This is a genomic window from Pseudomonas sp. Leaf59 (assembly GCF_920984685.1).
GTDB lineage: Bacteria > Pseudomonadota > Gammaproteobacteria > Pseudomonadales > Pseudomonadaceae > Aquipseudomonas.
The window spans coordinates 1-55,844 of the sequence record NZ_CAKLBR010000015.1 but is presented as its reverse complement, the minus strand read 5'-3'; the positions used below and the strand labels follow the sequence as shown (position 1 = coordinate 55,844).

At 59.8% G+C, this 55,844-nt stretch carries 57 protein-coding genes, 5 tRNA genes and 1 pseudogene (1 of these 63 running past the window's edge); 46 read left to right on the top strand and 17 right to left on the bottom strand.

Annotation, left to right across the window (positions count from 1 at the left end; translation table 11 throughout):
• From leuC to LUB09_RS16425, 19 genes are all read left to right on the top strand, one after another.
• On the top strand, positions 1–1,112 hold the 3' portion of the coding sequence (leuC, locus tag LUB09_RS16515) for a 3-isopropylmalate dehydratase large subunit (RefSeq protein ID WP_209983183.1). The gene continues 307 nt to the left of window position 1, outside the view; only the last 1,112 of its 1,419 coding nucleotides appear in the window; the start codon falls outside the window, past its left edge; the stop codon is at positions 1,110–1,112.
• A 10-nt stretch (positions 1,113–1,122) separates the two neighbouring features.
• Positions 1,123–1,767, top strand: coding sequence for a 3-isopropylmalate dehydratase small subunit (gene leuD, locus LUB09_RS16510; RefSeq protein ID WP_209983181.1), 645 nt, complete (start codon positions 1,123–1,125; stop codon positions 1,765–1,767).
• A gap of 128 nt (positions 1,768–1,895) precedes the next feature.
• Positions 1,896–2,660 (top strand): class I SAM-dependent methyltransferase, encoded by a 765-nt coding sequence (locus LUB09_RS16505; RefSeq protein WP_209983180.1) that lies wholly within the window; start codon positions 1,896–1,898, stop codon positions 2,658–2,660.
• Positions 2,661–2,712: 52 nt separating this feature from the next.
• Positions 2,713–3,795, top strand: coding sequence for a 3-isopropylmalate dehydrogenase (leuB, locus tag LUB09_RS16500; RefSeq protein WP_209983178.1), 1,083 nt, complete (start codon positions 2,713–2,715; stop codon positions 3,793–3,795).
• A 64-nt stretch (positions 3,796–3,859) separates the two neighbouring features.
• Complete coding sequence (asd, locus tag LUB09_RS16495) at positions 3,860–4,972, top strand: aspartate-semialdehyde dehydrogenase (RefSeq protein ID WP_003234328.1); 1,113 nt, start codon at positions 3,860–3,862, stop codon at positions 4,970–4,972.
• A 239-nt stretch (positions 4,973–5,211) separates the two neighbouring features.
• Positions 5,212–6,222 (top strand): aspartate-semialdehyde dehydrogenase, encoded by a 1,011-nt coding sequence (locus tag LUB09_RS16490; protein ID WP_209983176.1) that lies wholly within the window; start codon positions 5,212–5,214, stop codon positions 6,220–6,222.
• 161 nt (positions 6,223–6,383) lie between these two features.
• The gene (locus tag LUB09_RS16485) at positions 6,384–8,933 is read left to right on the top strand and encodes a FimV/HubP family polar landmark protein (protein WP_231423063.1); all 2,550 of its coding nucleotides are present in this window, start codon (positions 6,384–6,386) and stop codon (positions 8,931–8,933) included.
• Positions 8,934–9,101: 168 nt separating this feature from the next.
• On the top strand, positions 9,102–9,926 hold the full coding sequence (gene truA, locus LUB09_RS16480; protein ID WP_209990423.1) for a tRNA pseudouridine(38-40) synthase TruA: 825 nt from the start codon (positions 9,102–9,104) through the stop codon (positions 9,924–9,926).
• Positions 9,927–9,990: 64 nt separating this feature from the next.
• Positions 9,991–10,611 carry a phosphoribosylanthranilate isomerase gene (locus LUB09_RS16475; RefSeq protein ID WP_231423062.1) on the top strand — a complete coding sequence of 207 codons (621 nt, stop codon included), beginning with the start codon at positions 9,991–9,993 and terminating at the stop codon, positions 10,609–10,611.
• Between the two features lie 245 nt (positions 10,612–10,856).
• The gene (accD, locus tag LUB09_RS16470) at positions 10,857–11,777 is read left to right on the top strand and encodes an acetyl-CoA carboxylase, carboxyltransferase subunit beta (protein ID WP_003234319.1); all 921 of its coding nucleotides are present in this window, start codon (positions 10,857–10,859) and stop codon (positions 11,775–11,777) included.
• Positions 11,774–13,081, top strand: coding sequence for a bifunctional tetrahydrofolate synthase/dihydrofolate synthase (gene folC / locus LUB09_RS16465; RefSeq protein ID WP_231423061.1), 1,308 nt, complete (start codon positions 11,774–11,776; stop codon positions 13,079–13,081). The genes accD and folC overlap by 4 nt, the downstream gene beginning before the upstream one ends.
• Positions 13,065–13,718: an SPOR domain-containing protein gene (locus LUB09_RS16460; RefSeq protein ID WP_231423060.1), complete on the top strand. Its 654-nt coding sequence runs from the start codon at positions 13,065–13,067 to the stop codon at positions 13,716–13,718. The genes folC and LUB09_RS16460 overlap by 17 nt, the downstream gene beginning before the upstream one ends.
• A gap of 248 nt (positions 13,719–13,966) precedes the next feature.
• A complete protein-coding gene (locus LUB09_RS16455) occupies positions 13,967–14,524 on the top strand; it encodes a CvpA family protein (protein WP_003234314.1) in 558 nt (185 codons plus the stop codon).
• A gap of 41 nt (positions 14,525–14,565) precedes the next feature.
• Entirely contained in the window at positions 14,566–16,071 is a 1,506-nt protein-coding gene (purF, locus tag LUB09_RS16450) for an amidophosphoribosyltransferase (protein ID WP_003234313.1), read from the top strand.
• Positions 16,072–16,140: 69 nt separating this feature from the next.
• A complete protein-coding gene (locus tag LUB09_RS16445) occupies positions 16,141–17,352 on the top strand; it encodes an O-succinylhomoserine sulfhydrylase (protein WP_231423059.1) in 1,212 nt (403 codons plus the stop codon).
• Between the two features lie 23 nt (positions 17,353–17,375).
• Positions 17,376–18,128 carry an SDR family oxidoreductase gene (locus LUB09_RS16440; RefSeq protein WP_373460628.1) on the top strand — a complete coding sequence of 251 codons (753 nt, stop codon included), beginning with the start codon at positions 17,376–17,378 and terminating at the stop codon, positions 18,126–18,128.
• A gap of 106 nt (positions 18,129–18,234) precedes the next feature.
• Positions 18,235–18,310, top strand: a tRNA-Val gene (locus LUB09_RS16435).
• 55 nt (positions 18,311–18,365) lie between these two features.
• Positions 18,366–18,442, top strand: a tRNA-Asp gene (locus LUB09_RS16430).
• Between the two features lie 106 nt (positions 18,443–18,548).
• Positions 18,549–18,625, top strand: a tRNA-Asp gene (locus LUB09_RS16425).
• 232 nt (positions 18,626–18,857) lie between these two features.
• Here LUB09_RS16425 and LUB09_RS16420 read toward each other — a convergent pair.
• Positions 18,858–20,141, bottom strand: a complete 1,284-nt coding sequence (locus LUB09_RS16420) for an NAD(P)/FAD-dependent oxidoreductase (RefSeq protein WP_209983159.1) — start codon at positions 20,139–20,141, stop codon at positions 18,858–18,860.
• A 184-nt stretch (positions 20,142–20,325) separates the two neighbouring features.
• On the opposite strand from LUB09_RS16420, the gene LUB09_RS16415 reads away from it, so the two are divergent.
• Positions 20,326–20,402, top strand: a tRNA-Val gene (locus tag LUB09_RS16415).
• A gap of 118 nt (positions 20,403–20,520) precedes the next feature.
• Here LUB09_RS16415 and LUB09_RS16410 read toward each other — a convergent pair.
• Positions 20,521–20,943: a hypothetical protein gene (locus LUB09_RS16410; protein WP_209983136.1), complete on the bottom strand. Its 423-nt coding sequence runs from the start codon at positions 20,941–20,943 to the stop codon at positions 20,521–20,523.
• 492 nt (positions 20,944–21,435) lie between these two features.
• Here LUB09_RS16410 and LUB09_RS16405 point away from each other — a divergent pair, with 492 nt between their 5' ends.
• The gene (locus LUB09_RS16405) at positions 21,436–21,861 is read left to right on the top strand and encodes a GNAT family N-acetyltransferase (protein ID WP_231423058.1); all 426 of its coding nucleotides are present in this window, start codon (positions 21,436–21,438) and stop codon (positions 21,859–21,861) included.
• A gap of 62 nt (positions 21,862–21,923) precedes the next feature.
• Here the strand turns inward: LUB09_RS16405 and LUB09_RS16400 are convergent, their stop codons facing one another.
• The 4 genes from LUB09_RS16400 to LUB09_RS16385 form a co-directional block, all read right to left on the bottom strand.
• Positions 21,924–22,169 (bottom strand): hypothetical protein, encoded by a 246-nt coding sequence (locus tag LUB09_RS16400; RefSeq protein ID WP_231423057.1) that lies wholly within the window; start codon positions 22,167–22,169, stop codon positions 21,924–21,926.
• A 214-nt stretch (positions 22,170–22,383) separates the two neighbouring features.
• Positions 22,384–23,781, bottom strand: coding sequence for a heavy metal sensor histidine kinase (locus LUB09_RS16395; RefSeq protein WP_209983130.1), 1,398 nt, complete (start codon positions 23,779–23,781; stop codon positions 22,384–22,386).
• The gene (locus tag LUB09_RS16390; RefSeq protein ID WP_209983129.1) at positions 23,778–24,449 is read right to left on the bottom strand and encodes a heavy metal response regulator transcription factor; all 672 of its coding nucleotides are present in this window, start codon (positions 24,447–24,449) and stop codon (positions 23,778–23,780) included. The genes LUB09_RS16395 and LUB09_RS16390 overlap by 4 nt, the downstream gene beginning before the upstream one ends.
• 42 nt (positions 24,450–24,491) lie before the next feature.
• On the bottom strand, positions 24,492–24,752 hold the full coding sequence (locus LUB09_RS16385; protein WP_209983127.1) for a DUF2790 domain-containing protein: 261 nt from the start codon (positions 24,750–24,752) through the stop codon (positions 24,492–24,494).
• Positions 24,753–24,950: 198 nt separating this feature from the next.
• Here LUB09_RS16385 and LUB09_RS16380 point away from each other — a divergent pair, with 198 nt between their 5' ends.
• Positions 24,951–25,628: an HAD family hydrolase gene (locus LUB09_RS16380; RefSeq protein ID WP_231423056.1), complete on the top strand. Its 678-nt coding sequence runs from the start codon at positions 24,951–24,953 to the stop codon at positions 25,626–25,628.
• A gap of 19 nt (positions 25,629–25,647) precedes the next feature.
• Here the strand turns inward: LUB09_RS16380 and LUB09_RS16375 are convergent, their stop codons facing one another.
• From LUB09_RS16375 to csrA, 3 genes are all read right to left on the bottom strand, one after another.
• Positions 25,648–25,944, bottom strand: a complete 297-nt coding sequence (locus LUB09_RS16375) for a hypothetical protein (RefSeq protein ID WP_231423055.1) — start codon at positions 25,942–25,944, stop codon at positions 25,648–25,650.
• An 83-nt stretch (positions 25,945–26,027) separates the two neighbouring features.
• A complete protein-coding gene (locus LUB09_RS16370; RefSeq protein ID WP_231423054.1) occupies positions 26,028–26,282 on the bottom strand; it encodes a hypothetical protein in 255 nt (84 codons plus the stop codon).
• A gap of 198 nt (positions 26,283–26,480) precedes the next feature.
• Positions 26,481–26,675 (bottom strand): carbon storage regulator CsrA, encoded by a 195-nt coding sequence (gene csrA / locus LUB09_RS16365; RefSeq protein ID WP_209983119.1) that lies wholly within the window; start codon positions 26,673–26,675, stop codon positions 26,481–26,483.
• A 246-nt stretch (positions 26,676–26,921) separates the two neighbouring features.
• Here csrA and LUB09_RS16360 point away from each other — a divergent pair, with 246 nt between their 5' ends.
• Positions 26,922–27,302 carry an SPOR domain-containing protein gene (locus LUB09_RS16360; protein ID WP_209983117.1) on the top strand — a complete coding sequence of 127 codons (381 nt, stop codon included), beginning with the start codon at positions 26,922–26,924 and terminating at the stop codon, positions 27,300–27,302.
• A 28-nt stretch (positions 27,303–27,330) separates the two neighbouring features.
• On the opposite strand, the gene LUB09_RS16355 is transcribed toward LUB09_RS16360, so the two are convergent.
• From LUB09_RS16355 to LUB09_RS16345, 3 genes are all read right to left on the bottom strand, one after another.
• Complete coding sequence (locus LUB09_RS16355) at positions 27,331–28,020, bottom strand: endonuclease (protein ID WP_209983115.1); 690 nt, start codon at positions 28,018–28,020, stop codon at positions 27,331–27,333.
• A 4-nt stretch (positions 28,021–28,024) separates the two neighbouring features.
• The gene (locus LUB09_RS16350; RefSeq protein WP_209983113.1) at positions 28,025–28,276 is read right to left on the bottom strand and encodes a DUF1654 domain-containing protein; all 252 of its coding nucleotides are present in this window, start codon (positions 28,274–28,276) and stop codon (positions 28,025–28,027) included.
• 150 nt (positions 28,277–28,426) lie between these two features.
• Entirely contained in the window at positions 28,427–29,515 is a 1,089-nt protein-coding gene (locus LUB09_RS16345) for an asparaginase (protein WP_057008010.1), read from the bottom strand.
• A 492-nt stretch (positions 29,516–30,007) separates the two neighbouring features.
• On the opposite strand from LUB09_RS16345, the gene LUB09_RS16340 reads away from it, so the two are divergent.
• From LUB09_RS16340 to LUB09_RS16310, 7 genes are read left to right on the top strand one after another with little or no spacing between them, the layout of a single operon-like run.
• The gene (locus LUB09_RS16340; RefSeq protein WP_209983111.1) at positions 30,008–30,967 is read left to right on the top strand and encodes a sugar ABC transporter substrate-binding protein; all 960 of its coding nucleotides are present in this window, start codon (positions 30,008–30,010) and stop codon (positions 30,965–30,967) included.
• 57 nt (positions 30,968–31,024) lie between these two features.
• Positions 31,025–32,578, top strand: coding sequence for a sugar ABC transporter ATP-binding protein (locus LUB09_RS16335; RefSeq protein WP_231423053.1), 1,554 nt, complete (start codon positions 31,025–31,027; stop codon positions 32,576–32,578).
• Entirely contained in the window at positions 32,575–33,552 is a 978-nt protein-coding gene (locus tag LUB09_RS16330; protein WP_003234269.1) for an ABC transporter permease, read from the top strand. Before LUB09_RS16335 ends, LUB09_RS16330 begins: the two co-directional genes overlap by 4 nt.
• Before the next feature lie 3 nt (positions 33,553–33,555).
• A complete protein-coding gene (locus tag LUB09_RS16325) occupies positions 33,556–34,578 on the top strand; it encodes a LacI family DNA-binding transcriptional regulator (protein ID WP_209983106.1) in 1,023 nt (340 codons plus the stop codon).
• Positions 34,579–34,601: 23 nt separating this feature from the next.
• Positions 34,602–35,519: a ribokinase gene (rbsK, locus tag LUB09_RS16320; protein ID WP_231423052.1), complete on the top strand. Its 918-nt coding sequence runs from the start codon at positions 34,602–34,604 to the stop codon at positions 35,517–35,519.
• Positions 35,516–35,920, top strand: coding sequence for a D-ribose pyranase (rbsD, locus tag LUB09_RS16315; protein WP_209983102.1), 405 nt, complete (start codon positions 35,516–35,518; stop codon positions 35,918–35,920). The genes rbsK and rbsD overlap by 4 nt, the downstream gene beginning before the upstream one ends.
• Before the next feature lie 26 nt (positions 35,921–35,946).
• Positions 35,947–36,975, top strand: coding sequence for a nucleoside hydrolase (locus tag LUB09_RS16310; protein ID WP_209983100.1), 1,029 nt, complete (start codon positions 35,947–35,949; stop codon positions 36,973–36,975).
• 31 nt (positions 36,976–37,006) lie between these two features.
• Here LUB09_RS16310 and LUB09_RS16305 read toward each other — a convergent pair whose 3' ends face one another.
• Positions 37,007–37,219: a hypothetical protein gene (locus LUB09_RS16305; RefSeq protein ID WP_209983098.1), complete on the bottom strand. Its 213-nt coding sequence runs from the start codon at positions 37,217–37,219 to the stop codon at positions 37,007–37,009.
• Positions 37,220–37,390: 171 nt separating this feature from the next.
• Between LUB09_RS16305 and LUB09_RS16300 the strand changes: the two genes are divergently transcribed.
• Both LUB09_RS16300 and LUB09_RS16295 read left to right on the top strand, forming a co-directional pair.
• Positions 37,391–37,699, top strand: coding sequence for a hypothetical protein (locus LUB09_RS16300; RefSeq protein WP_209983096.1), 309 nt, complete (start codon positions 37,391–37,393; stop codon positions 37,697–37,699).
• 143 nt (positions 37,700–37,842) lie between these two features.
• Positions 37,843–38,163, top strand: coding sequence for an I78 family peptidase inhibitor (locus tag LUB09_RS16295; RefSeq protein WP_231423051.1), 321 nt, complete (start codon positions 37,843–37,845; stop codon positions 38,161–38,163).
• Between the two features lie 73 nt (positions 38,164–38,236).
• On the opposite strand, the gene LUB09_RS16290 is transcribed toward LUB09_RS16295, so the two are convergent.
• Positions 38,237–38,449: a cold-shock protein gene (locus tag LUB09_RS16290; protein ID WP_003234260.1), complete on the bottom strand. Its 213-nt coding sequence runs from the start codon at positions 38,447–38,449 to the stop codon at positions 38,237–38,239.
• A gap of 289 nt (positions 38,450–38,738) precedes the next feature.
• Positions 38,739–39,053 carry a hypothetical protein gene (locus LUB09_RS16285; RefSeq protein ID WP_209983093.1) on the bottom strand — a complete coding sequence of 105 codons (315 nt, stop codon included), beginning with the start codon at positions 39,051–39,053 and terminating at the stop codon, positions 38,739–38,741.
• A 366-nt stretch (positions 39,054–39,419) separates the two neighbouring features.
• Here LUB09_RS16285 and thrS point away from each other — a divergent pair, with 366 nt between their 5' ends.
• From thrS to LUB09_RS16220, 13 genes and pseudogenes are all read left to right on the top strand, one after another.
• A complete protein-coding gene (gene thrS, locus LUB09_RS16280) occupies positions 39,420–41,342 on the top strand; it encodes a threonine--tRNA ligase (RefSeq protein WP_209983090.1) in 1,923 nt (640 codons plus the stop codon).
• On the top strand, positions 41,342–41,893 hold the full coding sequence (gene infC, locus LUB09_RS16275; RefSeq protein WP_015884933.1) for a translation initiation factor IF-3: 552 nt from the start codon (positions 41,342–41,344) through the stop codon (positions 41,891–41,893). The genes thrS and infC overlap by 1 nt, the downstream gene beginning before the upstream one ends.
• A gap of 60 nt (positions 41,894–41,953) precedes the next feature.
• Entirely contained in the window at positions 41,954–42,148 is a 195-nt protein-coding gene (rpmI, locus tag LUB09_RS16270) for a 50S ribosomal protein L35 (protein WP_002553160.1), read from the top strand.
• Positions 42,149–42,177: 29 nt separating this feature from the next.
• Positions 42,178–42,534 (top strand): 50S ribosomal protein L20, encoded by a 357-nt coding sequence (gene rplT, locus LUB09_RS16265; RefSeq protein ID WP_003234252.1) that lies wholly within the window; start codon positions 42,178–42,180, stop codon positions 42,532–42,534.
• Between the two features lie 109 nt (positions 42,535–42,643).
• Positions 42,644–43,660 (top strand): phenylalanine--tRNA ligase subunit alpha, encoded by a 1,017-nt coding sequence (gene pheS, locus LUB09_RS16260; RefSeq protein WP_209983088.1) that lies wholly within the window; start codon positions 42,644–42,646, stop codon positions 43,658–43,660.
• Between the two features lie 26 nt (positions 43,661–43,686).
• Entirely contained in the window at positions 43,687–46,065 is a 2,379-nt protein-coding gene (pheT, locus tag LUB09_RS16255) for a phenylalanine--tRNA ligase subunit beta (RefSeq protein ID WP_231423050.1), read from the top strand.
• Between the two features lie 3 nt (positions 46,066–46,068).
• Positions 46,069–46,371 (top strand): integration host factor subunit alpha, encoded by a 303-nt coding sequence (ihfA, locus tag LUB09_RS16250; protein WP_002553164.1) that lies wholly within the window; start codon positions 46,069–46,071, stop codon positions 46,369–46,371.
• Complete coding sequence (locus LUB09_RS16245) at positions 46,352–46,708, top strand: MerR family transcriptional regulator (protein WP_003174972.1); 357 nt, start codon at positions 46,352–46,354, stop codon at positions 46,706–46,708. Before ihfA ends, LUB09_RS16245 begins: the two co-directional genes overlap by 20 nt.
• 90 nt (positions 46,709–46,798) lie before the next feature.
• A tRNA-Pro gene (locus LUB09_RS16240) sits at positions 46,799–46,875 on the top strand.
• 326 nt (positions 46,876–47,201) lie between these two features.
• A pseudogene (locus LUB09_RS16235) lies at positions 47,202–49,049 on the top strand (DUF4011 domain-containing protein); the annotation flags it as partial.
• Position 49,050: 1 nt separating this feature from the next.
• Positions 49,051–49,575 (top strand): hypothetical protein, encoded by a 525-nt coding sequence (locus tag LUB09_RS16230; protein WP_231423049.1) that lies wholly within the window; start codon positions 49,051–49,053, stop codon positions 49,573–49,575.
• A 296-nt stretch (positions 49,576–49,871) separates the two neighbouring features.
• Positions 49,872–50,765: a hypothetical protein gene (locus LUB09_RS16225; RefSeq protein WP_231423048.1), complete on the top strand. Its 894-nt coding sequence runs from the start codon at positions 49,872–49,874 to the stop codon at positions 50,763–50,765.
• Positions 50,766–51,151: 386 nt separating this feature from the next.
• Entirely contained in the window at positions 51,152–51,463 is a 312-nt protein-coding gene (locus LUB09_RS16220) for a cupin domain-containing protein (protein WP_231423047.1), read from the top strand.
• Between the two features lie 51 nt (positions 51,464–51,514).
• Here LUB09_RS16220 and LUB09_RS16215 read toward each other — a convergent pair whose 3' ends face one another.
• The gene (locus LUB09_RS16215; RefSeq protein ID WP_231423046.1) at positions 51,515–51,943 is read right to left on the bottom strand and encodes a VirK family protein; all 429 of its coding nucleotides are present in this window, start codon (positions 51,941–51,943) and stop codon (positions 51,515–51,517) included.
• Between the two features lie 241 nt (positions 51,944–52,184).
• Between LUB09_RS16215 and LUB09_RS16210 the strand changes: the two genes are divergently transcribed.
• Positions 52,185–54,587, top strand: coding sequence for a TonB-dependent receptor (locus LUB09_RS16210; RefSeq protein ID WP_231423045.1), 2,403 nt, complete (start codon positions 52,185–52,187; stop codon positions 54,585–54,587).
• Between the two features lie 16 nt (positions 54,588–54,603).
• Here LUB09_RS16210 and LUB09_RS16205 read toward each other — a convergent pair whose 3' ends face one another.
• On the bottom strand, positions 54,604–55,467 hold the full coding sequence (locus LUB09_RS16205; protein WP_209983072.1) for a LysR family transcriptional regulator: 864 nt from the start codon (positions 55,465–55,467) through the stop codon (positions 54,604–54,606).
• Between the last annotated feature and the right edge of the window lie 377 nt (positions 55,468–55,844).

Genomic DNA, 55,844 nt, shown 5'->3' with positions numbered 1-55,844 from the left:
TCAAGATGAATGATGTGCGCCAGGGCATCGTCCACGTGATCGGCCCGGAGCAGGGCGCGACCTTGCCGGGCATGACCGTGGTCTGCGGTGACTCCCACACGTCCACCCACGGCGCGTTCGGTGCCCTGGCCCATGGCATCGGCACGTCCGAGGTGGAGCACGTGTTCGCCACTCAGTGCTTGGTCGCCAAAAAAATGAAGAACATGCTGGTGCGCGTCGAAGGCACGTTGCCGTTCGGCGTGACTGCCAAGGACATCGTGCTCGCCGTGATCGGCAAGATCGGCACCGCCGGCGGTAACGGCCACGCCATCGAGTTCGCCGGCAGCGCGATTCGCGACCTGTCCATCGAAGGCCGCATGACCATCTGCAACATGTCCATCGAAGCCGGTGCCCGTGTAGGCATGGTGGCGGCGGATGAGAAAACCGTCGAGTACGTCAAGGGGCGTCCGTTTGCGCCACAAGGCGCCGATTGGGACGCTGCGGTCGAGGCCTGGAAAGACCTGGTCTCCGACGCCGATGCGGTGTTCGACACCGTGGTCGAGCTGGACGCTACGCAGATCAAGCCGCAAGTCAGCTGGGGCACCTCGCCGGAAATGGTCCTGGCCGTCGACCAGAACGTGCCGGACCCGGCGCAGGAAACCGACCTGGTCAAGCGCGGTTCCATCGAGCGCGCCTTGAAGTACATGGGCCTCAAAGCCAACCAGGCGATTACCGACATTCAATTGGATCGCGTATTCATCGGCTCCTGCACCAACTCGCGCATCGAAGACCTGCGCGCGGCGGCGGTGATCGCCAAGGGCCGCAAGGTGGCTTCGACCATCAAGCAAGCGATCGTGGTGCCGGGCTCGGGCCTGGTCAAGGCGCAAGCCGAAGCCGAAGGCCTCGACAAGATCTTCCTCGAAGCCGGTTTTGAATGGCGTGAGCCGGGCTGCTCGATGTGCCTGGCGATGAACCCGGACCGTCTTGAGTCGGGCGAGCATTGCGCGTCCACCTCCAACCGTAACTTCGAAGGCCGTCAGGGCGCCGGCGGGCGTACTCACCTGGTCAGCCCGGCCATGGCCGCTGCGGCCGCCGTCAACGGTCGTTTCATCGACGTTCGCGAATTGATCTGAGGAATTCCTGATGAGAGCTTTTACCCAACACACCGGTCTGGTCGCGCCGTTGGACCGTGCCAACGTGGACACCGACCAGATCATTCCCAAGCAGTTCCTGAAGTCGATCAAACGCACCGGTTTCGGCCCCAACCTGTTCGACGAGTGGCGCTACCTGGATGTGGGCTATGCCTATCAGGACAACTCCAAGCGTCCGCTGAACAAGGATTTCGTGCTCAACGCCGAGCGTTATCAGGGCGCCAGCGTGTTGCTGGCGCGGGAAAATTTCGGTTGCGGCTCCAGCCGTGAACACGCGCCGTGGGCCCTGGAAGAATACGGCTTTCGCAGCATCATCGCGCCGAGCTACGCCGACATCTTCTTCAACAACAGCTTCAAGAACGGGCTGCTGCCGATCATCCTCACCGATGCCGAAGTGGACGAGCTGTTCAAGCAGGTGGAAGCCGAAGAGGGTTACCAGTTGACTGTCGACCTGGCGGCACAGACGGTGACTCGTCCGGATGGCAAGGTGTACCACTTTGAGGTGGACGCGTTCCGCAAGCACTGCCTGATCAATGGCCTGGACGATATCGGCCTGACCTTGCAGGACGGCGATGCGATTGCGGCATTTGAGAGCAAGCATCGGGCGAGCCAGCCCTGGTTGTTTCGTGATGCCTGAATTGATGTAGGCAGGGCCGCCGTCATCGGGAGCAAGCCCCTCCCACGGGTGGAATGTGTTCCCCTGTGGGAGGGGGCTTGCTCCCGATGAGGCCAGTGTTAACACCACAACACCCAAGGACAGTCCCCATGACCCAGACCGCCCACACCCAAGTCGTGCAAAAACAATTCGGCGAGCAGGCCTCGGCCTACCTGAGCAGTGCCGTGCACGCCCAGGGCAGCGAATTTGCACTGCTGCAGGCCGAACTGGCTGGGCAAGGCGATGCACGCCTGCTGGACCTGGGCTGCGGCGCCGGGCATGTGAGCTTTCACGTTGCGCCGCTGGTTAAAGACGTGGTGGCCTACGACCTGTCCCAGCAGATGCTCGACGTGGTGGCCGCCGCCGCGCAGGACCGTGGTTTTACCAATATCAGCACCGTCCATGGCGCCGCCGAACGTCTGTCCTTCGCCGATGGCGAGTTCGACTTCGTGTTCAGCCGCTATTCGGCTCACCACTGGAGCGACCTCGGCCTGGCCCTGCGCGAAGTGCGCCGCGTACTCAAGCCGGGCGGGGTAGCGGCGTTCGTCGACGTGTTGTCGCCGGGCAGTCCGTTGCTGGACACTTACCTGCAAACCGTCGAAGTGCTGCGCGACACCAGCCATGTGCGTGATTACTCGGCCGCCGAGTGGATGCGCCAGCTCAGCGAAGCCGGTTTGCATGTACGCAGCAGCAGCCGTCAGCGTCTGCGCCTGGAATACACCTCCTGGGTGGAGCGCATGCGCACGCCACCGGCCTTGCGTGCGGCCATCCTTGAGCTGCAACAGGCGATGGGCCAGGAAGTGCGCGATTACTTCGAGATTCAGGCCGATGGCACCTTCAGCACCGATGTGCTGGTGGTGTGGGCCGAACGCTGATCAATTTTCCCGACCTGCCTGCGGGCGGGTCGCTTGATGAAATGAGGAACCCATGAGCAAGCAGATTCTGATTCTCCCTGGCGACGGTATCGGTCCGGAAATCATGGCCGAAGCGGTCAAGGTGCTGGAATTGGCCAACAGCAAGTACAGCCTGGGCTTCGAACTGAGCCACGACGTGATCGGCGGCGCGGCCATCGACAAGCACGGCGTGCCGCTGGCCGACGAAACCCTGGACCGCGCCCGTGCGGCCGACGCCGTGCTGCTCGGCGCCGTGGGTGGGCCCAAGTGGGACAAGATCGAACGCGACATCCGCCCCGAGCGCGGCCTGCTGAAGATCCGCGCGCAACTGGGCCTGTTCGGCAACCTGCGCCCGGCGATCCTCTATCCGCAACTGGCCGACGCTTCGAGCCTCAAGCCGGAAGTGGTGGCGGGCCTGGATATCCTCATCGTGCGTGAGCTGACCGGCGGCATTTACTTCGGCTCGCCACGGGGCGTGCGTGAGCTGGAAAATGGCGAGCGCCAGGCCTACGACACGCTGCCATACAGCGAGAGCGAAATCCGCCGTATCGCCCGTGTCGGGTTCGACATGGCTCGCGTGCGTGGCAAGAAGGTCTGCTCGGTGGACAAGGCCAACGTGCTGGCCTCCAGCCAACTGTGGCGCGAAATCGTCGAAGAAGTCGCCAAGGACTACCCCGACGTCGAACTGAGCCACATGTACGTCGACAATGCCGCCATGCAACTGGTGCGCGCGCCCAAGCAGTTTGATGTGATTGTCACCGACAACCTGTTCGGCGACATCCTGTCCGACCAGGCCTCGATGCTCACCGGCTCCATTGGCATGCTGCCGTCAGCGTCCCTGGACACCAATAACAAAGGCATGTACGAGCCGTGTCACGGTTCGGCGCCGGACATCGCGGGGCAGGGCATTGCCAACCCGCTGGCGACCATTTTGTCCGTTTCGATGATGCTGCGTTACAGCTTCAACCTGGGCGACGCGGCGGACGCTATCGAGAACGCCGTCAGCCTGGTGCTGGACCAGGGTTTGCGCACCGGCGACATCTGGTCGCAGGGTTGCACCCGGGTCGGGACGCAAGAAATGGGCGACGCAGTAGTCGCCGCGCTGCGGAATCTGTAATCTCTCGGGCCCGTTTGCAGTTGTTGCTGCCAGGCGGCCCACTTTTGAACAAGGTGTAGTTGCGATGAAACGTGTAGGTCTGATCGGTTGGCGCGGTATGGTCGGTTCCGTGCTCATGCAGCGGATGCTGGAAGAGCAGGATTTCGATCTTATTGAGCCGGTGTTTTTCACCACTTCGAACGTGGGTGGCCAAGGGCCGTCTGTGGGCAAGGATATTGCTCCGCTCAAGGACGCCTACAGCATTGAAGAGCTGAAAACCCTCGACGTGATTCTGACCTGCCAGGGCGGCGACTACACCAGTGAAGTCTTCCCCAAGCTGCGTGAAGCCGGCTGGCAGGGTTACTGGATCGACGCCGCCTCGAGCCTGCGGATGCAGGATGACGCAGTGATCATCCTCGACCCGGTCAATCGCAAGGTCATCGACCAGCAACTGGACGCCGGCACCAAAAACTACGTCGGCGGCAACTGCACCGTCAGCCTGATGCTGATGGGTCTGGGTGGCCTGTTCGAAGCCGGTCTGGTCGAATGGATGAGTGCCATGACCTATCAGGCGGCGTCCGGCGCCGGCGCGCAGAACATGCGTGAGCTGATCAAGCAGATGGGCGCGACCCACGCTGCCGTTGCCGATCAACTGGCCGACCCGGCCAGCGCGATCCTCGATATTGACCGCCGTGTGGCCGACGCCATGCGCAGCGAGGCTTACCCGACCGAGAACTTCGGTGTGCCATTGGCCGGCAGCCTGATCCCGTGGATCGACAAGGAACTGCCGAACGGTCAGAGCCGCGAAGAGTGGAAGGCCCAGGCCGAGACCAACAAGATCCTCGGTCGCTTCAAGAGCCCGATCCCGGTGGATGGCATCTGCGTGCGCATCGGCGCCATGCGCTGCCACAGCCAGGCGCTGACCATCAAGCTGAACAAGGACGTGCCGATTGCCGATATCGAAGGGCTGATCAGCCAGCACAACCCGTGGGTCAAGCTGGTGCCGAACAACCGTGATATCAGCATGCAGGAGCTGAGCCCGACCAAGGTCACCGGCACCCTGAATGTACCGGTGGGCCGTCTGCGCAAGCTGAACATGGGCAGCCAGTTCCTTGGTGCGTTCACCGTGGGCGACCAACTGCTGTGGGGCGCGGCCGAGCCGCTGCGTCGGATGCTGCGGATTCTGCTGGAGCGTTGATGGCTGTCGGATGTTGAAAACCCCGTGCTCTGGTGACAGGCGCGGGGTTTTTTATTGGCTTTGCGGGCCTCATCGGGAGCAAGCCCCCTCCCACATTTAATAGTGTTCACACATCGAAATGGGGGAGGGGGCTTGCTCCCGGTAGGGCCATCAGCTTCACCACCAGACCCAGTCCAATTGCCTCACCCCCAACCACCCGGTAAAGTGCCGCTCCCCCCGCAATGCCCGAGGCAGCCTCCATGACCCAGACCTTTGAAATCGCCGTGATCGGCGCCACCGGCACCGTCGGCGAGACCCTGGTGCAGATTCTCGAAGAGCTGTCATTCCCGGTCGGCACTCTGTATCTGCTGGCGGGCAGCAATTCCGCCGGTGCGTCGGTGCCGTTTCGTGGCAAGAACGTGCGGGTGCGGGAAGTCGATGAGTTCGATTTCAGCAAGGCGCAGTTGGCGTTCTTTGCCGCAGGGCCGGCGGTGACCCTGGGTTTCGCCCCGCGCGCCATCGCAGCCGGGTGTGCGGTGATCGATCTGTCCGGCGCGTTGCCGGCCGAACAGGCGCCGCCTGTGGTGCCGGAAGCCAATGCCCACGTGCTGGAAGGCTTGAAAAAACCGTTCCAGGTCAGCAGCCCCAGCCCATCGGCGACTAACCTCGCCGTGGTGCTGGCGCCGTTGCGCGGCCTGGTGGATATCCTGCGCGTCAGCGTCACCGCCAACCTGGCGGTGTCGGCCCTGGGCCGCGAAGCGGTCAGCGAACTCGCCCGGCAAACCGCAGAATTGCTGAACGTGCGTCCACTGGAGCCGGCTTTCTTTGACCGGCAAATGGCCTTCAACCTGTTGGCACAAGTCGGCAAGCCAGATGCGAAAGGTCATACAGACCTTGAGAAACGTCTGATACACGAACTGCGCGCAGTGCTGGACACTCCGGCGCTGAAAATTTCCGCCACCTGCGTTCAAGCCCCGGTGTTCTTTGGCGACAGCCTAACGGTGTCGTTGCAACTGGCGGCGCCGGTGGATCTTGCCGCCGTCAACCGCGCACTCGAAGCCGCGCCGGGTATCGAGCTTGTGGAGGAGGGGGATTACCCCACCGCCGTGGGCGATGCGGTGGGTCAGGACGTGGTGTATGCAGGGCGCGTTCGCGCAGGTGTGGACGACCCTGCGGAACTAAATATGTGGCTGACGTCAGATAACGTACGCAAGGGCGCAGCCCTGAATGCAGTGCAGTTGGCGCAGTTGTTGATAAAACGCCTTGTGTAAAAGATACTTGGCGGCAATTTGTAGATTGATTCTAACCAGGCGCTATGCTTGGTCGGAAGCGGCACAGAAGCGCGTCGGTAACCTATCGGCTCGCCATGCCTAATGGCAGCGGTTACCAACCTTCTCGCAGGCCGGGGAGTGTTCAGACAAAGGATGAGGCTATGGTTCAAGTTCGCAAACTGGTGTTAGCAATAGCGGCCGCCTCGGCGCTGTCTTCCGGTATGGCGCAAGCGCTGCAGCTGGGGGAGATGACCCTCAAGTCCAAGCTGAACCAGCCGCTGTCGGTGGACATCGAATTGCTCGATGTCGGTGGCCTTACCGCCGCCGAAATCACGCCGAGCCTGGCGTCCTCCCAGGCCTTTGTCGATGCGGGCGTGGATCGTCAGGCGTTTCTCGATGACCTGACGTTCACCCCGGTGATCAACCCCAACGGCCGCAGCGTGGTGCGGGTCACCTCCAGCAAGCCGTTGCCCGATTCCTACGTACGTTTTCTGCTGCAGGTGCAGTGGCCCAATGGCCGCCTGATGCGTGACTACAGCGTATTGCTCGACCCGGCCAAGTTCGATCAGGCAACGCCGGCTGCTGCGCCCGCACCGCGTCTGTCGGCGCCCGCCGGCAGCGCTCCGGCTGCGGCACGCTCCTCGGCCCAGCACACCACCACGTCCCGCGACACCCTGTGGGAAATCGCGCAGAAGAGCCGCAATGGCGGCTCGGTGCAGCAGACCATGCTGGCCATCCAGGCGTTGAATCCTGACGCCTTCATCGATGGCAACATCAACCGTTTGAAGACCGGTCAGGTCCTGCGCCTGCCCGATGCCACGCAAAGCACCGCGTTGCCGCAACCTCAGGCGATTGCCGAGGTGCGTGCGCAGAACGAAGCCTGGCGCCAGGGCCGCCGCAGTGCGACCAATCAGCCCGCCGGCCGCCAGCAACTGGACGCCACCCGCCGCACCCAGGCGGGCAATGCCGCCGCGACCACCGACGCCAAGGACACCTTGAGCCTGGTCTCCGCCGAAGCCGCGCGCAAGGGCGCCAAGGGCAACGCCGGCGACAGCCAGGCCCTGGGCGAGAAACTGGCCGTGACCCAGGAACAGCTGGACACCACCCGTCGCGACAACGAAGAACTCAAGAGCCGCGCGGCCGACCTGCAAAGCCAGCTCGACAAGCTGCAAAAGCTGATTCAACTGAAGAATGATCAACTGGCCAGGCTGCAGGCTGAAAAAGGCCAGCCGGCCACGGCGACGGCGGCGATGCCGGCGCAGTTGGCAGCTGATCCTGCTGCTGACCCGGCGGCTGCGGATTCAGCGGCTGAAGCGCCTGCGACTCAAACCCCTGCCATGCCAGCGGCCCCCGCGTCTGCAACGCCTGCACCAGAGGTGGCCACGCCGGCGGCAACACCTGCCAGCACCGAAGGCAAGTTCAACGACCTGCTCACCAATCCCATCGTGCTCGGCGTCATTGGCGGTGCGGCCGGCTTGCTGGTGCTGTTGTTGCTGCTGCTGTGGGCGCGCCATCGCAATGCCCGGCTTGAAGAAGAAAAGCACCTGCGCATGGCCCGCGCGCTGGCCGAGGAGGCGGAATTCACGTCGAGCATCGACCGTGACCTGCCCTCGGACAGTTTCGAAGGCCTGGAAGTCGCACCGCCAAGTGTCAAGCTGGCCCCCGCGCCTGCACCCGTGGTCGAGCCGGTAGCCGTACCAACGGTGGCTTCGGTGCTTTCGCCGTTGGCCGCCGCGGTAAACCCGACCAATGCCAGTGGTGCCCTGGTACAAGCCCAGTCCCACATCGACCGTGGTCACTTGAACCAGGCGGCCGATGTGCTGGAGCAGGCGATCAAGCGCGATCCCAAGCGCAGCGACCTGCGCCTGAAGCTGATGGAAGTCTACGGCCTGCAGAACGACAAGGACGGGTTCGTGACGCAGGAGCGTCAGCTGGTAGCCACCGGTGAAAACCACGCCCAGGTCGAACAGCTCAAATCGCGCTTCCCGGCCATGGCCGTCCTCGCGGCGGGCGTGAGTGCCGCCGTTGCGGCTGCGGCGCTCGATGCCCAGTACGTCAAGGACCTGCTCGAAGAAAAGCCCGCGCCCGATGCAACAGCCGACGATTTCGACCTTAGCCTGGATGAGCTGGAAGCTGCTTCGCCCGCGGTAGTGACCGCCGATCAGCCGACCTTTGAATCGCTGTTGAAGCAACAGACCAACGACCAAGCCACGTCGAATGAAGGCTCGGACTTCGATCTGCAACTGGATCCGCCGTCCTCCCAGGCCGATGACGACTTTCTTTCCGGTCTTGAAGACCCGATGAACGTTGAACCGCCGCCCCTCAAACCCACTGCCGTGGATGACTTCGAGCTGCCGGAAGACTTCGACCTGTCCCTGGCCGATGAGCCTGAAGCGCCAGCGGCGTCCAAGCCGGATGCATTCGCCTCGGAACTGAATGATGTCAACGCCGAGCTCGATCGTCTGTCCCAGAGCCTGGAGCATCCGCCGATCGAGCCTACCTTTACCGCTGAAGACGCGGCGCTGGGCGATGACGAGCCGGAGTTCGACTTCCTCTCGGGCACCGATGAGGTTTCCACCAAGCTGGACCTGGCCCAGGCCTACATCGACATGGGCGATGCCGATGGCGCACGTGACATCCTGTCCGAAGTGCTGACCGAAGGCAGCGAAGAGCAGCGCAGCGAGGCCAAGGAAATGCTCGGCAGAATCTGAAGCCCGATGCAGGGGACGTGTGGGAGTGGGGGCTCCCTCCCACATTTGTATCAGCGTCCATTGCGAACAAAAGCGCCCCGGCTTCGTCCGTCGCCTTTATAATGCGCGCCTTTGCGCAACTCATCGGGCTCTCAGTTCTTGGCAAACATAGATAACGCGGCCGCCGAAATGGCGGCCGCAGGTTTTTACCGCATCGCCCTCGGCGTCGAATACAAGGGCTCGCGCTACCGCGGCTGGCAGCGTCAGGCGTCGGGTGTGTTGACGGTGCAGGAAACCCTGGAAAATGCCCTGTCCAAGGTCGCCGACTCGCCGGTGTCGCTGATGTGCGCCGGGCGTACCGACGCCGGTGTGCACGCCTGTGGTCAGGTGGTGCACTTCGATACCCAGGCCGAGCGCACCATGAAGGCTTGGGTGATGGGCGCCAATATCAATCTGCCCCACGACGTCAGTGTGACCTGGGCCAAGGTCATGCCTGCGCATTTTCATGCGCGTTTCAAGGCCATCGCCCGGCGTTACCGCTATGTGATCTATAACGACCAGATCCGCCCGGCGCACCTCAATCAGGAAATCACCTGGAACCATCGTCCGCTGGATGCCGAGCGCATGGCCCAAGCTGCGCAGCATCTGGTGGGCGTGCATGATTTCAGCGCATTCCGCGCCGGCCAGTGCCAGGCCAAGTCACCGATCAAGGAAGTCCACCACCTGCGCGTCACCCGGCACGGCAAGATGATCGTGCTGGATATTCGCGCCGGGGCGTTCCTGCACCATATGGTGCGCAACATTGCGGGCGTTCTGATGACCATCGGCACCGGCGAGCGTCCAGTGGAATGGGCCCGCGAGGTGCTGGAAAGCCGTGTTCGCCGCACGGGCGGCGTGACGGCCCATCCGTTTGGTCTATATCTGGTGGGCGTGGAGTACCGCGACGAGTTCGAGCTGCCGGAGCGCTTCATCGGGCCACACTTCCTCACAGGTTTCAGCGAACTTGGCGGCTGACGCCCGGAAAAGCTTTTGTTACCATCCGGGACTTTCTCGGTGCAATCCCTGAGGTTTCCAAGACATGTCAGCCGTTCGCAGCAAGATTTGCGGGATTACCCGCATGGAAGACGCGCTGGCGGCAGTCGAAGCGGGGGCGGATGCCATTGGCCTGGTGTTCTATGCCAAAAGCCCGCGGGCGGTGAACGTGTTGCAGGCGCGGGCGATCATTGCCGGGCTGCCACCGTTTGTCACCACCGTGGGGCTGTTCGTGAATGCCAGCCGCTGCGAGCTTGACGAGACCCTCGATGCGGTGCCTCTGGATATGCTGCAGTTTCACGGCGACGAAAGCCCCGACGAATGCGAAAGCTATCAACGCCCGTATATCAAAGCGCTGCGGGTCAAGGCCGGTGATGACATTGCCGCCGCCTGTGCCACTTATGCGGGCGCTCGCGGGATCCTGCTGGACACCTACGTCGAAGGCGTCCCGGGCGGCACGGGTGAAGCGTTCGACTGGTCGCTGATCCCCGAAGGGTTGAGCAAGCCGATCATCCTTGCCGGTGGCTTGAACTGCGCCAATGTCGCGGCGGCCATCGAACAGGTTCGGCCGTATGCCGTGGATGTGAGCGGCGGAGTAGAGCAGAGCAAGGGCATCAAGGATCACCACAAGATTCGCGCATTCATGCAGGCCGTGCGCGCGATGTGACGGCTGGCAGTCTGCCGCCGTCAGTAACTACCACTGTGTAACGCAGCATCGGCGCCGCCTGCGGGAGGGCCGGGAACGAAGTGACAACCCTGCACAGGCAGGTTGTCTGGAAGGCTGAGGATGCGGACGGGAAATGGCTGGTCGAACGTCTGACCCCGACCCGCCCGCGTCATCGCCACACATGAATTTAGCTCAAGGGCATACGCGGGGCTGTGTTCAAGCCACCGGTACTGGAGAAAGAAAGCATGAGCAACTGGTTAGTAGACAAACTGATCCCTTCGATCATGCGTTCCGAGGTGAAGAAAAGCTCGGTTCCTGAAGGTCTGTGGCACAAGTGCCCTTCCTGCGACGCGGTGCTGTACCGCCCGGAGCTGGAAAAGACCCTGGACGTTTGCCCCAAGTGCAATCACCACATGCGCATCGGCGCGCGCGCGCGCATCGACATCTTCCTCGACGCCGACGGTCGTAACGAACTGGGCGCTGATCTGGAGCCGGTCGACCGTCTCAAGTTCCGCGACGGCAAGAAGTACAAGGACCGCCTCACTGCTGCGCAGAAGCAGACCGGCGAGAAAGACGCACTGATTTCCGTCAGTGGCAAGCTGCTGGGCATGCCGGTGGTGGTCTCGGCCTTTGAATTTTCCTTCATGGGCGGTTCCATGGGTGCCATCGTCGGTGAGCGTTTTGTGCGCGCCGCCAATTACGCGCTGGAAAACCGTTGCCCGATGATCTGCTTCGCCGCCTCCGGGGGGGCGCGCATGCAGGAAGCCCTGATTTCCCTGATGCAAATGGCCAAGACCTCCGCGGTGCTGGCGCGTCTGCGTGAAGAAGGCATTCCGTTTATCTCCGTGCTGACCGACCCGGTCTACGGCGGTGTTTCCGCCAGCCTGGCCATGCTCGGCGACGTGATCGTCGGCGAGCCCAAGGCCCTGATCGGCTTTGCCGGCCCGCGCGTGATCGAGCAGACCGTGCGCGAAAAGCTGCCGGAAGGCTTCCAGCGTAGCGAATTCCTGCTGGAGCACGGTGCAATCGATCTGATTATCCCGCGCGGCGAGCTGCGTCCACGCCTGGGCAACCTGCTGGCACAAATGATGGGGCTGCCGACACCGGTGTACGTCGCGCCTAAAATCGAACCGATCGTCGTGCCGCCGGTGCCTGCAAACCTATGACCCAACGTACCCTGGGCGAATGGCTCGCCTACCTTGAGCAGTTGCATCCGTCCGCCATCGACATGGGCCTGGAGCGCTCGCAACAGGTAGCGACCCGCCTCGGGTTGGGCCGGCCGGCGCCGCGTGTGATCACGGTGACCGGCACCAACGGCAAAGGCTCGACCTGCGCCTTTGTCGCGGCGCTGCTTCAGGCTCAAGGCCTGAGCGTCGGCGTCTACAGTTCTCCGCACCTGCTGCGTTACAACGAGCGGGTGCAGCTCAACGGGGTCGAAGCCACCGATGAGCAACTCTGTGAAGCGTTCGCCGCACTTGATGCCGGACGTGGCGAAATCTCCCTGACCTACTTCGAGATGGGCACCCTGGCGGCGTTCTGGCTGTTCGAGCGTGCGCAACTGGATGTGGTCGTGCTGGAAGTGGGCCTGGGCGGTCGTCTGGACACGGTCAACGTGGTGGATGCCGACCTGGCGCTGGTGACCAGCATTGGCGTTGACCATGTCGACTACCTGGGCGATACCCGCGAATCGGTGGCTTATGAAAAGGCCGGTATCTTCCGTGCGGGCAAGCCTGCGTTGTGCGGTGATCTGGATCCGCCGCAACCCTTGCTCGACAAGGTGCGTGAGCTGGAATGCCCGTTCTTCCTGCGTGGTCGCGAATTCAGCCTCGACATCGGCGAGCAGCACTGGCAGTGGCGCGGGCGCGATGCGCGCGGAAAAACGGTTGAGCTGCACGATTTGCCGCTGTTGAACCTGCCGATGGAAAATGCCGCGCTTGCGCTGCAGGCCTATCTGTTGCTGGACCTGCCATGGGATGCTGCGCAGATTGCCGCGACATTGTTGGCGACCAGGGTCGTGGGGCGTCTGGATCGTCGTGCAGTCGAGTGGCAGGGCAAGCGTCTGAACCTGCTGCTGGATGTGGGGCACAATCCCCATGCGGCGCAGTACCTGGCGCAGCGCCTGGCGCGCACGCCGCCGCAGGGGCGACGACTCGCCGTATTCGGTCTGTTGGCTGACAAGGACCTCGATGGCGTGGTTGCGCCGTTGCTCGACAGTGTCCAGGCGTGGGCGGTTGCGCCGCTGGATACGCCGCGCAGTCGACCGGCGGCGGAGTTGGAACTGGCCTTGCAGAACCTTGGTGCGCGCGTGGCGTCGTATGCAAGCCTGACCGCAGCCCTTGAGGCCCAGTGCGCGGTGGCAACGACCGAGGACGAGATTCTGTTGTTCGGATCATTTTATTGTGTTGCCGAGGCGCTTGAGTGGTTGGCCCGGCGTCCCACGGAGGAAGCTGCACATGGCATTACTGGATAGCGCATACAAGCAGCGAATGGTCGGAGCTCTGGTGCTGGTGGCGTTGGCGGTGATTTTCCTGCCGATGCTGTTTTCCCGTCAGGACGAACAGCGCCAGGTAGTCGTCGAAGCCCCGGCAGCGCCCCAGGCGCCCGCCGTGCCTCAGGTGCAGGTCGAGCCGGTGGTGGTGCCCGAGCCGCAGGCATTGCCCGAAGACGAGCCGGTGCCTGTCGAAGAGCCTGCTGCTGCGCCGTCAGCGCCTTCCGCGCCCGTGCAACAGAGCGTGCCGGTGGTCAAGCCAGCGCCTGCGGTGGCGGCCAAGCCCGCCGCGCCGACACCTGCGCCCAAGCCGGTCACACCGCAACCGGCAGCGCCGGGCAAGCCGGATGTGGGGCAGAGTCGTATCGACCCCAATGGCCTGCCGATCAGTTGGTCGATCCAGGTGGCCAGCCTTGGCAATCGCGAAGGTGCCGACGCGTTGCAGAAAAAACTGCGCAGCCAGGGTTACAACGCCTATATCCGCAGTGCCGATGGCAAGAACCGCGTGTTTATCGGGCCGCTGATCGAGCGCGCCGAGGCGGATCGCCTGCGGGACCTGCTGGATCGTCAGCAGAACCTGAAGGGGTTCGTGACCCGCTTCCAGCCTGAGCGCGGCTGATTTCAGCCTGGAGTGCAATCAACTGTGGGAGGGGGCTTGCTCCCGATGACGATGTAGCAGTCAGCCTGTTCAGTGACTGATACACCGCCATCGGGAGCAAGCCCCCTCCCACATTGTTTTTTACGGTGGCCTTGAAAGGGGCTTTGCCCGCTACACATCATTGATTTGCAAAGCGCTCGCAAACACCGCTTACCGACAGCCCGGCGCTCTGCTAAAATGCGCCGCCTTATCCGTCCGTAGGCTCTAACGTGCCATTTACCTGGGTTGATTGGGCGATTGTTGCCATCGTCGCCATCTCTGCTTTGATCAGTCTGAGCCGCGGCTTCGTAAAAGAAGCGCTGTCGTTGCTGACCTGGATCATCGCAGGAGTCGTAGCCTGGATGTTCGGGGGGTCACTGTCGGTTTATCTGGCCGGCTACATCGAGACACCTTCGGCCCGCGTCATCGCGGGCTGCGCCATCATGTTCATCGCCACGCTGCTGGTGGGGGCAATGGTCAATTACCTTATTGGCGAATTGATACGCGTCACCGGCCTTTCCGGGACCGATCGATTTCTCGGCATGGCTTTTGGCGCGGCGCGTGGCGCGTTGTTGGTGGTGGTGGCGGTCGGGCTGTTGAGCCTGGGACCGGTTCAGCAGGATGCGTGGTGGCAGGAGTCGGTGCTCGTGCCAAAATTTCTTTTGGTTGCAGACTGGTCCAAGAACCTCATATTGGGGTGGAGCAGTCAGTGGCTGGCCAGCGGAATCAGCGTACCCGCTGATCTTCCGTTCAAGGAACACCTCTTACCGGCCAAAACGCCTCAGTAAGCAGGGTTCAGTCAAGATTCATTAAGTAGGGGTTGCGTCGCATGTGTGGCATCGTCGGTATCGTCGGTAAGTCGAACGTGAATCAGGCGCTGTATGACGCGCTAACCGTCCTCCAGCACCGCGGCCAGGACGCTGCCGGTATTGTGACCAGCCACGACGGCCGGTTATTCCTGCGCAAGGACAATGGCCTGGTGCGTGACGTGTTCCACCAGCGTCACATGCAGCGCCTCGTCGGGCACATGGGCATTGGCCATGTGCGTTACCCGACTGCCGGCAGCTCGACGTCGGCCGAAGCTCAGCCGTTCTACGTCAACTCGCCGTACGGCATCACCCTGGCGCACAACGGCAACCTGACCAACGTTGAACAGTTGGCCAAGGAGATTTACGAATCCGACCTGCGCCACGTCAACACCAGTTCCGATTCGGAAGTGCTGCTCAACGTGTTCGCCCATGAGCTGGCCCAGCGCGGCAAGCTGCAGCCTACCGAAGAAGACGTGTTTGCCGCTGTGATCGACGTGCACAACCGTTGCGTCGGCGGTTACGCCGTGGTGGCGATGATCACCGGTTACGGCATCGTCGGTTTCCGCGACCCCCACGGCATCCGTCCGATCGTGTTCGGTCAGCGTCACACCGACGAAGGCGTCGAGTACATGATCGCATCCGAAAGCGTGTCGCTGGACGTGCTGGGCTTCACCCTGATACGCGACCTCGCGCCGGGCGAAGCGGTGTACATCACCGAAGATGGCAAGCTGCACACCCGTCAGTGTGCAGTGGCGCCGAAGCTGACCCCGTGCATCTTCGAACACGTCTACCTGGCCCGTCCGGACTCGATCATCGATGGCGTCTCCGTCTACAAGGCGCGCCTGCGCATGGGCGAGAAGCTGGCCGACAAGATCCTGCGCGAGCGTCCCGAGCACGATATCGATGTGGTGATCCCGATTCCGGACACCAGCCGCACCGCCGCCCTGGAGCTGGCCAACCACCTGGGCGTCAAGTTTCGCGAAGGCTTTGTGAAGAACCGCTACATCGGCCGCACCTTCATCATGCCCGGCCAGGCTGCGCGCAAGAAATCGGTGCGCCAGAAGCTCAACGCCATCGAGCTGGAGTTTCGCGGCAAGAACGTAATGCTGGTGGACGATTCCATCGTGCGCGGCACCACGTGCAAGCAGATCATCCAGATGGCCCGCGAAGCCGGTGCGAAGAACGTGTACTTCTGCTCCGCCGCGCCTGCCGTGCGTTACCCGAACGTGTATGGTATCGACATGCCGAGCGCCCATGAGCTGATCGCTCACAACCGTTCGACCCAGGACGTGGCCGACCTGATCGGCGCCGACTGGCTGATCTACCAGGACCTGCCGGACCTGATCGAGGCCGTCGGCGGTGGCAAGATCAAGATCGATCAGTTCGACTGTGCCGTGTTTGACGGCAAGTACGTGACCGGCGACGTCGACGATGCCTACCTGAACAAGATCGAGCAGGCGCGTAACGACTCGTCGAAGGTCAAGACCCAGGCGGTCAGCGCGATCATCGATCTGTATAACAACTGAGTAAACACCGGCCCTGAGGGGCCGGTTTTGTATCTTAAATAAAGAATTTCGAGAGTAAGGAGTCGCAGCATGAGTCAGGAATGGGATGCCGGTCGGCTGGACAGCGACCTCGACGGCGTAGCTTTCGATACCCTGGCTGTGCGCGCCGGCCAGCACCGTACGCCGGAAGGTGAGCACGGTGATCCGATGTTCTTCACCTCCAGCTACGTATTCCGCACGGCCGCCGACGCTGCCGCGCGCTTTGCCGGCGAAGTGCCGGGCAACGTTTATTCGCGCTACACCAATCCGACCGTGCGTGCATTCGAAGAGCGTATTGCCGCGCTGGAAGGCGCCGAGCAGGCCGTGGCCACGGCCACCGGCATGGCGGCGATCCTGGCGGTGGTGATGAGCCTGTGCAGCGCCGGCGATCATGTGCTGGTGTCGCGCAGTGTGTTCGGTTCGACCATCAGCCTGTTCGAAAAGTATTTCAAGCGCTTCGGCATTGAGGTGGACTACGTGCCGCTGGCGGACGTGTCCGGCTGGGATGCGGCGATCAAGGCCAATACCCGGTTGCTGTTTGTCGAGTCACCGTCCAACCCCCTTGCCGAACTGGTGGATATCGCCGCGTTGGCCGAAGTGGCTCATGCCAAGGGCGCGATGCTGGTGGTCGACAACTGCTTCTGCACGCCGGCGCTGCAACAGCCGCTGAAGCTGGGTGCCGATATCGTCGTGCACTCGGCGACCAAGTTCATTGACGGCCAGGGCCGCTGCATGGGCGGAGTGGTGGCCGGTCGTGGCGAGCAGATGAAGGAAGTCGTCGGCTTCTTGCGCACTGCCGGACCGACCCTCAGCCCGTTCAACGCGTGGATTTTCCTCAAGGGCCTGGAAACCCTCGGCCTGCGCATGAAGGCCCATTGTGCCAATGCCCAGGCCCTGGCCGAGTGGCTGGAGCAACAGGACGGCATCGAAAAGGTGCACTACGCCGGCCTCAAGAGCCACCCGCAACACGCATTGGCCCAGCGCCAGCAGCGCGGTTTCGGGGCGGTGGTGAGTTTTGAAGTGAGGGGCGGCAAAGAGGGCGCCTGGCGCTTTATCGATGCAACGCGTCTGATCTCGATCACCGCGAACCTGGGTGACAGCAAGACCACCATTACCCACCCGGGTACCACGTCCCACGGCCGTCTGGCCCCGCAGGAGCGTGAAGCGGCGGGCATTCGTGACAGCCTGATCCGTGTTGCGGTAGGCCTGGAAGACGTGGCTGATTTGCAGGCAGACCTGGCCCGCGGGTTGGCTGCCTTGTGATCGAGTGGTCCACCGAGGTCGCAGTGGCCAGTAATGGGCGTGTCGCGCTGGTAACCGGCGCAGCTCGCGGGATTGGTCTGGGCATCTCTGCATGGCTGATCAGCGAAGGCTGGCAGGTGGTGTTGGCCGACCTGGATCGCGAGCGTGGCTCCAAGGTGTCCAGGGTGCTCGGCGACAATGCCTGGTTTATCACCATGGACGTGGCTGACGAGAAGCAGGTGGTTCAGGGTGTTGCGCAAGTGCTGGGGCAGTTCGGGCGTCTGGATGCGTTGGTGTGCAACGCCGCGGTGGCCGATCCGCACAATATCACCCTGGAAAGCCTGGACCTGGCCTACTGGAACCGCGTGCTGGCGGTGAACCTCAGCGGGCCGATGCTGCTGGCCAAACATTGCGCGCCTTACCTGCGTGCCCATGGGGGCGCCATCGTCAATCTGGCGTCCACCCGCGCCCGTCAATCGGAGCCGGACACCGAAGCCTATGCGGCGAGCAAGGGCGGCCTGCTGGCCTTGACCCACGCCCTGGCGATGAGTCTGGGGCCGGAGGTGCGGGTCAATGCGGTGAGCCCCGGCTGGATCGATGCGCGGGATCCCTCGGCGCGGCGTGCCGAGCCGCTGAGCGATGCTGATCATGCCCAGCATCCGGGGGGCAGGGTGGGCACTGTGGAGGATGTAGCGGCGATGGTTGCGTGGTTGCTGTCACGTCAGGCCGGGTTTGTGACCGGGCAAGAGTTCGTGGTGGATGGTGGCATGAGCAAGAAGATGATTTACAGCGAGTGAGGCGAGCTGGCGCTTGAAGCAATTTTGTCTTTTTCAGGAAAACTTCAAGCAGGCTATTGACTTAGGTCTGCTATCTGCGTAAATTTCGCGGCCTCAACGAAGCAAAGGGTGATTAGCTCAGCTGGGAGAGCATCTGCCTTACAAGCAGAGGGTCGGCGGTTCGATCCCGTCATCACCCACCACTTCTTGAGAGTTTTGCTTACGGGCAAGACGCAACGTTAAAGGTTGCACCGACGCGCAGCGGTAGTTCAGTCGGTTAGAATACCGGCCTGTCACGCCGGGGGTCGCGGGTTCGAGTCCCGTCCGCTGCGCCATATTTTCCAGGTTCGAATGGTCGGGCTTGAGATTGAACAGCCTAGGCTGATCGATCAGATGTTTAAAGACGGTTGAGGGCTTCACGCTTAACCGGTCAAGCGATACGCAGCGGTAGTTCAGTCGGTTAGAATACCGGCCTGTCACGCCGGGGGTCGCGGGTTCGAGTCCCGTCCGCTGCGCCATATCTGCTTCAAGGCCCGCTGAACGCCTTCAAGCGCAAAGAAAGCCGTTGGCTGCTTTGATCCGATAGCAAAGACCCTGGTCGAGAGACCGGGGTTTTTTGTGTCTGCGATTTGGTTATGAGCGGCGGGCGGGGCTCACAGCGCAACCTGATGAAACGTGTAGTTGGGCTGAGGTGGGTGCAAGGCGTACTCGGGTCGGCCGAGGGAGCCGTAAACCGGCTCCCGCTTTATGTCAGAACCCCAGCTTATCCCGCAGCCCGTAGTACCAGGCACCCAGCGCGGCGAACGGTGTACGCAGCATCTGCCCACCGGGGAAGGGGTAGTGCGGCAGGTCGGCGAACGCATCAAAGCGTTCCGCCTGACCGCGCAGGGCTTCGGCCAGCACTTTGCCTGCCAGGTGCGTGTAGGTCACGCCGTGGCCGCTGCAGCCTTGGGAGTAATAGATGTTGTCGCCCAGGCGGCCCACCTGAGGCAGGCGCGACAGGGTCAGCAGGAAATTGCCGGTCCAGGCGTAGTCGATCTTTACGTCCTTGAGTTGCGGAAACGCCTTGAGCATTTTCGGACGAATGATCGCTTCGATATTCGCCGGGTCGCGCGCGCCATAGACCACGCCGCCGCCGAAGATCAGACGCTTGTCACTGGTGAGACGGTAGTAGTCGAGCAGGTAGTTGCAGTCTTCTACGCAGTAGTCCTGTGGCAACAGGCTCCTGGCCAATTCATCGCCCAGGGGGGCGGTGGTGATCACTTGCGTGCCGCAGGGCATCGACTTGGCGGCCAACTCCGGCACCAGGTTGCCCAGGTAGGCGTTGCCCGCGACAATAATGAACTTGGCCCTGACTTTGCCTTCGGCTGTATGCACCACCGGATTGGCGCCGCGCTCGATACGCAGAGCGGCAGATTGTTCGTGGATCGTACCGCCCAGGGACTCAACGGCGGCCGCTTCACCCAGGGCCAGGTTGAGCGGATGGATGTGCCCGCCGCTCATGTCCAGCAGGCCGCCGACATAGTTGTCGCAGCCCACCACTTCGCGGATGCGGCGCTCGTCCAGCAGCTCCAGTTGCGTATGACCGTAGCGCTCCCACAGGCGTTTCTGCGACTCGAGGTGGCTCATGTGCTTGCTGTTGAGTGCAGCGAATACGCCGCCGTTCTTCAGGTCGCACTGGATCTGATACTTGGCCACGCGCTCACGAATGATCCTGCCGCCCTCGAATGCCATCTCGCCCAGCAACTGCGCCTGCTTGGGGCCGACGCTGCGCTCGATCACGTCGATATCGCGACTGTAGCTGTTGACGATCTGCCCACCATTGCGGCCCGATGCACCGAATCCCACTCTGGCGGCCTCCAGCACCGTGACGCGAAAACCGTTCTCCAGCAGAAACAGCGCGCTGGAAAGGCCGGTATAGCCGGCGCCGATCACACAGACATCGGTTTCGACTTCACCTTGCAGCATCGGACGAGGCGGAACCGCATTGGCGGATGCGGCGTAATATGACTGGGGATAGGGGGTGTTCGCCATCCTGGAACCTCTGTTTTATATTTTTTACGAGTGCCGCGATCCTACCTGAGTTGAAAATTGCCCGCCAGCCACCGGGAAAACACGGGCGTGCGTTCCGAAAATAAAAAATTCGCATATTCATGGGGTTAGCTGCGAAAAAGAGGTTGACACACCTTCGGAATTCCGTAGAATGCCGCCTCACAGCAGGCACGTAGCTCAGTTGGTTAGAGCACCACCTTGACATGGTGGGGGTCGTTGGTTCGAGTCCAATCGCGCCTACCAAACAAAATCCGCTCTGCTGGGCGGTCTGGAAGGGCTCACCGAAAGGTGGGCCCTTTTTTGTTGTCTTGCATTTGGGTCAATCAAAACGCCCGAAGAGTCGTCTCGGGCGTGTTGTGTATCAAGCGGTGGTGCTGACCATCGAGCCCGAACTGCTCTTGCCCTCACTGGTAACAGCCTGCAACAAGGCTGCGCTCACGGTCTGCAAAGCAGCTGATGTGCTTGCCACCTGCACTTGCGCTGCTGCGATCGTCACGGCCTTTGCCTCTGCGTTTTCGTTACTGGACTGCGCTTTTTGCAGCGCCTGCTGTTGCTGCAGGAGCTGCTTTTGCAACTGTTCGATTTGTTTTTTCAGTTCCTTGATCGTTTCCGACTCTTGCTTGGCCGGAGGCGCATCGCTACCGCCCACGCCGGTCGAACCTTTAGCGTCATGGTCAAGGCTGACCGTCAGGCTGCCTGGGCTGTCAGCTTTCGCGGCATCAGTCGTGTCTTTGGACGCCGGTGGGGTGGGGACCGAGGCTGGAATATTAAGATTGATCAGCATGAAAAGTACCCGGTTATGAGGTGTCCGATTAAATCGACCCGTGGCCGACTTACTTCAGCGCGACTCCTGTCCCGCCAGAGGAGCGTCCTGCATTAACGTGACAGTCTTTGTGTCGCGATTTGATGGCGGGAGAGGGATGTTGATGCTTTTACCGGCGTCGACAAGGGACCGAACTGAAGGCGCAAGCTCGTGCATGGCCCCTGAACCGGGCTATGCGTTGCCAGGCCGCTTAGAGTGCTGTGTAGAGGTGGCAACCCCAATCAGCAGAAAAGCGAAGCCACCGCTAACAGGCAGATAATTTGCGCAACCAATTGGCACCGTATTTCGCCATTTGTTGTTGCCATGCCACTCATTTGTCCGGCATACATGATCGCTACCTTTTTGGCTGAATCACCGTGAGCCCGGTGTGGGAACGCGTCGTTACTGCGCTGAGTATAGGCCTTGAAATTAAAGTCGTAATAATGGTGTTTGCACTGAACTCAGGAGAGGGCAATGGAGCTGGCGATGGAGGTGTCGTTCGACGTAACGGAGCAGGAGCGTGAGGCGATTCTCAAGCCGCTGAGGGCTTACAACCTCAGTTACACAGGCAGTATGCCATTTGAAACCGTGGGCATCCTGCTACGCGATCCTGCCACTGATGAGGTGGTGGGCGGACTCTACGGAAAAATTTCCTACGGATGGCTGTTCATCGAGCTGCTGAGCATCCCCGATCAGATGCGCACCCAGGGCACCGGCACGCGCTTGATGCGTACTGCCGAAGACCTTGCCCAGCAGAAAGGCTGTACCGGGATCTGGCTGGACACGTTCAGCTTTCAGGCGCCCGGGTTTTATCGCAAGTTGGGGTTCACTGAGGTGGGCCAGATCATTGATTACCCGCCGGGTCACCGGCGCCACTTTTTCCAGAAGCGCCTGCGCTGAAACGCCACACCGCTTCGTGCGGCGCCGTGCGCGTCAAATCAGCTGACTGGCCGCCGGTTGCGTCAGGTGATCAAAACCCGGCCAAGGCCGAAGGTGATGGCGCAGGCCAGTGACGTCATCGCGAACGCTGTCGCGACGTACCATTTGATGAGATTCAGCTCCGTGGTTGCCAGGTCCGCCTTGGTCGCGAAGTGCTTTTCGATGGCGCTGGAGTGTTGCTCCATGGCGTCAGTCCTGCTCGAAACGGCGAATAGTTTTTCTTTCATCTCAGCCAGCCCTTTTTCCAGTAGGCCCATGCGTTTTTCCATGCCTGAGCCTCCGTCATGACCTCCACCGTCTCCGCCTTGAGCCGGGATGTTCAGCGTGTTTACTGCTGCGAATTGATACTGTTTCTTCTCCAAAGCCGGACACCTGTGTTTTGAACAATGTGAGATAGCGTTTGGGAGATCAGAATAGTGGGTGTTTGACCGGTCGGTGACCGCAAGTGTTTTGCAAAATACCACCGAGGTTTCGGTGTCGCGCTCAGTCTTCCCGCCGAGGGAACACCAACTCGAAAGACGTCACTCCGGCTTCGCTGCTTACGCTGTATCGGCCGTTATGCAACTGCATGATGGTCGCCACAATTGACAGCCCAAGCCCGTTGGACTGGGCCGAGCGCTCTCGAGACGCGTCCACCCGATAGAACCGCTCGAACAAGCGTGGCAAATGCTCGGCTGGAATGGTCGTGCCCTGGTTGCTGACTTTCAGATGAACGCCCTCTGTGTCGGGTATCGCCTGGATCAGCAGGTCGCAGTCGGGCGCGCCATATTTGATGGCGTTGGCGCACAGGTTGGCCAGCGCACGTCGCAGCAGCATCGGTTCCGCCCAGATCACGCCTTCGCCCTTGGCCAGAATGCGCATGCCCGCATCACCGGCCAGGCCCTCGAAGTAATCGGCCATGCGCTGTACTTCATCGGCTGCGCTCAATTCCTGTCGTTGGCGCAGGGCACTGGCGGGATCGGTGCGGGCCAGGAACAGCATGTTGTCGAGCATCCGCGCCAGGCGTTCCAGCTCTTCGACATTGGATGCGAGCAGTTGCTGGTAGCTCTCGATGCTGCGGTCCTGTTGCAGGGCGACCTGGGTTTCTCCCAGCAGGTTGTTGATCGGTGTGCGCAGTTCATGGGCCATGTCGGTGGACACCTGGCCCAGTTGCACGAAGCCCTTGGCCAGACGCTCCAGCATGGTATTGAACGACTCGATCATTGGCAGCAATTCCCTGGGGGCACCACGACCGTCGAGGCGTTCGGCCAGGTTGCTCACGCCGATGCCGTGCGCATGCCGGGCCAGACGCCGCAAGGGCAGCAGCCCACGGCGCACCAGTATGTAGCCCACCACGGCGAGGATGAGCGCCGCGATACTGGCCAGGATATAGACGCTCAACCGGTAACTGGCGAGCACGGCGGTGCGCTCGGTCATCAGGCGCCCGCTGGTCACTTGCAGGCTGCCCAGGTCGCCGGAGTCGATGGAGGCGGCGACGGTTGAAAAGGGTACGCCATTGATTCCCGGGAGGTGTTGTACGTCGCTCAATGTGAGGATGTGGTCTTTGGGCACCGGATTGACGGGAGGCAGCTCGATGTTCGCGGGGTTTACCAGCAGCAGCGGTTTTTGCCCTGGTGCGGCAATGCTCAGCACCGATTCGCGATTGCCCAGCATATTCTGGAACAACTCCGGTTTGGTGCGGATCAGGTCCAGGGTGTTGCTGTCGTTGAGCAGGTTGCGCAGTTGATCGACCCGCGATATCAGCGCAGCGTCGTCGCGGCGCACCAGTTCCTGTTCCAGCTCGCGGTAAAGTGCTACGCCAAGGGAGGTCAACAGGGCGAAGGCGAGCAGGGCAAAGATCAACGCCAGGCGTAGCGTGAGGGAGTAAGGGCGGCGGCTCATGGCTGGGTATCGAAGCGGTAGCCAATGCCACGCACGCTGTGAATCAGTTTGAGCTGGAAAGGGTCGTCGATTTTCAAACGCAGGCGCCGCACGGCCACGTCGACCACATTGGTGTCGCTGTCGAAATTCATGTCCCACACCCGCGAGGCGATCAGCGAGCGCGACAGTACCTGGCCGGGGTGGGTGGCAAACAGGTGCAGCAGGGCGAACTCCTTATTGGTCAGGGTGATCCGCGTGCCGGCGCGGGTGACGCGGCGTTTTAGCACGTCTATCTGCAGATCGGCGATGTTCAGCTGTTCTTCTTCGCGGCTCGGGCCTCGCCGGGTCAGCGTGCGCAGGCGTGCGACCAGTTCGGCGAACGAGAAAGGCTTGATCAGGTAGTCATCGGCGCCCAGTTCCAGCCCTTTGATGCGGTCTGCGATGTCGTCGCGGGCGGTGAGAAACAGCACGGGCGTGTCCGCTTCCGTGCGCAGGCGCCGCAGTACCTCCCAGCCATTCATTTTCGGCATCATCACATCCAGCACTATGACGTCGAACGGCGTTTCCAGCGCCTGGTGCAAGCCGTCCACACCATCGCGCGCGAGGCTCACGGAATAACCCAGTTCCTGCAAGCCGTTGAGCAGATAATTACCGGCCTTGGGTTCGTCTTCGACGACGAGGATGTTCATGGGAGTTGCCCTGTTTCAGTAGGTGGCGCCAGTTTAGCGTGATCAATTCTCACTGGGGCAACCGATGGCTTGCACCTTATAGTCCAGCACGTGTTCGCGGTTCTGGTGATCGAGGTAGCGCAATTGCGCGGGCACGATGCCGCACTGGCCATACGTGTCGCTGCTCGACAGTTGCCTGGCGATATCCAGATGCACGAAGAAGCCGGTTTTATCGTGGATTACCCTTGTATCTGAGGCGGGCTCGGCTGCGAACACCGAAGCGGTGACGAGCAAAGCGGCAAAACCTGCGGCAAATCGTTTCATGTTGGTTCCTCTCTCAGAAGTCGGCTGCCGGGCCTGGCAGTGAGTTCACAGTAACCAGGCGATCCGAACAGACGGCCAACAGGACGATGACAAGTTCGTAATGAAAGGCCCGCAGTGCCGATGACGTTTACAAGCGTCAGGCTGGGCCGTAGATTGCATCGGGCCGATTACGCCTACAGCTCAAGAGGAAGCCACGCAGTGTCCATCCAAGGTTCAGCTTTACCTGCACGACCGTACCGCGCCTTTCTGTTCGATATGGACGGGACCTTGCTTAACTCCATCGCCGCCGCAGAGCGGGTGTGGAGTACCTGGGCCGAACGTCACGGTCTGGATGTGGCGGCGTTCCTGAAGACGATCCATGGCGCGCGTGCAATCGATACGATCACGCGCCAGGCGCTGCCCGGTGTGGATCCCGACGTGGAGGCACAATGGATAACCCAGGCCGAACTCGATGATGTCGACGGTGTTGTGGCGATACCTGGCGCAGTTGAGTTCCTCAATGGCCTGCCGGGTGATCAATGGGCGCTGGTCACGTCTGCGCCCAGAGCGTTGGCATTGCGGCGCCTGCACGCCGCGGGTATTGCCCCGCCGGCTGTGCTGGTGACGGCGGAGGATGTCGCCCGAGGTAAACCGGACCCTGCTTGCTACGTATTGGGAGCGCAACGACTTGGCGTACCCGTCAAGGATTGCCTGGTTTTCGAGGATGCGACGGTCGGAATTCGAGCCGGGGAGGCAGCGGGAGCGGACGTGATGGTCGTGACCTCGACCCACCTCACGCCAATGGTGACGGCGCACGCCTGCATCGATGGCTATGAGCACATTCACGTTCAACGTGACAGTGAGGGTTTGCTTTACCTGCGGAGCCTGGCGAGTTGATACGAGAAGATCGAGTCGATTATCGGTCTAGGCCTTTCACACTGTCGGAATGATCGGGTGGCGTGTGCAGCCGGCTGTTTTTCAATCCCTGACGCGAAAGCACCATTTCTCTGAGTATCTCATTGGCAAGACGGGCAATGGCTTGCTCGCCATTGTAGTGAGCGCGGACGATGCCGGTAATCGCGAAGTGGTCGGTTTCGGGACTGCTGAGCATGGCTGAAAGCGTGCCATCGGCATGCAGCGTGCAGGTGATCCGATAGCTGGGCAGACGGGCTGCCAGTGCGGCTTCGATTTGGGATTTATTGAGCGTTTCCATCTGTTTCAGCGCCCTTTACTGACCGTGCAAACCCAAGCATAGGCGCTGTTGCATGGCTGTAAATACCGGCGATCAGATAGCTCTCAACCTGCAGATTTTTGCCGCGCACGTTGAATGGCGTGCTGGCACAACTTGCGTTGCACTGTCTTCTGAAGTGGCTTGAGGCAAAACACGAATAGATAAGCGCCCAGCAGCAATGCCAGATCCAGCCACGAAGGGGCATCGGCGCCAGCCACTTCGAACCTCAAGCCAAATTCCACACCCACGAAGACCAGTCCGATCAGCAGGACAATCATCCAGGAATGGAGGGCAAAGTGTTTCGTTGAGGAATACCTCATCGACAGGCTCCCGAGTTTGCTTGGGCAGTAGTGAGTACTATCAGGAGTTGGGCTGGGGATCGCGCAACAAGTTCCGGGCATGGGAACAGTTTCATCTTCGGCGAAGACGAGAGCAGGAGCATGAAAAAAGCGCGATTGAATGGAATGGGTCTTCGCCAGCCGTGACAGTGAACGAAAAGGCTGGCTACTGAGTGCGCTTCAAGGCGTCTGGTTTTTTTCCGGAGCGGTAAGGCCTTCCTGGATGCGCTTATAGATCTCTTCACGATGCACGGCAACGTCTTTGGGAGCATTGATGCCGATTCTTACTTGCTGGCCGCTGACGCCCAGAATGGTGATCGTAATGTCATCACCGATGTTTATGCTTTCACCAACTTTGCGGGTGAGTATCAGCATGGACTTCTCCTTGATTACTTTTAAGGACACATGTTTCAGACAGGGCAGGTGTCGGATGTGTGTAGCTTACTGCTAAGCGCTTCCCTGTGACTGCCTCTTTTAGGACGCATAGAGGCGACATTAATTCCCATGGCGGCATCATACAGGTCTGCGATACATCATTCGCATTGTTTAAGCCAAGGTTTATGAAGGCCAGAATAGACAGTGGATGATAAAGTTGCCTCTTTTCCTTAAAGGAGCAGGGCAGTGCGTAAAGTAGCGATGGCAATGGCGGTGGTGGCATTGGCCGGTTGCGGTGAGGGTAAGCCTGTCGAGGCGCCCAAGGCCAGAGCTGCCGCGAGCCAGAGCCAACCGCAGAGCGGTGCGATTGCCGCCCAGGAATGGGACCTGCGCGTAGGCCCGCCAGACCACAAGTTACAGGCGATCACCGACCTGACAGCCTGGTTGCTGGAGCATGGTTTCAGTTTTTATATCGTCAAGGTGGACGGCAAGGACGAGGTGCTGCTCGGGCCGTTCGCCAGCAAGGCTGAAGCTGAAGCCAGGCAGGCATTGCTCGCGGAGAAAATGGCCCGCGCCAAGAAAACCGATACCGTGTCGGAAATCATCGAGCACAAGGCGGCGCAGTAACGCCAATTGGGCGGGCTCCCGCCCAGTTTCAGCCGCAGGCTTTCAGGTTCACCGGGCCGACAAACGCATTGCCGCGCCCCATTACACAGGCAACGGTCTGGTTACGCTGGCGCTCCCAGGTTTGTACCGGATAGGTCTTGTTCCAGGCTTCATACAGCTGCCGGTCCTGCTTCGACAGGCGCAACCCGTATTGTTTACTCATATAAAAATAGGTTCGAGCAATCATGCCGCGAATCGACGGTCGTGGCATGACCTTCTTCGCCTTGAAGTCGACCTGGGTCAGGCATGAGCCGTATTGCCCGTTCTGCACCGGCAACCAGCCAAAACTGAAGTTGTTACGATCACCATTGACCTCACCGATACTCGGCACCAGGTTATGCAGGTCCGCCTCGGCGCGTTGGAACACAGCGTCATGGCGCGTACAGTTCTTGCGCCCGCCGTTTTGCCAGCACTGGCGCTGATGCCCGATCTGCCAGGCAGGAACGATGTGCTCCCACTCGATACGTGCGGCGCGACTGGCATTTTTGCGCGGGATGTAACCGCAGGCTTTCAGGTCGACACGGTTGCCGGTGTATTTGCAGCCGCAATAGAACTCGGTGGATTGCGGAGCGTAGAGTTTCCAGGCGACTTTCTTGGCTTCACTGAACGTTCGGGGTGCCTGGGCGTGGGCGGTGATAGCGAATAAAAGGCAACAGACAGCAATAAAACGGACACTCATTGAATCAATCTTCCTTCGGCACAACCCAGAAAATCTGCACACCGCCATCGTCCCGATAGGCGAGGGTGACGTTGTCGTTTTCCGCGATTTCCTCCAGCAAACGTGCCCATTCATCCTCAGGTTCTTCCGGCAGGCGGAAGATCAAAGCTGCCTTGGCTCTTTGCGCATTGGTCGAATTGATGATTTTTTGCACGCGAACGGCCAGTTGCTGATAGGCGTCCGGCGCTGTTGCAACGGCGGGAGAGGACTTTGCCACGGAGTATTCCTTAATAAGCTGTACACACATACAGTATTTAACTGTAGGCAATTTCGCAACTGCTTAACATCCGAGAGGTCCGTCTGACGGTAATTTACGGTGCTTGGTGCAGGAGCGAGCAAACTCGCTCCTGCAGGGTAGCGTCAGGAATCAATATTCCCAGAATATCCGTTGCAGTTCCTTGCTGTCCTGGGTCCGGGTCAGCGCCACCATCGCCAGAATCCGCGCTTTCTGCGGGTTCAGGTCCAGGGCGGCAACCCAATCGTATTTGTCGTCAGGCTGTTCGGCGTTGCGCAGCACCATGCCGCCGGCGTTGACGTGGGAGGAGCGGATGATCTGCACGCCCTGCTTGCGCAATTCCACCAGCGCGGGAACCACTTTGGACGACACCGAGCCATTGCCAGTGCCAGCGTGGATGATGGCTTTGGCGCCGGCCTGAGCCAGGGCCTTGTAGGCGGTATCGCTCACGTTGCCGTAGCCGTAGGCAATTTCCACATCCGGCAGGCTTTTGATGGTCTTGATATCGAATTCCGAATCCATGGTGTGGCGCTTGGCAGGCAGGCGGAACCAGTAGGATTTGCCTTCAACCACCATGCCCAGCGGGCCCCACGGACTCTTGAACGCTTCAGTCTTGATGTTGATCATCTTGCTGACATCGCGCCCCGACTGAATTTCGTCGTTCATCGTCACCAGCACACCTTTGCCGCGTGCTTCTTTGCTGCTTGCCACGGCAACGGCGTTGTACAGATTGAGCATGCCATCGGCCGACATGGCAGTGCCTGGACGCATCGAGCCGACCACCACGATAGGTTTGTCGGTCTTTTCGACCAGATTGAGGAAGTAGGCGGTCTCTTCCAGGGTGTCGGTGCCATGGGTGATCACGATGCCGTCGACGTCCTTGCTGTCGGCCAGTTCCGCGACGCGTCGGCCCAGCTGCAACAGGTTGTCGTTGTTGATGCTCTCAGATGCAATTTGCATCACTTGTTCACCGCGAACATTGGCAATCTGACTAAGCTCAGGAACGCCTGCTATCAGTTGTTCGATGCCGACTTTGGCCGCCTGGTAGGTGGCACTGTTGGCCGCACTGGCGCCGGCGCCAGCAATGGTGCCGCCGGTGGCGAGAATCACTACGTTGGAGAGTTTGGTGTTGGTCTCGACTTCCTTTGCCTGGGCGGCAACGGGGAACAGCAGCAGGAGGGCCAAAGCGCCCGGGACAAAAGTTTTCAATGCAGATTTCATTATTTTTCTCTCTGGTTTTTGATGAGTGCTGTTGCAGGTTCATCTAGAACCCTCGGACGTCTCTGAGCGCGTCGAGGTGCAGGGGAAGAGCAGGATTTGTACCAGCCTGATTTTGCTAGGCGACATAAATTAACTTTTTGATTTAAAACAACTATTTTTGAATTTTTGGGTTGGGGAACAGCGTGTCTGTCCGGCTTTCCGAACAATTGGGCGATAGCGCGTTCGGTTGTCCGACAATACCCGGCGTCTGCTGCCGTGTGCTGAGCGACGGGCAAGCAGCAGCCTGTCGTGTTAAAGAACGAGCTGGCGCAGGCGAGGTTTAAAGGGCAGAGCAGACGAACCGCAACGTCGCGTGCTGGAGGGTTGAATGAAAGGCACTTTTCCGGCGTTGACAAATCTCGACAAGGTTCTCATAGTTCGATTAACGCAAACGTTTGCGAGATATTTCGTTGCAAGCGTTGCTTACAATAATCATAAGATCGGAGTGAACCCATGAAGCTGCCATTCGCTGCACGTCTTCTCGCTGTCGCTGTGCTTGCTGCCGCATCCGCTGCTCTGCCTCTCTCCTCTGCATTCGCCGATGACGCCGCCGCCAAACCCAAGGTCGGCCTGGTGATGAAGTCTCTCGCCAACGAATTTTTCGTGACCATGCAGGAGGGCGCCAAGGCCTATCAGAAAGAGCATGCCGCCGACTTTGACATGATCACCAACGGTATCAAGAACGAGACCGACACCAGCGCCCAGATCGATATCGTCAACCAGATGATCCTCGCCAAGGTCAACGCCATCGTTATCGCCCCCGCCGACTCCAAGGCGCTGGTCACCGTGCTGAAGAAAGCCTCCGATGCCGGCATCAAGATCGTCAACATCGACAACCGTCTCGACCCGGACGTACTGAAAAGCAAAAACCTGAACATTCCATTCGTAGGCCCGGACAACCGCAAGGGCGCCAAGCTGGTGGGTGATTACCTGGCCAAGCAACTGGCTTCGGGTGACAAGGTCGGCATTATCGAAGGCGTACCGACCACCACCAATGCCCAGCAGCGCACCGCAGGCTTCAAGGACGCGATGGACGCTGCCGGCATGAAGATCGTTTCCACACAATCGGGCAACTGGGAAATCGACCAGGGCCAGAAAGTGGCATCGGCCATGTTGAGCGAATACCCGGACCTCAAGGCGCTGCTGGCCGGTAACGACAACATGGCCCTCGGTGCTGTGTCCGCAGTTCGTGCGGCAGGCAAGGCCGGCAAGGTGCTGGTGGTGGGCTATGACAATATCGAAGCCATCAAGCCGATGCTGCAGGATGGCCGCGTCCTCGCAACGGCCGACCAGGCTGCCGCTCAGCAAGCCGTTTTCGGTCTGCAGAACGCGCTCAAGCTGGTCAAGGGTGAAACAGTCGATGCCAAGGACGGCGTGATCGAAACCCCGGTCGAACTCGTCCTCAAGAAGTAATCCCGGCAGCACCCAACAGCGCCCGCTTGTCCTGAGCGGGCGCCTGGAGATTTTCCTATGTCACCTTCCGCCCAGGCGGCTGTCCTTTCGGTCAGCGGTATCGGCAAGACCTATGCCCAACCGGTGCTGTCCGACATCACGCTGACGCTCAATCGCGGGGAAGTGCTGGCGCTTACCGGCGAGAACGGCGCAGGCAAAAGCACCTTGTCGAAGATCATCGGCGGGCTGGTCACGCCCACCACCGGGCAGATGCAGTTCAACGGCCAGGATTACCAACCAGGCAGCCGTACCCAGGCCGAAGCGCTGGGTGTGCGGATGGTCATGCAGGAGCTCAACCTGCTGCCGACCCTGACCGTGGCCGAGAACCTGTTCCTGCATAACCTGCCCAGCCACGGTGGCTGGATCAACCGCAAGCAACTGCGTAAAGCCGCGATTGAAGCCATGGCGCAGGTCGGCCTGGACGCGATCGACCCGGACACGCTGGTCGGCAGTCTGGGTATTGGCCATCAGCAGATGGTCGAGATTGCCCGCAACCTGATCGGCGACTGCCACGTACTGATTCTCGACGAACCCACGGCGATGCTCACGGCCCGAGAAGTCGAGATGCTGTTTGAACAGATCACCCGTCTGCAGGCTCGGGGCGTGGCGATCATTTATATTTCACACCGGCTCGAAGAACTGGCCCGCGTCGCCCAGCGCATTGCGGTATTGCGCGATGGCAAGCTGGTGTGTGCCGAACCGATGGCCAATTACAACAGCGAGCAACTGGTCACCTTGATGGTCGGCCGGGAGCTGGGCGAACAGATTGACCTGGGCCCGCGCACCATTGGCGGCCCGGCCTTGACGCTCAAAGGCCTGACACGGTCGGACAAGGTTCGCGATGTGTCCTTTGAGGTACGCGCCGGCGAGATCTATGGCATTTCCGGCCTGATCGGCGCCGGCCGCACTGAACTGCTGCGTCTTATCTTCGGTGCAGACCTGGCCGACAGCGGTACCGTCGCCCTGGGTTCGCCGGCAAAGGTAGTGAGCATTCGCTCGCCGGTCGACGCAGTGGGGCACGGTATCGCCCTGATCACCGAAGACCGCAAAGGCGAGGGCCTGCTGCTGACCCAGTCGATCAGCGCGAATATCGCCTTGGGCAATATGCCGGAAATTTCCGGCGGCGGGGTGGTCAACAGCCGCGATGAAACCGCCCTGGCCAAGCGTCAGATCGACGCCATGCGAATTCGCAGTTCCAGCCCGGCGCAATTGGTCTCGGAACTGTCCGGCGGCAACCAGCAGAAAGTCGTGATCGGCCGCTGGCTGGAGCGCGACTGCCAGGTGATGCTGTTCGATGAGCCCACCCGCGGTATCGACGTCGGTGCCAAGTTCGACATTTATGCCTTGCTCGGCGAGTTGACCCGTCAGGGCAAAGCGCTGGTGGTAGTGTCCAGTGACCTGCGTGAGCTGATGCTGATCTGCGACCGCATCGGCGTACTGTCCGCCGGTCGCCTGATCGAGACCTTCGAGCGCGACAGCTGGACCCAGGACGAATTGCTCGCCGCCGCGTTTGCCGGCTATCAGAAACGTGATGCGCTGCTCAACGACGCAGTGCTTAGGGATACCCCATGAAAACCACAACTTCCCCCGGCAAGACTGGCGGCAACTTCTACGGCCTCGGCACTTACCTCGGACTGGCGGGTGCCTTGCTGGCGATGATCGCGCTGTTCTCGGTACTCAGCGATCACTTCCTGTCCTACGACACCTTCAGCACCCTGGCCAACCAGATCCCCGACCTGATGGTGCTGGCAGTGGGCATGACCTTCATCCTGATCATCGGCGGCATCGACCTGTCGGTGGGCTCAGTGCTGGCATTGGCCGCGTCGGCGGTCAGCGTGGCTATCCTGAGCTGGGGCTGGAGCGTGTTGCCGGCCGCTGTGCTGGGCATGGGTTGCGCCGCATTGGCCGGCACCATCACCGGTTCGATCACCGTGGCCTGGCGCATTCCGTCCTTTATTGTGTCGCTCGGCGTGCTGGAAATGGCACGCGGCGTGGCGTACCAGATGACCGGTTCGCGTACGGCCTACATTGGTGACTCGTTCGCCTGGCTGTCGAACCCGATTGCCTTCGGTATTTCGCCGTCGTTCATCATTGCCTTGCTGGTGATCATCGTTGCCCAACTGGTGCTGACCCGCACGGTCTTCGGTCGCTACCTGATCGGCATCGGCACCAACGAAGAAGCTGTGCGCCTGGCCGGTATCAATCCCAAGCCCTATAAAATCCTGGTGTTCAGCCTGATGGGCCTGCTCGCCGGTGTGGCGGCGTTGTTTCAGATATCGCGTCTGGAAGCGGCCGACCCGAACGCCGGTTCCGGCCTGGAGCTGCAAGTGATCGCGGCGGTAGTGATCGGCGGCACCAGCCTGATGGGCGGGCGCGGTTCGGTGATCAGTACGTTCTTTGGCGTGTTGATTATTTCGGTGCTGGCCGCAGGCCTGGCGCAGATCGGTGCCACGGAACCCACCAAACGCATCATCACCGGTGCCGTGATCGTGATTGCGGTGGTCCTCGACACTTACCGCAGCCAGCGCGCCAGTCGGCGAGGCTGAACCATGGCAACGATCAAGGATGTGGCAGCGCTTGCGGGTATTTCCTACACCACGGTGTCCCATGTGGTGAACAAGACACGCCCGGTCAGCGAGCCTGTGCGCATCAAGGTCGAGGCGGCGATCAAACAGCTCGACTACGTACCGAGCGCCGTCGCGCGCTCGCTCAAGGCCAAGACGACCGCCACCATCGGTCTGCTGGTGCCCAACAGCCTCAACCCGTACTTCGCCGAGCTGGCCCGCGGTATCGAGGATTACTGCGAACGTAACGGTTATTGCGTGATTCTGTGCAACTCCGATGACAACGCTGCCAAGCAACGCAGCTACCTGCGGGTGCTGCTGGAAAAGCGCATCGACGGCTTGATCGTCACCTCGGTAGGCGGCGACGACAGTGGCCTGGCGGCTGGCCTGAGTGCGGTGCGCACCCCCATGGTCATTGTCGACCGCGCGCTGGACGGCATAGATGTCGACCTGGTGCGCATTGACCACGAAGAGGGCGCTTACCTCGCGACTCGGCATTTGCTTGAACTGGGCCATCGCGACATCGCCTGCATTGGCGGGCCCAGTCACACCCGCGTCGCGCAAATGCGCCTGGCGGGCTATCACCGTGCGCTCGACGAGGCAGGGGTGGACGTTGCGCCGGGCCGCACAGAGGAAAGCGATTTCACCAGCACCGGCGGTTACGCCGCCGCCGTGAAGTTGTTGTCCGGGAACCCGCCCAGCGCGATTTTCGCCAGCAACGACATGATTGGTTTCGGCGTGTTGCGTGCAGCCGCGGAACGCAATATTCGGGTGCCGGCCGAGCTTTCGGTGATCGGTTTTGATGACATACAAATGGGCCGCTACGTCTACCCGGCATTGACCACGGTCGGGCAATCGATCGTGCAGTTGGGCGAAACGGCGGCCGAACTGTTACTGCGACGAATTGCTACCCCCCAACTGCCGATCGATCAACGTATCGTGACGCCGAGCATTGTGTTGCGTGAGTCGACGGCGCCGGTCGCTGGTGCGTTCGCGCAATACCGCTGAACCGAATTGATGAGTACTGATGTATGCCAGCAAAAGTAGTGGTAGTAGGCAGTTTGAACATGGACCTGGTCACCCGCGCCAGTCGCTTGCCGCGTGCCGGCGAAACGCTGATCGGTCAGTCATTTTCGACTGTGCCGGGCGGCAAGGGCGCCAACCAGGCCGTCGCGTCCGCGCGCCTTGGGGCGGAGGTGGCCATGATTGGCTGCGTGGGCACTGACGCCTATGGCGATCAATTGCGCGATGCGCTGCTGGTCGAGGGTATCGACTGCCAGGCCGTCAGCACGGTGGATGGCTCCAGCGGGGTGGCGTTGATCGTGGTGGATGACAGCAGCCAGAACGCGATCGTCATCGTCGCCGGCAGCAACGGTGAGTTGACGCCGGCCGCGATGCAGGCGGTGGATGCCGTGTTGCAGGCTGGCGAAGTGATTGTCTGCCAGCTTGAAGTGCCGATGGACACGGTGGGCTACACGCTCAAACGTGGCCGCGAGCTGGGTAAGACAGTGATTCTCAACCCGGCGCCGGCCAGCGGCCCGCTGCCGACCGAGTGGTACGCCTCGATCGATTACCTGATCCCCAACGAAAGCGAAGCCAGCGCACTGAGCGGTGTGACCGTTGACTCCCTCGACAGCGCCAGACTGGCGGCGACGCAACTGATCAAGGCCGGTGCAGACAAGGTCATCATTACCCTGGGCGCCGAGGGGGCATTGTTCGCCGATGGCGAGCGCTTCGAGCACTTGGCGGCGCCGAAGGTCAAGGCGGTCGACACCACTGCGGCCGGCGACACCTTTGTCGGTGGTTTTGCTGCGGCGCTGGTCAATGGCAAATCCGAAACCCAGGCCATTCGCTTTGGCCAGGTTGCTGCGGCGTTGTCGGTCACGCGTGACGGTGCGCAACCTTCCATTCCCACGCTAAACGACGTTCAAGGTTTTGTGCCCTCATGAAAAAGACCCCTTTGCTCAATATTGCCCTGTCCCGTGTGATCGCCTCCCTTGGCCACGGTGACATTCTGGTCATCGGTGACGCGGGTTTGCCGGTGCCGCCGGGCGTCGAGTTGATCGACCTTGCGCTGACCCAGGGCATCCCCGATTTCATCAGTACCCTGCGCATCGTGCTGAGCGAGATGCAGGTGGAGAGCCATGTGCTGGCCGAAGAAATCCTGCTCAAGCAGCCGGCTGCGCTGGCCGACCTCGACAGCCTGACCGCGCAGGCCGCGCTGGGTGAGCGACGCCTGCTCAGCCACGATCAGTTCAAGCAACTGAGCCGCTCGGCGCGCGCGGTGGTGCGCACCGGTGAGTGCCAGCCTTATTGCAATATCGCGCTGGTGTCCGGCGTCACGTTCTAGAGTTTCCCAACGACAAGGAGTGTTTTATGCAACGTAGTCTCCCGACCCTGAAAAACCTGTTCCGGAGTGTTCTGCTTTTGTCCGCGCTCACTGCTGCAAGCGCCCAGGCGGCGGAAAAAATCGACCTGATCATCGACACCGACCCGGGTGCCGACGATGTCGTGGCCTTGCTGTTCGCCATGGCATCGCCGGATGAGTTGAGCATTCGTGCGCTGACCACCGTGGCCGGCAACGTGCGTCTGGACAAGACCTCCCGCAACGCGCGTCTGGCGCGTGAGTGGGCAGGGCGCGAGGATATCCCGGTGTATGCCGGTGCGCCAAAGCCGCTGCTGCGCACGCCGATCTATGCCGAGAACATCCATGGTAAGGAAGGTATTTCCGGCGTCACCGTGCATGAGCCGAAAAAGGGCCTCGCAGAAGGCGACGCCGTGGATTACCTGATCAAGACCCTGCGTGCTGCCAAGCCACACAGCATCACGATCGCCATGCTCGGCCCGCAGACCAACCTGGCGCTGGCATTGACCCAGGACCCGGAAATCACCCAGGGCATCAAGGAAGTGGTGGTGATGGGCGGCGCGCACTTCAATGGTGGCAACATCACGCCGGTGGCCGAATTCAACCTGTTTGCCGACCCGATAGCGGCAGAGATCGTGCTCAAAAGTGGCGTCAAGCTGACCTATCTGCCCCTGGACGTGACTCACAAGGTGCTGACCAGTGAGGCTCGCCTGAAAAAGATCGCCGACATCAACAACAACGCCAGCAAAATCGTGAGCGACATTCTCAATGAATACGTCAAGGGCGATATGGAGCACTACGGTATTCCGGGTGGTCCGGTGCACGACGCCACTGTCGTTGCCTACCTGCTCAAGCCTTCGCTGTTCAGTGGCCGTGAGGTGAATGTGGTCGTGGACAGCCGCGAGGGTCCTACCTTCGGCCAGACAGTCGTCGATTGGTATGACGGCCTGAAACAACCGAAAAATGCATTCTGGGTTGAAAACGGCGACGCCCAGGGCTTTTTCGACTTACTGACTGAACGTCTGTCCCGTCTGAAATAAGGTTGGCCGGTCGGCGCCCGCCGGCCGGGCCTTATTCGCGCTCGGGGTCGTGCGCCCCTGTGTGATCAGCCGGGTATTTCTCGAATACCTGGCTGATGAAGGCCTGCGCGGCTTGTGTGCCCAGTTCCTTGACCAGCAGGTCGATACCAATGATCGCCAATTCTTCCGGGCTTCCGGGGCTGTAGGAGCTTTGTCCCTGAGGCCATTTGGCTTTGATGTCGGCTTGGAGAATAACGGTGCTCATGGTCGGGGCTCACGGGTCGGAAAAACGGGGGCAGTGCGCTGGAACGCGGCTCTTGCGGACGCAGTTAACCATTTTGCGCAGCATTTGGCACTGCGACTTAGGCATGAAGCGCTTGGCAAAAGGTAAGGCTGTGCGACACTGTCCTCCCTTTGAATCAACGGGGAACACCGCGTGCAGATCGACTTGAACAGTCCCGATAACCTGACGCCGGCGGCGGTGCGCCAATTGCTCGCCAGTGCCAGCGATGACGAACACACGCAATTGCGCGTGAGCAAAGAAGGGATCGCGTACATTTCCTCCGGCAAGGCCGTGGGCGGTGTCGAGATCGAGGGCCTGCTGTTTCGCCTGGAAACCTGGGCCAAAGGCTCTGGTTATGTGGGCAACGTGGCCGCCAGTGATGAGGTCTGGGTCATGCAGATTTTCAACGCGTTGAAACAGAACTGGCCGGTGCCGGCGTTTGACTACATCGATATCTACTGAGCGCATTCATATCTGGTGACGATTGACGGAGCGAATGCCGGTGCTGAGTCAGGCAGACTTGTCTGCGCACGTTTTACGTCTTGAAACCAATCGGTCTGACGGCTGTCGCACAATCTCTGTCCACTTTTTTCATAGGAGGCTTCATGCCTTGGAAGCTCGCATCATTCGGTTCTTTGTTGGCGGCACTCGCACTGGCGGGTTGCAGCACCCCGGGTGCCTCTGAGCCAGGCAAAGACGCCGCAGTAGCCGATTCCGGTCATACCCGCTGTGAGTCGAAGGCTGCTGAATTTGCAGTTGGCCAGAAAGCCTCCCCGCAGTTGCTGGATCAGGCCCGCACCCGCGCCGGTGCGCAGAACGCTCGAATCCTCAAGCCCAGCGATATGATCACGCTGGAATACCGCTCCGACCGCCTGAACCTGAATACCGATGACAATCTGGTCATCACGCGCGTCAATTGCGGCTGAGGTTCACCAGGCTTTTGCAGCGCCCATAAAAAACCCCGTCACATGGACGGGGTTTTTTTAGCTCAGCGGAGAATTACTCGCCGCGAACCTGTGCAGCTTGCATACCCTTTTGGCCTTTCTCAGCCACGAAGGAAACGGTTTGGCCTTCTTTCAGGCTTTTGAAACCGTCGCTTTCGATAGCTTTGAAGTGTACGAACAGGTCGTCACCGCCACCTTGAGGAGTGATGAAGCCGAAGCCTTTTTCATCGTTGAACCATTTAACGGTGCCGGTTTGGCGATTAGACATGGTGTATCTCCAAGAAACTTATATTTTCAGTAGTGCTGTGCTGCTCAGGCCAACTGGGCACACCGGGCTATCATAGTCGAAATGTTCGGCTTGGGAGCCCCCCCAAGGCATTGTTTGCTAATCAATAGCGTTGCGTTTAGCGCAATGATCGGCTGAAAGCCCCGATCTACGGGGCTTGCGCCAGTAATATCAGCTGATAAAAAAAGCCGTAAAAGCTGCGTAATTTGTGAGAAAAGGCAGTTTTCAGGCTGTTTTTTCAGCAAAACAGGCGCCTGAAGGCGTTTCGTTGTTACTTTTTCTTCACGACTTTGCAGGACGAAATAGCGGCCACGGCTTTGTTTTTAAGCTCCGGGCTGGCGTTCTGGTTGGTCATGAGCTCTTTGATTTCGGCAGTGCTCAACTCGGCGTTGATCTTGTTGGCGCCACAATCGCAGTGATCTTTGGCGGTCTTGGCGTCCACGTTCTGGCTGGCGGCGGCGCTGCAGTCTTGAACGAAGGCTTCGCGGGCACCGGCTGGCCAGTTTGAAGGGGCGGCAGCCTGAGCACCGAGGGACAGCAGGCTCAGGGTGGCAGCGATAGCGAGGGTCGAAGTAAAACGCATCATGGGATGCTCCTTTGGGTCGAGGACGAACGGCGATTCTCGGTGGGTTTGAGGCCTGTCGTATAGCCCAAGTTCACTTTGGCGACCATAAAGGCTGGAAACTGCCTTAACAGACACGTCGCCGGCGCGATGACCGTTCATCTGTGCTAGCATCTGTCGCCTGGCTATTTCGGGGTGTGCCATTGGCCGCCTTGCCATGTTTCTTTTCAGCTCAATCCAGTCACTCTGGTTCGATTATCGGTTGGCCGAAAGGCTCCTGCCGCTGTAAGGCAGGCGTTCATCACTGAACGGCCTGGTATTGGATCTTGTACTGGCTCATCCCAACCCACGTGACCTTTGGTAGGGGTCACCACTAGGAGAGGAGGCGCCATGCCAACTATTACTCTACCCGACGGCAGTCAACGTTCATTCGATCATTCGGTTTCCGTAGCCGAGGTCGCCGCATCCATCGGCGCGGGCCTGGCCAAGGCCACCGTGGCCGGCAAGGTCGACGGCAAACTCGTGGACGCCAGTGACCTGATCACTGGCGACGCGAGCCTGCAGATCATCACGCCCAAGGACCAGGAGGGGCTGGAGATTATTCGCCACTCCTGCGCGCATTTGATTGGCCATGCGGTCAAGCAACTGTATCCAACCGCGAAGATGGTGATCGGGCCGGTCATCGATGAAGGCTTCTATTACGATATCGCCTACGAGCGTCCTTTTACGCCGGATGACCTGGCGGCCATCGAGCAGCGCATGCACGCGCTGATCGAGAAGGACTACGACGTGATCAAGAAGGTCACGCCGCGCGCTGAAGTGATCGATGTGTTCACCGCCCGCGGCGAAGACTACAAGCTGCGTCTGGTGGAAGACATGCCGGACGAGCAGGCCATGGGCCTGTATTACCACGAAGAATATGTCGACATGTGCCGTGGCCCGCACGTGCCGAACACGCGCTTTCTCAAGTCGTTCAAGTTGACCAAGCTGTCCGGTGCCTACTGGCGCGGCGACGCAAAAAATGAGCAGTTGCAGCGGATCTACGGCACGGCCTGGGCTGACAAGAAGCAGCTGGCCGCCTACATCCAGCGCATCGAGGAAGCCGAGAAGCGCGATCACCGCAAGATCGGCAAGCGCCTGAACCTGTTCCACCTGCAGGAAGAAGCGCCGGGTATGGTGTTCTGGCATCCGAACGGCTGGACCTTGTACCAGGTGCTCGAGCAGTACATGCGCAAGGTTCAGCGCGACAACGGTTACCTGGAGGTCAAGACGCCGCAGGTCGTTGATCGTAGCCTGTGGGAAAAATCCGGGCACTGGGCCAACTACGGCGACAACATGTTCACCACGCAGTCGGAAAACCGCGACTACGCCATCAAGCCGATGAACTGCCCGTGCCACGTGCAGGTGTTCAATCAGGGCCTGAAGAGCTACCGCGAGTTGCCGCTGCGTCTGGCCGAGTTCGGTGCCTGTCACCGTAACGAGCCATCGGGTGCGCTGCACGGCATTATGCGTGTTCGTGGCTTTACTCAGGACGACGCGCATATCTTCTGCACCGAAGAGCAGATGCAGGCCGAATCCGCCGCCTTTATCAAGCTGACCATGGACGTGTATCGCGATTTCGGCTTTACCGAAGTCGAAATGAAGCTGTCCACTCGTCCGGAAAAACGCGTTGGCTCCGATGAGCTGTGGGATCGCGCTGAATCTGCACTCGCCGCAGCGCTCGACAGTGCGGGCCTTGCGTACGACCTGCAGCCAGGGGAGGGCGCGTTCTACGGTCCGAAGATCGAGTTCTCGCTGAAAGATTGCCTTGGTCGCGTCTGGCAGTGTGGTACCCTGCAGCTCGATTTTAACCTGCCGATCCGTCTGGGAGCCGAATATGTCTCCGAAGACAACAGCCGTAAACACCCGGTTATGCTGCACCGGGCGATCCTCGGCTCGTTCGAGCGGTTCGTCGGTATCCTGATCGAGCACTACGAGGGTGCATTCCCCGCGTGGCTGGCTCCGACTCAGGCAGTGATCATGAATATCACTGATAAACAGGCAGATTTTGCCGCTGAGGTTGAAAAAACTCTCAACGAAAGCGGATTTCGTGCCAAGTCCGACTTGAGAAATGAAAAGATCGGCTTTAAAATCCGCGAGCATACCTTGCTCAAGGTTCCCTATCTTTTGGTTATTGGAGATAGGGAAGTCGAGATGCAGACTGTCGCTGTGCGTACTCGCGAAGGTGCTGACCTGGGCTCGATGCCCGTCGCCCAGTTCGCTGAGTTCCTCGCGCAAGCGGTTTCCCGGCGTGGTCGCCCAGATTCGGAGTAATTATTATTAAGCGTGAAATGAGACAAGATAAACGAGCTGCACCGAAAGCCCCGATCAACGAGAATATCTCGGCACGCGAGGTTCGGTTAATTGGCGCTGACGGCGAGCAGATTGGCATCGTCTCGATTGATGAAGCGCTTCGTATTGCAGAAGAGTCCAAATTGGACCTGGTGGAAATCTCCGCCGATGCAATCCCACCCGTATGCCGGGTGATGGACTACGGCAAGTCGATCTTCGAGAAGAAGAAGCAGGTTGCCGCGGCGAAGAAGAACCAGAAGCAGATTCAAGTAAAAGAAATCAAGTTTCGTCCAGGGACGGAGGAAGGGGATTACCAGGTAAAACTGCGCAACCTGGTACGTTTCCTGAGTGATGGGGACAGGGCCAAGGTATCCTTGCGATTCCGCGGCCGTGAGATGGCCCACCAGGAGCTGGGGATGGAACTCCTCAAGCGGGTTGAAGCTGACCTGCTCGAGTACGGTTCGGTCGAACAGCATCCTAAGATGGAAGGACGCCAGCTGATCATGGTCATCGCCCCGAAAAAGAAGAAGTAATCAACAGGGCACGGCAGGCCTTCTGATTATGTTTATCAACTGAATGCGGAGTATCCGAACATGCCAAAGATGAAGACTAAAAGTGGTGCTGCTAAGCGGTTTCTGAAAACTGCTAACGGTATCAAGCACAAGCACGCTTTCAAGAGCCACATTCTGACCAAAATGTCGACCAAGCGTAAGCGTCAACTGCGCGGTAGCAGCTTGCTGCATCCGTCTGACGTGGCAAAAGTCGAGCGCATGCTGCGCCTTCGTTAATTTTGGATCAAGAATAGAGGAAGTAACTCATGGCTCGTGTTAAGCGTGGCGTCATGGCCCGTAAGCGTCACAAAAAAATTCTGAAACTTGCTAAAGGCTACTACGGCGCGCGTTCACGCGTATTCCGTGTTGCCAAGCAAGCGGTAATCAAGGCAGGCCAATACGCCTACCGCGACCGTCGTCAGAAAAAACGTCAGTTCCGCGCTCTGTGGATCGCTCGTATCAATGCTGGTGCTCGTGTTAACGGTCTGTCCTACAGCCGTTTCATCGCTGGCCTGAAAAAAGCGTCCATCGAAATCGACCGTAAGGTTCTGGCTGAACTGGCCGTGAACGAAAAAGCGGTGTTTGCTGCGATTGTCGAGAAAGCTAAAGCCACCTTGGCTTAAGTACCCCCGACAGTCACTCTGGGTTGCTCCTGCAGCCCAGGGTGGTAAACGTCATAAATAGGGGAAGAGCCTTCAAGCTCTTCCCCTATTTTGTATCTGGAGTCTGTACATGGAAAACCTGGACGCGCTCGTTGCCCAAGCTCTTGAGGCTGTGCATAGCGCTGAAGATATCAATGCCCTGGAGCAAATCCGGGTTCACTACCTTGGCAAAAAGGGTGAATTGACTCAGGTGATGAAGACCCTGGGGAATTTGCCGGCAGAGGAGCGTCCGCAAGTCGGTGCGCTGATCAACGTTGCCAAGGAGCGCGTCACCGAGGTTCTCAATGCGCGCAAGGCGTCGCTCGAGGAGGCCGATCTTGCGGCCAGGCTCGCGGCCGAGTCCATTGACGTGACCTTGCCTGGCCGTGGCCAGGCGTCGGGCGGTCTGCACCCGATCACCCGGACTCTGGAACGTATCGAACAGTTCTTCACCCACATCGGCTACGGCATCGCCGAAGGCCCTGAGGTCGAAGACGACTATCACAACTTCGAGGCGCTCAACATCCCAGGCCATCACCCGGCCCGGTCGATGCACGACACCTTCTACTTCAATGCCAACATGCTGTTGCGCACCCATACCTCGCCGGTACAGGTGCGCACCATGGAAGCGAACAAGCCGCCGATCCGCATCGTCTGCCCTGGCCGCGTGTACCGCAGCGACTCCGATATCACCCACTCGCCGATGTTCCACCAGGTCGAAGGACTGCTGGTTGACCGCGACATCAACTTCGCCGACCTCAAGGGCACCATCGAAGAATTCCTGCGGGTGTTCTTCGAGAAGGAACTGGCCGTGCGTTTCCGTCCATCCTTCTTCCCGTTCACCGAGCCGTCCGCTGAGGTCGACATGGAATGCGTGATGTGCAGCGGCAAAGGCTGCCGTGTCTGCAAGCAGACCGGTTGGCTGGAAGTGATGGGCTGCGGCATGGTGCACCCCAATGTGCTGCGCATGTCCGGGATCGACCCGGAAGAGTTCTCGGGCTTTGCCTTCGGCATGGGCGTTGAGCGTCTGGCCATGCTGCGTTACGGCGTGAACGACTTGCGTCTGTTCTTCGACAACGACTTGCGGTTCCTCGCGCAATTTCGCTAGTCGTAACGAATCTTTAGGAGAGCAGGATGAAATTCAGTGAGCAATGGCTGCGTGGCTGGGTAAGCCCGCAGGTAGATCGCGACGAGCTGGTTGCTCGTCTGTCGATGGCCGGTCTTGAGGTCGATAGCGTGACGCCGGCCGCCGGTATTTTCAGCGGCTTGGTGGTGGGTGAGGTGCTGAGCACCGAGCAGCACCCGGATGCCGACAAATTGCGAGTGTGCCAGGTCAGCAACGGCGCCGAGACCTTTCAGGTCGTGTGCGGAGCGCCCAACGTGCGTCCGGGTTTGAAGATCCCGTTTGCCATGATCGGTGCCGAGCTGCCGGGCGACTTCAAGATCAAGAAGGCCAAGCTGCGCGGTGTCGAATCCAACGGCATGCTGTGCTCCCAGGCCGAGCTGCAAATCGGTGAGGGCAATGACGGCCTGATGGAGCTGCCGGCGGATGCGCCCGTGGGTCAGGACGTTCGCGTTTATCTCGAATTGGAAGACGCCAGCATCGAGGTCGACCTGACCCCGAACCGTGGCGACTGCCTGTCCCTGGCGGGCCTGGCCCGTGAAGTGGGCGCGCTGTACAACGCCCCGGTTACCCGCCCGGTAGTCACCGCCGTGCCAGCAGTGCACGACGAAGTGCGCCCGGTTGAAGTGCTGGCCCCCAATGCCTGCCCGCGTTACCTGGGCCGGGTTATCCGTAACGTCGACCTGGCCAGGCCAACCCCGCTGTGGATGGTCGAGCGCCTGCGTCGCGCCGACGTGCGCAGCATTGACGCCGCAGTCGACATCACCAACTACGTGATGCTGGAGCTGGGCCAACCGCTGCACGCTTTCGATCTTGCCGAAATCAACGGCGGCATCCGCGTGCGTATGGCCGAAGAAGGCGAGAAGCTGGTGTTGCTCGATGGCCAGGAAGTCAGCCTGCGTGCCGATACCCTGGTGATCGCCGACCATTCCCGAGCGCTGGCCATTGCCGGTGTGATGGGGGGTGAGCACAGCGGTGTATCCGCAACCACGCGCGATGTGTTCCTCGAAAGCGCGTTTTTCGATCAGATCGCCATCGCCGGCAAGGCCCGTTCCTACGGTCTGCACACCGACGCCTCGCACCGTTACGAGCGCGGTGTGGACTGGCAACTGGCCCGTGAAGCCATGGAGCGCGCTACTGGCCTGCTGCTGGAAATCACTGGCGGCGAAGCCGGCCCGATCACCGAAGTGGTCAGCGAGCAGCACCTGCCGTCCGTTGCGCCTATTACCCTGCGTGCCAAAAGTGTCGAGCAAATGCTTGGCCTGGTGATCGCGCCTGCTGAAATCGAGCAATTACTGTCGGCCCTGGGGCTGGGCATTTCGGCCAGCGGGGAAGGGCAGTGGCACGTTGATGTGCCAAGCCATCGCTTCGATATCAGTCTCGAAGTCGATTTGATCGAAGAGCTGGCTCGCCTGTACGGCTACAACCGCCTGCCGGTTCGTTACCCACAGGCTCGCCTGGCACCGCAACCCAAGGCCGAAGCGCGCGCGCACCTGCCTGAGCTGCGTCGTCTGCTGGTAGCCCGTGGTTATCAGGAAGCGGTGACCTACAGTTTCATCGATCCCCGGCAGTTCGAGCTGTTCAACCCAGGCGTCGAGCCGCTGTTGCTGGCTAACCCAATCTCCAATGACATGGCGGCCATGCGTTCATCGCTGTGGCCAGGCTTGGTCAAAGCGCTTTCCCACAACCTCAATCGCCAGCAAGACCGCGTGCGCATGTTCGAAAGCGGCCTGCGTTTTGTCGGTCAGTTGGGCGACCTGAAGCAAGAGCCTATGTTGGCTGGCGTGGTCTGCGGCAGCCGTTTGCCGGAAGGCTGGGCTCAGGGCCGCGATCCCGTAGACTTCTTCGACGTCAAGGCTGACGTGGAAGCGGTGCTGGGCTTTGCCGGTGCATTGGATGCCTTCACGTTTGTGCCGGGCAGTCATCCCGCGCTGCACCCGGGCCAGACAGCGCGCATTGAGCGCGACGGTCGCCTGGTAGGCTTTGTTGGCGCGATTCACCCCGAGCTGTCGAAAAACCTGGGGCTGGACCGTGCGGTGTTCGTTTTTGAACTGGTTCTGGCGGAAGTCGCTGCGGGCAAAATGCCGAAATTCAGCGAGTTGTCGCGCTTTCCTGAAGTGCGCCGCGACCTGGCCCTGATTGCCGATCGTGAGGTTGCTGCCACTGCTGTTCTGGACGTAATCCGTGAAAATGCAGGGGAATGGCTGACAGACCTCAGGCTATTTGACGTCTATCAGGGTAAAGGCATTGATCCGCATAGAAAAAGCCTCGCCGTCGGCTTGACCTGGCAGCATCCATCGCGCACTCTTAACGACGATGAGGTGAATACCACGACACAAAATATCCTCACCTCGCTTGAACAAAGGTTAAACGCCACGTTAAGGAAGTGACGTATGGGGGCTTTGACGAAAGCTGAGATGGCGGAACGTCTGTACGAAGAGCTGGGTCTGAACAAGCGCGAGGCCAAGGAATTGGTCGAGCTGTTTTTTGAAGAAATCAGGCACGCTCTGGAAGACAACGAACAGGTCAAATTGTCCGGTTTCGGCAATTTTGACCTGCGGGACAAACGCCAGCGTCCTGGCCGCAATCCAAAAACGGGAGAAGAAATCCCGATCACGGCTCGCCGTGTGGTCACCTTTCGTCCAGGGCAGAAGTTAAAGGCCCGAGTTGAGGCTTATGCTGGAACCAAGTCATAACGACGAGCTACCCGTCATCCCGGGCAAACGCTACTTCACCATTGGTGAGGTCAGCGAGCTGTGTGCGGTCAAACCGCACGTGCTGCGCTATTGGGAGCAGGAGTTTCCTCAACTCAACCCCGTCAAACGCACCGGGAACCGTCGGTATTATCAGCGCCAGGACGTGCTGATGATCCGACAGATCCGCGCGTTGCTGTACGACCAGGGGTTCACCATCAGCGGCGCGCGTCAGCGCATGTCCGGTGATGAGGCCAAAGACGACACCACCCAATACAAGCAACTGATCCGCCAGATGATCTCCGAACTCGAAGATGTGCTGGTGGTGCTGAAGAAGTGAATTGAGCTTTTAAAATACTTCCACATTTCAAAAGCTTGCGGTATATTCCTGATCGCTTCGTTGCGAAGCAAACCCAGTAACACGCCTAGTCGGGGCGTAGCGCAGTCCGGTAGCGCACTAGCATGGGGTGCTAGGGGTCGAGTGTTCGAATCACTCCGTCCCGACCATATAATTCAAGGGGTTGCGAGATTTTATCTCGCGACCCCTTTTTTGTTTGCAGGTGTTTTTACCCCACAAAACGCCCGGCTCTTGATGGACATTTCGATGTGATACCACTATCGGAGTTTGCCCAGTGCACTTCGATCCTTTTTCGATATTGAGCTGTGTCGGTCGTAGTATGTGACGTTCGATGATGGGCTGAGAAATCAGTGACGACCAAAGGCACATTACGGCTGTCGCTATAAGAGATATCATCCCGCCATCAGCTCAAGAGGGGCTCCCTGGCCGTTCAGTTTCGGCACTCCCTTGAGCATAACGACAAGGATTGTTGCGCATGGACGATATCGTTCAGCCCCTCACACCCCAAGAAGAAGCCCCGCCTAAGGAAGTAAAGGTCCTTGCCACCTTGGTAGCAAAGCTAAATCTTGCAGATTTCCAGAACGCTATCCCTGTGATTCGAGAGCTTCGTATCTCGAACGAAACGAGTAATCGTTTCGTCAATGCCACTCTTACGCTTAGCTCGGCCCCCGAGGTATTTAAGTCCAAGATTTGGCGGATCGACGAGATCGCTGCAGATAGCTTCCGGGTCATACCTGGGCTTGATCTTGTCTTGGACGGCCCGTTGTTGAGTCGCCTGACAGAGTCAGAAATGTCGACCTTTACGTTTGTCCTCGAAGCCGATGACAAGGAGGCGGAGAGCGGTCGCAAGGAAGTCGCTCGGCTTGAACAGGTTGTAGACCTTTTGCCCAGAAACCAGTGGGGCGGATTGCGGCATATACCAGATATGACTGCGGCTTTTGTTCAGCCGAATGATGCAGCGGTTGAGCGGTTGCTCAAACAGGCGGCCGAGTTGCTTCGTCTTAGCGATAAGCCGTCGGCACTTGATGGATATGAGGGTGGCCCCAAAAGAGCTTGGCAGTTGGCGTCGGCAGTGTGGGGCGCTGTGGCGCGCATGAAGCTCGACTATGCGTTGCCGCCGGCTAGCTTTGAACAATCAGGACAGAAGATTCGTAGCCCCAGTCAGATTGCTGACTCCGGGTTGGCTACTTGTCTCGATCTGACTCTGCTTTTCTGTGCAGCATTGGAGCAGATCGGTCTTAACCCTGTGATCGTATTCACCCATGGTCATGCCTTTGCTGGTTTGTGGCTTAAGCCAGAAGAGTTCACGACTGCCGTGGTGGATGATGTCACTGCAGTACGTAAGCGGGTGAAGCTTCAGGAGCTCGTGCTGTTTGAGACCACTCTCATAACCCACGCCTCGATACCGCCATTCTCTTATGCGGTAGAGATGGGCACGAAACAGGTAGCCGAAGATGCTGAAAGTGTTTTCGAGATGCTGCTAGATATCCGTCGCGCCCGTTTGCAACGTATCAAACCGCTCGCCAGCTCAGAGGCTCAGATTACACGCGTCGCCGTTGCTGAGTCTGATGAAGCCCCATCGATTCTTGTGGAGGACGGGATCGGCATCTCCGATGACAATATTAAGGCACAGGTTGAGGATCTGTCTAAGCTCGACCCAGCAGATCGCCTCGGCCGATGGCAGCGAAAGCTTCTGGATCTGTCGCTTCGAAATAACTTGCTCAATTTCAAAATGGGTAAGCGAGCGCTGAAGCTTGAATCTCCTGATCCTGGTGCTCTTGAGGACATTCTTGCAAGTGGACAGTCTCTAAAGCTGCTTACCAGGCCTGACCTAATGGATGGCGCAGATCCGCGTGAGCGCGCACTCTATGAGCAGCGTGAGCGAGAAGATGTTCGCCGCCGTCATGCTGAAGATGCTCTCAAACGTAGGGAAGTATTCGTTGCGCTGACGTCTGCCGAAATGGATGTCCGATTAACCGAGTTATATCGAAGCGCTCGTACTGCTTTGCAGGAAGGTGGCTCCAACACGCTTTTCCTGGCCATCGGTTTTCTAAGCTGGACGCGTGAGGATAGGGCCGGGCAGAAGTACAAAGCGCCACTGGTCTTGGTTCCTGTCACTTTGGAGCGTAAGAGTGCGCGTTCTGGATTCACCATGGTGCTGCACGATGATGAGCCTCGTTTTAACCCGACTCTGATCGAGATGCTGCGTCAAGACTTTGAACTGGGCTTGGGTTCACTGGAGCAGGAGCTGCCTCGGGACGACTCCGGTCTGGATATCGCATCCATTTGGAACAAAGTTGGTCATGCTATCAAGGATGTCCCTGATGGTGGGCGACCCCAAACAGCTCCCTCCGACTTCGTTCTTTAACCGAGCTGAGTCGACCGCTGAAGATGAGGATGTAGAGGCTGATCTCGAGAGTATTCTGGACGAGTGCATCAGTGCCAATTTGCCAATGCGTAATCTGAACTGGCACTACCGTAGCCGCCACGAAAGTCTGATCGCTTTCTCGAACCAGCGATACTACCAGTCGAAGCTGGTGACCTTCCCATCACCGTTTACGGCCGACAAAGCAGTACGGTTATGCCCAGTCCCGGGTGTATATGACAAGGGTGGGTCGCGAACAAACTTAATTGAAGCAAGATATTTAGTTGCTGATTTGGTTGCCCGCCTACAGTCTCCGGCCTTCCGCGAAAGCGGGCGGACCGTGGGGGTCGTAACCTTTAACGGCGAGCAACAGAAGCTCATCATGGACATGCTGGATGAGGCTTGCCGGAAAGCTGGTGTAAGCAAGCTTGCTCATGCGGGACGCCAGCGGATTGAGAGAGCCGTACGTCAAATGGCGGGGTAAACAAGGGGGCCGTCAAGGTCCTCTTACTTCTGGGAAACTGAACGCGCCCTCGCTCTGAGAAGCGTGGAGTACAAATGCATTCCTTATGGGCTAGCTGATGTTTCGGTAACGAAATGCGTAGGTGATTCAGTCAACGCCAAGAGTTATTTTAACGTGCCATCATATGGGCGTTATGGAGAGTCGTGATGGGTTGGAAAGGGACTGTACGTTCGCTGCAAGCGTCTGCGCGGCGATCAGAGCGTAACGCTCATCGCCGTCAGCGTGAACTTGAAAAGCGACAGAAAGAGTACGCAAAGATGGAAGCGCTGGAACAAGCAGCGTATGAAGTTGAGGTGTACGAAAATCACATAGATATCATCCTTTCAATGCACAAGGAGTGTGCTGAGGCTGTGAAATGGAAACGACTTCTCTCCAATCCTGAACCTAGACAGCCACTCAAGAGCGGTACTCTTGAACAAGAAGCTACGCACGCGGCCGCTACATATCACCCCAATTTCTGGGCTAGGCTCTTCAAGCTAGAGGCTCGTCAGCGTGCAGCCCTGAAAAGCAAGATTGGCGCCGCGCAGGCGGAAGACGAAAGGCGATATCAGGCTCAGCTTGATGAATGGAAAACTGCCCATACCGAGTGGGCAGAGGAGAGGGGCATTGCGATCCGTATCCTTGATGGTGACCGTCAGGCCAAGCTAGATGCCATCGAAGCTTTCGAGTCGTTTGCAGAAATATCACACCTCGGCTCAGCTATTCAGATGATTGTTCATGACGGTGGTGTCCTAGAAGCCAAAGTCGCTATCCATGGCTCCGACGTGATTCCTACCGAAATCAAATCTCTACTCAAAAGCGGCAAGTTGTCGACCAAAGCTATGCCAATTGGTCGGTTCAACGAACTCCATCAGGACTACGTGTGCAGCTGCGCGCTGCGAGTAGGTCGAGAGTTGTTGGCAATCCTGCCGGATGATTTGGTCATCGTCACCGCTCTGGACAATGTGCTCAACAGCTCGACAGGTCATATGGAGGAGCAGCCGATTCTGAGTGTTGCATTCTCTAGGTCAACTGTTGACGGACTTAACCTCGAAACCATCGATCCGTCTGATGCTATGAAGAATTTTGTCCATAACATGTGCTTCAAAAAGGGCGCTGGGTTCTCGGCTGTTGCCACCCTTGATGCTCAGCGCTTCGCCGTATTCGTATAACTGAATCATCTGAGAATCCAGAGAATGACATGGCCAGCGCGCTTACTGCAGAGCCAAGCAAGGCCATGGTAGTTGCAACTCGATCTTAGCGAACGACCTGCGTTATGCCTGTAACGTGGAAACCAGCGGGATTAGCTGCAATAGCATCAGCGACAGTGATCAGCGCTATCAGCGTAACGCGAAAACCAATAACGGTGGTTGCGGTTCGATCTCCGACAGGAATCTACGTGCTCAATGCGATGCTCTGAAGCGTTAATTTTCAGCACCGACGATGCATTTTGACAACGTTACTCTTTAAGAGATTTCGATACCGGAAATGCTACGGTCTCTTCAAGCCAAAGAATGCGTGATAGGCAACTTCAACTCAGCCACCAGGGACAAAACAATTGAAGGTAATCCGGAGTAAAGAGTTCACCGCTGCTCGCGCATGGGGTGCACTGGATATTGCAAACATGCACGGCACGACGGTGCGTCTTCATTGGACGGATCAGCCTTACAAGTGGCATGTGAACGATGGCGAGGAAGTATTTGCGGTTCTGGACGGCGTCGTCGAAATGCACTATCGCGAGCTAGGTATTGAACACATTGCTGTGCTGTCGGCGGGGGATGTGTTTTTTGCGGGTATCGGTTGTGAGCACGTTGCTCACCCTCTTGGCGAAGCTCGAATACTTGTCATCGAGCGCGAGGGTAGCGTTTGATTGAGAGCGGGCTGGTCCGATGCTGCCAGCGCACTCTCAACCCTCCTGAATTCAACCCCCCGCAAAAAACCTCAAACCCTTGCCAATACCGCATTGATACGTGAGCGTTTTATCAATCTGCCGGTAATCAGGCACCGAGAATATCGTCATGCTGAACTCGCCGCTGCCATCCGGGTGCACCCGATAGCGCAAAAATTGATTAATAGGCTTGCCGTCACGGTTCACACTGAAATGATCGTCGGCGAATGCCAGGGTGCCGTCTTCGGTCACGCGAAAGGCGTCAATACGCAGCCCACCGCGGGTTTTGGTGGGCTCTACGTCGCTCGATCCCGGTTTGCAGAGCCCCAGGTCAAGTACCACGGAGACGGACTTTCCGGCCAATAACGACTGTGTTACTGCGGGCAAGTCGGGCAAGGCATCGCCGGCCCAGCTCATGGCGGGGACTGACAGGGCGAGCAGAAAGAGGCAGGACTTGTTCATAGCGTCTCCAGTAATGGTCGGGGTGGGAGCAGGTTCTCTGTAGCGGTTTTTGACAGTACGCCGCGTGGATGAACGTTGCAGTGCGGTCTTGCCCACAGAGCGGCTAGCCAATTGACGAGCTGTTCCACTGAATGTTCCCCAGCACCTGTTTTCGATGGACTCTGGTATTGCGCCTGCGCCTGTCCCTTTTTTTCACTTCACCTGTCATACCCGGTAAGTGAACAAAATCGAGAGCCTTCCCATGTCCGCCGTTTTGCCCCCGCGCTTGCGCCCTTTGTTTCGTTTGAGCCTGATGCTGAGCCTCAGCGTCAGCCCGCTGTTCGTTTCACTCAGCTACGCCGAAGACACCACACGCCGCAGCTATCAGGTACCCGCCGGGAGCCTGAGCGCCGCGCTGACCCGATTTGCCGGCCTGGCTGGCGTCAATCTGTCGGTGGACCCGGCGCTGGTCAGCGGTCGCAACAGCAGCGGCCTGACGGGCGAATATGCTGTGGAGGAGGGCTTTGCCCGTCTGTTGCAAGGTTCCGGCCTGCAGTTGCAGCCGATGGGCGAGCAGGCGTTCATGCTGGTGCCGGCGCCCGAAGGCAGCAGCCTGCAACTGGCGCCGACGTCTATCCTCGCCACCAACGACCTGGCGGGCGGTGATGCCTACGCCGGTGGGCAGGTTGCGCGCCGGGGCTCGCAGGGGTTGTTGGGCGCGCGGGACTTCATGGAAACGCCCTTCAGCATGACCACCTACACCCAGGAGGCGGTCAAGAATCAGCAGGCGCGCACGCTGGGCGACCTGATTGCCAGCGACCCTTCAGTGCGCACCACCAACCCGGCGGGTGGGCGGTATGAGCAGTTCACCATTCGCGGTTTCAGCCTGTTCAACAGTGATGTGTCCTACAACGGCCTGTACGGCGTATTGCCGACATACACGATTGACATGGAAATGGCCGACCGCGTCGACATCCTCAAGGGCCCGAGCCAGTTGATCAACGGCATCTCGCCGCGCGGCAGTGTGGGTGGCGGCATCAACGTGGTGCCCAAGCGGGCGACCGACAAGGATATCAATTCGTTTACCGGCACCTGGGCTTCGGGCAGCCAGGCGGGCGGGGCGGTGGATATTGGCCGCCGGTTCGGCGAGGACAATAAGTTCGGCATTCGTTTCAACGGCGTGAAGCAGGCCGGCGACACCGAGTGGGACCACCAGAGCGTCGACCGCGAGATGGCCGTGCTCGGCCTGGATTTTCGCGGCGAGCGCCTGCGTCTCTCGACAGACATCGGCCGCACCGCGCGGGACACCGACGCGCCTCAGGAGCGTGTGCAGGTGGCCGCCAATGCCTGGGTGCCAAGCGCCAGCGATGTGCGCCGCAACTACGCGCAGTCCTGGAGCAAGGCCAGCACCAACGACACCTTCGGCACGTTCAATGGTGAGTTCGACCTCAGCGACAATGTGATGCTGTACGGCGGGGTCGGCGCGCGCAAGAGTAACCACGACTTCCTGCGCCATGCGGTGTCGGTCAGCAATAACGCCGGCGATTTCAGTGTGCAGCCGCGTGATTTTACCCGTGACGAAAATGTGCGCACCGCCACCGCCGGCGTGCGCAGCTGGTTTCACAGCGGGCCGGTGAGCCATGAGGTCAACCTCGCGGCCAGCTACTTCTACATGGACTTTGAAAACGGCGGCGCGCGCTACGCGGCCCCGCCGAGCAACCTCTACAACCCCGTGCAAACCCCGACGCCTTCGCGGCCGACGCGTTTTGACTCCAAGGTGTATACCGAAAACACGTTCAGTGGCCTGGCGTTGTCCGACACCCTGGGCTTTTTTGACGACCGCCTGCTGCTGACCCTGGGCGCACGCTGGCAGCGCGTGAAGGTCGACGACTGGACCGACAACGTCAAAGGCGCCACCGCCTACGACGAAGAAAAGATCTCACCCTCGGGCGGCGTGCTGTTCAAGGCCACCGACACCCTCTCGCTGTACGCCAACTACATGGAAGGCTTGAGCCAGGGCAAGATCGCGCCGTCCACCTCGATCAACGAAGATGAAATCTTCCCGCCCTTTATCAGTCGTCAGGTTGAGGTGGGCGCCAAGTACGATGCCGGAGCCTTCGCTGTGACGGCGGCGGTATTCCGCATCAAGCAACCGGCCTACGAAACCAATGCCGGCTCGCGGGTGTTCGGCCCCAATGGCAAGCGGCAGAACGATGGGGTTGAGCTGAGCCTGTTTGGCGAGCCGCTCAAGGGCTTGCGTCTGCTCGGCGGCGTGATGTACATCGACAGCGAATTGACCCACACCACCAACGGCACCTTCGACGGTAACCGCGCGCCGGCAACGCCCAAGTACAACGTCAATCTGGGTGCAGAGTGGGATGTACCGACCCTCGAAGGCCTGACCCTGACCAGCCGCGGCATCTATTCCAGCTCCCAGTACCTGGACCAGGCCAACGTCAAGCAGATCGATGCCTGGAACCGCATCGATGTTGGCGCGCGTTACGCCTTCAAGGTGGATGACAAGCACATCACCCTGCGCGCAAACGTGGAGAACGTGGCCGACAAGCGCTACTGGAGCTCGGCCGGTGCCTCGGATGACAGCGAGCCGGGTTTGACCCTCTCGACGCCGCGCACCTATCTGTTGTCGGCCACGGTCGATTTCTGAGTTGACACAGGGGGATTCAGATCAGCGGGTCCCAGCGCTGTGACCAGTCACTTTCCGCCCTGACCACCTCGCGCAGCAGTGCCAGTGCCTGCTGCAACACGGCCGAGTCCCGCGCCCGCGCGTACACCAGGTAAGTCGGAAAGCTGAACTCCGGTGCCTTGGGCACACGCTGCATCACGCCGCTGTCCAGGTAGCTTTGCACCACGCGCGTGCGGAAATACCCCGCGCCGCCATTCTCCAGAATGTACTGCAAGGCCAGCGGCCCCACATTGAAACTCAACGCCGCGCGGGCCTTGTCGGGCAGGGCGGCGTCGTGCTGCTGGCGAAAGCCCGGGCCCCAATCGATATACACGTAAGGCGCCGGCTTGCTCACCAATTGCACCAGAATCAGTTTTTCTTCGAGCACCTGCTCCACCTGCAACCCCGGCCAGTACTGCGGCTGGAACACCAGCGCGGCGTCGAGCACGCCCAGTTCCAGTTGGCGCAGCAGGTGCTGGCCTTCGCCGATTTCGGTGCGCAGTGCGTGCCCGGGAATGTGTTCGCGCAGGGCCTGGGCCCAGCCAAGCATGAGCGGGTTGCACAGGCTGACCTCGCCGCCGATGTGCAGCATGTTGCGATAGCCTTCGGGCAATGGCAGGTCGCGGCGCGCGGCCTCCCAGGTCTGCAGCAACTGGTTGGCATACACCACGAAGGCCTCGCCGTCGGCAGTCAACCGCGCACCGGCGCGGTTACGGATGAACAACGTGCTGCCCAGCTGGCTCTCGAGACTCTTGACCCGCGCGGTAATGGCCGTCTGGGTGACGTGCAGCTTCTCGGCCGCCGCCGCCAGGCTGCCGCAGCGGATAATTTCAAGAAAGGTGCGAGCCAGTTCGATGTCCATAAAATGCCTTGCGATTGAGTCCGGGCATTGTAGTGGAATGCGTGGGGCTGTGAGCGTTCGCACTCCTGTGGCAAGCCCCAGTGCCGCCCAGTCAAACGCAGATTCTTGTGGCGAGCAGGCTTGCCCTGCGTTGGGCTGCGCAGCAGCCCCAAAACCAGCAGTCAGGTACACCGTGTTTTCCTTGTTGGGGGCGCTTCGCACCCCAACGCGGCGCAAGCCCGAATGCCGTTCAGTTAAGCGCAGATTCCCTGTGGCGAGCAGGCTTGCCCTGCGTTGGGCTGCGCAGCAGCCCCAAAGCCAGGCGCTGAGCCGTATCAGGTACACCGCGTTTTGCTCGATTGGGGGCGCTTCGCACCCCAACGCGGGGCAAGCCCGCT

Coding starts and splice junctions, on each gene's coding strand:
- leuD (WP_209983181.1), top strand. CDS start 1,123: ATGAGAGCTTTTACCCAACACACCGGTCTGGTCGCGCCGTTGGACCGT.
- LUB09_RS16505 (WP_209983180.1), top strand. CDS start 1,896: ATGACCCAGACCGCCCACACCCAAGTCGTGCAAAAACAATTCGGCGAG.
- leuB (WP_209983178.1), top strand. CDS start 2,713: ATGAGCAAGCAGATTCTGATTCTCCCTGGCGACGGTATCGGTCCGGAA.
- asd (WP_003234328.1), top strand. CDS start 3,860: ATGAAACGTGTAGGTCTGATCGGTTGGCGCGGTATGGTCGGTTCCGTG.
- LUB09_RS16490 (WP_209983176.1), top strand. CDS start 5,212: ATGACCCAGACCTTTGAAATCGCCGTGATCGGCGCCACCGGCACCGTC.
- LUB09_RS16485 (WP_231423063.1), top strand. CDS start 6,384: ATGGTTCAAGTTCGCAAACTGGTGTTAGCAATAGCGGCCGCCTCGGCG.
- truA (WP_209990423.1), top strand. CDS start 9,102: ATGGCGGCCGCAGGTTTTTACCGCATCGCCCTCGGCGTCGAATACAAG.
- LUB09_RS16475 (WP_231423062.1), top strand. CDS start 9,991: ATGTCAGCCGTTCGCAGCAAGATTTGCGGGATTACCCGCATGGAAGAC.
- accD (WP_003234319.1), top strand. CDS start 10,857: ATGAGCAACTGGTTAGTAGACAAACTGATCCCTTCGATCATGCGTTCC.
- folC (WP_231423061.1), top strand. CDS start 11,774: ATGACCCAACGTACCCTGGGCGAATGGCTCGCCTACCTTGAGCAGTTG.
- LUB09_RS16460 (WP_231423060.1), top strand. CDS start 13,065: ATGGCATTACTGGATAGCGCATACAAGCAGCGAATGGTCGGAGCTCTG.
- purF (WP_003234313.1), top strand. CDS start 14,566: ATGTGTGGCATCGTCGGTATCGTCGGTAAGTCGAACGTGAATCAGGCG.
- LUB09_RS16445 (WP_231423059.1), top strand. CDS start 16,141: ATGAGTCAGGAATGGGATGCCGGTCGGCTGGACAGCGACCTCGACGGC.
- LUB09_RS16420 (WP_209983159.1), bottom strand. CDS start 20,141: ATGGCGAACACCCCCTATCCCCAGTCATATTACGCCGCATCCGCCAAT.
- LUB09_RS16410 (WP_209983136.1), bottom strand. CDS start 20,943: ATGCTGATCAATCTTAATATTCCAGCCTCGGTCCCCACCCCACCGGCG.
- LUB09_RS16405 (WP_231423058.1), top strand. CDS start 21,436: ATGGAGCTGGCGATGGAGGTGTCGTTCGACGTAACGGAGCAGGAGCGT.
- LUB09_RS16400 (WP_231423057.1), bottom strand. CDS start 22,169: ATGGAAAAACGCATGGGCCTACTGGAAAAAGGGCTGGCTGAGATGAAA.
- LUB09_RS16395 (WP_209983130.1), bottom strand. CDS start 23,781: ATGAGCCGCCGCCCTTACTCCCTCACGCTACGCCTGGCGTTGATCTTT.
- LUB09_RS16390 (WP_209983129.1), bottom strand. CDS start 24,449: ATGAACATCCTCGTCGTCGAAGACGAACCCAAGGCCGGTAATTATCTG.
- LUB09_RS16385 (WP_209983127.1), bottom strand. CDS start 24,752: ATGAAACGATTTGCCGCAGGTTTTGCCGCTTTGCTCGTCACCGCTTCG.
- LUB09_RS16375 (WP_231423055.1), bottom strand. CDS start 25,944: ATGGAAACGCTCAATAAATCCCAAATCGAAGCCGCACTGGCAGCCCGT.
- LUB09_RS16370 (WP_231423054.1), bottom strand. CDS start 26,282: ATGAGGTATTCCTCAACGAAACACTTTGCCCTCCATTCCTGGATGATT.
- csrA (WP_209983119.1), bottom strand. CDS start 26,675: ATGCTGATACTCACCCGCAAAGTTGGTGAAAGCATAAACATCGGTGAT.
- LUB09_RS16355 (WP_209983115.1), bottom strand. CDS start 28,020: ATGAGTGTCCGTTTTATTGCTGTCTGTTGCCTTTTATTCGCTATCACC.
- LUB09_RS16345 (WP_057008010.1), bottom strand. CDS start 29,515: ATGAAATCTGCATTGAAAACTTTTGTCCCGGGCGCTTTGGCCCTCCTG.
- LUB09_RS16340 (WP_209983111.1), top strand. CDS start 30,008: ATGAAGCTGCCATTCGCTGCACGTCTTCTCGCTGTCGCTGTGCTTGCT.
- LUB09_RS16335 (WP_231423053.1), top strand. CDS start 31,025: ATGTCACCTTCCGCCCAGGCGGCTGTCCTTTCGGTCAGCGGTATCGGC.
- LUB09_RS16330 (WP_003234269.1), top strand. CDS start 32,575: ATGAAAACCACAACTTCCCCCGGCAAGACTGGCGGCAACTTCTACGGC.
- LUB09_RS16325 (WP_209983106.1), top strand. CDS start 33,556: ATGGCAACGATCAAGGATGTGGCAGCGCTTGCGGGTATTTCCTACACC.
- rbsK (WP_231423052.1), top strand. CDS start 34,602: ATGCCAGCAAAAGTAGTGGTAGTAGGCAGTTTGAACATGGACCTGGTC.
- rbsD (WP_209983102.1), top strand. CDS start 35,516: ATGAAAAAGACCCCTTTGCTCAATATTGCCCTGTCCCGTGTGATCGCC.
- LUB09_RS16310 (WP_209983100.1), top strand. CDS start 35,947: ATGCAACGTAGTCTCCCGACCCTGAAAAACCTGTTCCGGAGTGTTCTG.
- LUB09_RS16305 (WP_209983098.1), bottom strand. CDS start 37,219: ATGAGCACCGTTATTCTCCAAGCCGACATCAAAGCCAAATGGCCTCAG.
- LUB09_RS16295 (WP_231423051.1), top strand. CDS start 37,843: ATGCCTTGGAAGCTCGCATCATTCGGTTCTTTGTTGGCGGCACTCGCA.
- LUB09_RS16290 (WP_003234260.1), bottom strand. CDS start 38,449: ATGTCTAATCGCCAAACCGGCACCGTTAAATGGTTCAACGATGAAAAA.
- LUB09_RS16285 (WP_209983093.1), bottom strand. CDS start 39,053: ATGATGCGTTTTACTTCGACCCTCGCTATCGCTGCCACCCTGAGCCTG.
- thrS (WP_209983090.1), top strand. CDS start 39,420: ATGCCAACTATTACTCTACCCGACGGCAGTCAACGTTCATTCGATCAT.
- rpmI (WP_002553160.1), top strand. CDS start 41,954: ATGCCAAAGATGAAGACTAAAAGTGGTGCTGCTAAGCGGTTTCTGAAA.
- rplT (WP_003234252.1), top strand. CDS start 42,178: ATGGCTCGTGTTAAGCGTGGCGTCATGGCCCGTAAGCGTCACAAAAAA.
- pheS (WP_209983088.1), top strand. CDS start 42,644: ATGGAAAACCTGGACGCGCTCGTTGCCCAAGCTCTTGAGGCTGTGCAT.
- pheT (WP_231423050.1), top strand. CDS start 43,687: ATGAAATTCAGTGAGCAATGGCTGCGTGGCTGGGTAAGCCCGCAGGTA.
- ihfA (WP_002553164.1), top strand. CDS start 46,069: ATGGGGGCTTTGACGAAAGCTGAGATGGCGGAACGTCTGTACGAAGAG.
- LUB09_RS16245 (WP_003174972.1), top strand. CDS start 46,352: ATGCTGGAACCAAGTCATAACGACGAGCTACCCGTCATCCCGGGCAAA.
- LUB09_RS16230 (WP_231423049.1), top strand. CDS start 49,051: ATGGTGGGCGACCCCAAACAGCTCCCTCCGACTTCGTTCTTTAACCGA.
- LUB09_RS16225 (WP_231423048.1), top strand. CDS start 49,872: ATGGAAGCGCTGGAACAAGCAGCGTATGAAGTTGAGGTGTACGAAAAT.
- LUB09_RS16215 (WP_231423046.1), bottom strand. CDS start 51,943: ATGAACAAGTCCTGCCTCTTTCTGCTCGCCCTGTCAGTCCCCGCCATG.
- LUB09_RS16210 (WP_231423045.1), top strand. CDS start 52,185: ATGTCCGCCGTTTTGCCCCCGCGCTTGCGCCCTTTGTTTCGTTTGAGC.
- LUB09_RS16205 (WP_209983072.1), bottom strand. CDS start 55,467: ATGGACATCGAACTGGCTCGCACCTTTCTTGAAATTATCCGCTGCGGC.